The following is a 55746-nucleotide window of genomic DNA, read 5'->3' as shown; positions in this document are numbered from 1 at the left end:
CTGACCCATGCGCAGCTGGCGCATCTGGATTTGCCGTTGTGGGTGAATGAGGGCATTGCGGTCAACACGGAACAGCGATTGACCCGCCTCGGTGCAGACGCGTTCGACGTAAAGGCATTGGAGGAGAAGCACGCGGCGTTCTGGACTATCGAGAACATCCAACGGTTCTGGGACGGTAGGGCTTTCAAGCAGGACGGCGACGAAAGCGAGCTCGCCTACGATCTCGCCCGCCTGCTGATCAACGGCGCGTGTCAGGATTGGAGCGCCTTCAAACGATTTGCTTCCGCGGCGTCCGCCGATGATTCTGGTGCGCAGGCCGCCGCCCAGTTCCTGGACGTCGACCTTGGCGAAGCCGTTCGTCACTTCCTCGATGCACCCAGTGGCGACTGGGGACCGCGCCCGGATGTTTGGCCGGAAGCGGTTGTCGTGGAACCCGAATAGGATCGAAGTATGGGAACGCATGCAATTGGGCCCCTTTTCCGGGGGACCGAATAGGTGAGGCTCGATTGTGAGATGTTCGAGTCAGTACGGAGGATGGTGCTGTGAGTTATGGCTTGTTGTTCAAGCCGCGCAGTGGCCCGTTTGACCCCGTCGGGTTTGAAGAATACTTCCGTCGCCGTCCGCACTACAGATTGGAGGCGACTCAGGCCTGGTATGAGAACCAGGATACCGGCGTCTACTTCCATTTCGATCTGCAGCAAGCGGACGATGGGGATGAAGGGGAGCACTATCCAGTCGCTTTCAACATCAACTATTTCCGACCGAGACATTTCATCCGCGAGGCCGAGCCGGAAGTCCGGGCCTTCATTCAGCATTTCGACTTGCTAGTCGCTGATTTCCAGACCAACGGCATGGGGGAGGGAGAGTACGCTTCGGAAAAACTACTGGCCGGTTGGGATCATGGTAACGAGCTCGCTTTTTCTGTTGTTCTTGGTAAGGGCGAGGGCGAGCGGCCGAATGTCCTTCATCAACCGACCGAGGTGATTGAGCGGGTCTGGCGCTGGAATCTTGACCGCGAGCGCGTGCAGTCTACGCTGGACGAGGACAAGTTCGTGCCGTTGGTCATGTTCTTCAGGCTAGATGGCGAGCTGGTCACCGGCTGTGTCTGGCCGGACGGTATTCCGATGGTGCTGCCGCCGGTTGACGTCTTGTGCCTGGCGCGAAAGCAGTTGGCACCAAGGAGGTTGTTCCGAAAAGTCGAAGACATGGTTTTCGTGCGCTGGCAGGACGTATTGCCCGTTTTCCAGAAGTTCGGCAATTCCGGTGCGGACGGTGTTGTCACGCTCGACTACTTGACGGCGCCGCCGGAGGTCGCCAAGTTCTTCCGCTCGTTCCCAGCAAGAAGAGAGAACGTCTCACTGGTTTCTGCCGAGAACGTACTGAATACTGAGCTCTGCCAACCCTATTTGGACTGATCGCCGGCGACTAACGGGTCAGGGTCACTTTGCCGACAGCGCGCTGAGAACAATGAAAAGCCGAATCCTCTGGTGCCTGATGTTCGTGGTCTGTTTCGCGACGCTCGTGTTCATCACGCCGACGCGCGCCTTCGTATTCAGCAACTTGATCGCCCAGCTCCTGGTCTTTTTGCTGTCCGCTAACATGCCGGCGTGGCGCAATAACCGGCTGTCCTATGTGGACTTCGCCTGGCCGGCCGGTCTGACGGCGATCGGTCTGCAGACGCTCTGGTTCGCCGAGGCGCGCACCTTGCCCGTGCTGCTCGTGGCGGGCATCTATCTGCTGATCGGCCTGCGCATGGCGGTCTGGGCCGTACACATGTATCGCCCCGGCGTACTGACGCGCGACCTGCCGCGTTACGAATACCAGCGCCAGCGTTGGCAGCGTGCAGGATTCCGCAGCGAGCGCTTCTCGGTGCAGTACGAAATCTTCGTACAGGGCATGGCGAACATGTCCTTCCTGGCGTTGCCCGCCTATCTGATCGCCGCCGATGCCAGCGCGGCCTTGTCGCTCTGGCATCTGATCTGGCTGATCGTGTGGATCGCGGCCTATGCCTTCGAGAGCACGGCGGACTGGCAGAAGCGGCGCTTTGCGCGCACCGCCACCGACCGTAAGTCCGTCTGCGATGTCGGCCTGTGGCGCTACAGCCGCCACCCCAATTATTTCGGGCAATGGGTGCAGTGGATCGCGCTCGTGGCAATGGCCTTGCCTTCGCTCTGGGCCTTGCGCGAGGACGTGCACGTCCTCGCGCTGCTCGTGCTGGCCCTGTCCTTGGCCTGGGTGATCCGGTTGATGTACGGCACCCTCGTGTACTACACCGGCGCTGTGCCGGCCGAACACTACAGCCGCCTCAAGCGGCCGGCCTATGCCTCCTACCAGGCCACCGTGAACCGCTTCTTCCCGGGCCCGCGGCGCACGGTGCCAGCGGAGCCGAGGCCCGAGTAGTCTTTCGCTGTTCCACGGCGGCCAAGTCGAACACGAACAAGCTTTGCCTATCCGCTGGCTGTTGCGTGGCTGAGGCGACCGAGCTGATGCCAGGATCCGCGGGCGAGGCGCTTCGAGACAAGCTCGCGATATCGCAAAGGCGATGGTGGTGACTTTCTCTGGTGACGATGCGCATTGCAGAACCGACAGGCGGCAGCAATATTGTCCGGACTGTCATCTCCGCCGTCCCGCCTCGCCAGTAGATGTTCGGCCGTACATTGCAGCTGTCGGGCCTGGCGGCTCGGGAGGCGATACAGCGTGGCGAAGATGGGCAGATCATCCAGCCACATCGGGCAGCCGCAGTAGTAACACTTCCCGGATTGACGAGCATAGGCAAGGCGCCGAGCCTTGGTCGTTCGGTTAGACATGATGGGATTGTTTTGGTTAGGGCCGAAAATCGTCCAAAACAGATCGATTCGGCATGCCCGGTGCATATCCGCTCACGGGCCGGCCAACTCCCAAACATGGAAGCTGTTACGCGTTTGATATCGCAAAACAGATCGGTTGTCCAGTGATCTGGACAATGTGAAAAAATTACGTTGCAGGGCCAGTGATGGGAATGCTGCTATGGCGGCAACTCAAACCAGCACTAGCCACGATGCAGCCCGAAAAAATTTCCTTTGCCTGGCTCGACAAACGCCTGCGCGCCATCCCGGATGGCCCTGCCGAATATCTCAATACACCATCCTGGGTAGTCGTCTGGAACGTAATCGGCCTTGCAGGAGTCGTCATCGGGCTGTCGCCTGTGTTGCTGCGGCAGTTCATGCCTGTCGGCCCGGGTGTGGTCTGGGTGGCGCTCACTGGGCTGATTCTGGAAGTAGTGGGGTTCTTTCCCTATTTCTTCTATTCAACGCTGGCCATCGTCCGCAGTTTCCTGCGTCGGAGAGCGGAGTTCGTCCAGCAGCTGGATCACGATATTGCTCAGCTTCGTGGTTTGTCCAGCGAGCTCGCTCAATACCCGACGGATACGCTCAATGAGCATCTGCGCTTTACCAGGAACGCACGCTCCCGTTTGGCGATGAAGTTCGCGTTCCTATTCGGTGGAATCGATCGCCTGGGGATATTGCCGGTAGCTATCGCCGTCGCCCTGCAGATCAAGTTGATAGAGGACATCTCTGCCGTTCCCGGTTGGCTGCTGTTCCTAGCAGCAGCGTTCGCCATCCTCTATTTCGTCGCGCTGTTCGTGTCGCACGATCAGATACGACTGCAGCTCTTTGAGATCGTCCTCGTGGCCGCGCTTGAAGATCAGCCGAAATCTTCTAGAAGCGTGTAGCTTCGTTCCGTTAAGCGTGTTAGCACTGCTGCCTTGGCATCAGTTGTATAGCCACGCTGTGCTTGTGCCGTGTGAACTATTTACGTTGCTCGCGTCGGATACGAGTGTTTGTATTGACTCAAGGCTGGAGCGGACTCGCAGCGCACGGTGGCCTGCAGCACAGGGGAATGAGTATGACAAGGCTCAAGCTTTGCAGCCTGGCGATGGCAATCGTCAGCATGGTCTCGATAACCAGTGCCTCTCAGGCCTATCAACTCTCGCCAAAGGGATCGGCGCGGGAGATTCGACTGGAGCGCTTGAATGTTTCCTATTTCGCGAATGGCCAGATACTGCTGTACAGATACAACATTGGACACTTTGTGGACCCGGTTCACGAGGAGATTACCTCCCGCATCTGGGGTTGCGAGACCGTGGACTGTGACAATCTCGATAGAAGTGATGCTCCTGCCGCAGTAGTGGCGGGAGTTCGGTGGAACGATGACCCAAGGTTCCCGCTCACGGCCGCGCAGGCCAAGGGGACCAAATGCAATATAGGCGAATCTATCCGCGTTGCGACTCAGCCCATATGTTGGGCGCAGCTTTTCAAGCGGGCAGAACACGGCGCCGCGGCCGGCAAGGCTTACGGTCCCGGGGATCCGCTGTTGTTTCGAACTCATTTCGGCGACTTGCAGTTTCTGCACGCGATGGCCGCGCACCCTGGAGAGTCCGCAAGCGAGACACAGCGGAAGATGATGGATTGGGCCCAGTTCTCCTGGCGGGTCTCTTCGGGCGAGTTCAATCTGGAAACGCCGCTGAGAGATATCCCGATACCGACCATCCATGAACGCTTCGGTATGACCGGTTGGCGCGTGCTTGACCTTCTCACCTTGGGCAACTCGGGAATCCGGCCGCATCTACGGGAAGTTTCGTTCGGTACACTGCTTCATATGCTGCAAGACAGCTACGCGGCCGGTCACGTGGAACGAGAGGAAAGCTCAGGCTTACGCACGTGTCGTTCCGGCGACTATCAAGCGACAGCGCCGGGAACTATTGTGGAGTTCCATGCTTACAACAGCCAGGACCACAAAGCCCATGCTCGCGCGGACTCGCGAGAAGCGCTCCTGAAGCAGATCGAGCAGGAGGGCGACTTGGTGGAGGTAGGGCGGACGCTGCGGAAGTATTACGACAGCCGCGCATCCTGGGAGGTAGTGGAACCGTATCTTCAGTGCGTTTTTGCCGTGCGGGATCCCTCTCGTCCGGCGAGCTCAGGGGATGCCTTCTCTCTAGCGGGGCCATAGCGTACGACGCCTCCGGGTCGTAGGTGACTAGGGAGAGAAGCGACGGGAGTCGCCGCTTCCACGAACCGCCCCTTTTTCCTGCAGCCTCTGGGGTGTAGGGTTCGCTCATGTTCATCGGCCGCATCAAGCCGGTTACGGAGTACGAGCAGGTCTGCGCCGATCTGCACCAGGCCTTCCTGCGCCGTGGCGCGCCCGAGGAAAGCGTGCGCCTGGTCGGACTGCTGTTCGCCCGTCAGGCTTCGCCGCTGGCGCAGAAGGAAATCATTCCGAACCTGGCGTATTTCAACGCGCGCTCCGGCGACAACGTGAACTTCTACTGCGGCGGCTATTGGGCCGGGGACTTGCCGCCCGACCCGCACACGGGTCGGGTCCAGGTCGGCAACGGATGGGTGTACTCGGACGAGCGCTTCGACGAGTTTCGTAAACAGGTAGAACAGCGTTCGGCCTGGCGCTACAGCGGCGGCGCCGACCTGATCCTGCTCAATGCGCGCTTTCAGCGACTGTCGCTCCTGCGGCAGATGATGAACTCGGGCGAGGCCACCGAAGTAGTGCTCGATTTCTCCTCGGCGATCGTTCTTCCGCTCGAGGCGTTGCGCCATCAGAACATCATTCCCGGCGTCGAACAGTTCTTCGAATCGATCTTCCGCTATGCCGAGGAACAGGACGGGTGCGACCCGACCTGGGGTTTCAGCCAGAAGGTGGCCGGTTCGCATGCCGGCTCATACCTGCTGGAGCTGATCCTGAGCCTGCTTCCAGCGCAGTTGGGCAAGTCGGCGAAGGAACTGGCGCATTTCGCCGTCCGGGACATTTCCGCCAGGCCGTAGAGCAGAGCCGGCCCGTCGGCATCGTGATCGAAGGAAAGTCAGCGCTTGGCGATGCAGGCCCGTCTGACCGGGCAACGCCATGCTTGACTGGCAGGCGCTCGAACAAGGTTAGACTGCACTCCCGTTCTTCGCCTGGATATCCCGTGTCCTGGAAGTTTCTTGCATCCTTCGCCCTGCTGTTCGGCCTCGTCTCGACTATCGCTGTTGCTGCCGAACATGTTCCTACGGCGCAGGAGTCGGCAGTCATCGACCGGCTTACCGGCGAATACTTCCGGGCGTTGGATGCCGGTGAATACGACAAGGCCTACGCGATGCAAACGCCGGAGTTGCAGGCGATGGCAGGCCTCTCGGAATGGTCGGCCTATATGCGCGATGAAGCGAAGACTTTGGGCCGGCCGCTGTCACGCAAGCAGGCCAAGCTCACCTGGTATCTCGACCCGCCGAACTCGCCGCGTCCGGGCTTGTATGTCGCCGTGGATTTCCAGAGTACATATGCCAATGCGCAGCAAGGCAGCGAGTATGTCATCTGGTTTCGTGGCCACGACGAATTCGACTTCCGTCTGATGCGCCATGAACAGAACTTCATGCACGATGCTGCAAAAGGAAAAGCCGCCGAGCCAGATCCCTTGCCGGAAAGCGATGCCAATGCGATCGGCTACGCCACGGTCGAGGAGGCGAGGAAGGCGCTCACGTCGCGCAAGGATGCCGAGGTCCGACCGATGCAGGAAGGCTGGCTGGTCGTGAACACCCCGGCCGACAACGCCATCTGGACCTTCACGCCGGCGGGCCATCCTGCTTATCCCGCCGTTGTGAAGCGTTTCTGGTTCGAAAAGAACGGAAGCATGATGATGGGCATGACGGCGTTGTGCCAGGCCGCGAAGGAACCTTGTGACGCGTTGATGCGCGATTTCCAGGAACTCAACCAAAAGATGGCGGAAGAGATCAAGAACAAGAAATAGCTTGGTCGGCCCGACGCATGGCTTGAACTTCTCCCGTATTCACCCATCTATAGCGAATCCGCCTAGGGATTCGCCCATGATCCGTCGCCTGCTGTTCCTGTTCTTTCTGCTGTTCGTCGCCGTGCCTGCCTGGGCCGCCGATGCGCCGCCCGCCAAACACACGCTCGACTCCGCCATCCTCGGCGAGCAGCGCACGGTCACGGTCCATCTGCCCCAGAGTTACGCCTGGGCTGAAGATCGTCGCTATCCGATCCTCTACATGCTCGATGGGCAGACGCATGCGGTGCACGGCATCGGCGCGATCGCCTTCCTCGCGTCGCAGGGGCAGATTCCCGAGATGATCGTGGTCGCGATCGATTCTAAGGTGCGCATCCGAGATTTCACCCAGACCGACTGGCCCGAGGCCTGGATCGGTGGCGGCGGCGCCGGCAAGTTCGCCAATTTCGTCGAGAAGGAATTGATTCCGCAGGTCGAGCGTGCGTATCGCGGCAATGGCTATCGCATCCTGTACGGGCATTCGGCCAGCGGGCAGTTCGCCCTGCACATGCTGGCCACACGGCCGACTCTTTTCAACGCGACGCTGGCGATGTCGCCGAGCCTGGACTGGGATCGTCAGCTGCCGATCCGCGAAATCGAAGCCGCCGTCGCCAAGCCGATGCCCGCCGCACGCTTCGTCTATTTCGCCTATAGCGACGACCGTGGTTCTGCATTAGCCGATGATGAGCGTCTCGTGCGTGCGTTGACGACACCCGGCAATCCGAACCTGCGCGCAGCCGTCAGCAGCTATCCGAACGAACGGCATTCGGCCCTGCCGCTGGTCGCGCAGGTCGAAGGCCTGCGCAAACTCTACGAGGGTTACGAATTGCCCGAATCGGCGCCGACAGACCTGGCCTCCGTGCAGGCGCATTACGATGCATTGGGCAAGCTACTCGGCACGCCGATCGCCATTCCGGAACCGGTGCTCAACGATCTCGGCTTCCGTGCCCTCGACAAGGACGTCGCGCAGGCGACGGCCCTGTTCGAACGCGCGACCAAAGAGAACCCGAACTCGCCCAATGCCTGGGACAGCCTGGCCGACGCACACGCGAAAGCCGAACGCTGGATGCAGGCGCTGGACGCCGAGCAACGCGCCTTGGATCTCGCGACGCGTTTCGCTATCGGCAATGCCGACTACTACCGGGGACAGATCGAGAAATACCGCGCCAAGCTCGCCAAGCCCTGAACGCGGGCGATCCGACGTCAACCCGCCTTGACGTGCCCGCAATACATGCGCACATCCATCTCGTGGTCGATGGAGTAGTGCGGGATGTAGCTGTCGCGCACTTCGTCCAGCGGCAGCAGCATGCGGCGGATATGGAAGGCGGTAGTTTCGAACACGAAAGGCTCGGCATTCCGTTCGAGCACGATCCAGGCGTGGAATTCCACGCGATTGCGCAATGGCACCGAACGGCGACCGGTGAACAAGCGCGCCGGAATGCCGAGGTCGCGCAGCTTGCGCCAGGCCCAGAGCGCGTGGTCTTCGCAATCGCCCTGGCGCAGTTGTTCGAAATGCTCGGGGTGTTGCCACAGGTCGGCCATGCCGAACAGGGCCTCATCGCGCTTGTACGTGCAGCGCAGCAGCCAGCGTTGGATATCTTCGAGGTTGGCGACGGCGACCGTGCTCTTGCCCTGCAGGTACCAGCTGAACTCGCGCTTCGATCCTTCGCCGAAATAATGGTGCGGCACCGGATGGCTGACGTAGGCCCAGGCATCGCGCGTGGCGCGCCAGCGCTTGGCCACGCGCCAGTACGCCGGCAGCATGCCGTGGCGGACTCCGCGTAGCAGATGGCGTATTCGGCGCATCGTTTTCATGGCGGGCATTGTAGCCAGGGCGGTATCGCGAAAAACCACGACGGCGTCGCTTTCGGGACATGAAGCCCGTCGCGCACATCTCTTTTTGGATGCGCGAAACGGCCAAAGGGTTACACCGGAATCGCCCTGCCTGAAGTAACACCCACCTCATGCACGCGACCCGTTTCCGCGACAGGCGAACGATGGGGCTTCGGAACGGGACGGCAGCGTCGCCGTCCGCCGAGTAGCCAGGAGCGATGCCATGAAATGCAAGTCTCTTGTTGCGCTGCTGTTGTTCGCCGGCTCGCTGCCGGCCTTCGCCGAAGACCAGACCCTCGCCACGATGCAGGTGCGCGCCCAGCCGGTGTTCTCGGTCAGCTACGCCTGCGCCGAACGCGCGCAGCCCAGCCGCGCCGATGTCGAGCGCCTGTTGCAGATCAACGACGGCACGCAGACGGCCGGTCTCAGCCACAAGCTGGCCGACGCCGTCGGCGATGCCTGCAAGGCGGGCGTGGCGGCCATTGAAGTGCGACGCGGCGCGCATGGCCGCTCGCTGAGTTGGGCGCCGGCGAGACAGGGTGCCAGCGTCGCGATCGCGCTGCGTTGACGCTTCGCCTGCGGATCGTGGCGCGCGACGTTCCGCCGCGCGCCACCGCGCACGCGCTGTCGGACTACGAGGCCTGGATGGCTTCCACCCAGACCCGCAGGCCGTTGAGCGCGGCATTGCCGGAGGGCGCGTCGAGCGCTTTCGGATCGCTCAGGTCATTATAGCTTTCGCCGCTGACGCTGCCGGCCCGCGCCAGGCGCACGCCTTCGCGTTGATGGCCGAAGCCGTGCGGCAGGCTGACGACGCCGGGCATCAGGTCCGGATCCACGCGCAACTCGGTCTGCACTTCGCCGGTGTCGGAACGCAGGCGCACGCGGGCGCCGTCCGCGAGTCCGCGCCGCGCGGCATCGTCCGGGTGCATCAGCAGTTGGTGCCGCGGCTTGCCTTTGACCAGGCGCGCGGCATTGTGCATCCAGGAATTGTTGCTGCGCACGTCACGACGCCCGATCAGCTGCAGCGACAGCGCGGCGCCTTGTGCCGGCGCAGCGGCGAGGCGCGCGAGTTCGTCCATCAGCAGCGGCGGTGCGCATTCGATCTTGCCGCTGGCGGTTTGCAGTCGTTGCAGCAGGGAGGGGCGCAGCGGGCCGAGGTCGAGGCCATGCGGCGCGTTCTCCAGCGTCTGGATGTCCAGTCCCGAACCGCCGCGCTTCAGGCCGGCGGCGATGAGTTCGCGTGGTGCGGGCAGATCCTGCCAGACCTTGCCGGCGGCCGCGGCATAAGCGGCGCCGAGGCCGTTGACGATTTCCCAGTCGCCGCGTTCGTCGTCGGCGCGCTGCTGCAGCGGTGCGCTGAGGCGGGCGACGCGGCGCACGGCGAAGTTGTTGAAGATCAGGTCGTAGTGGTGCTGCGTCAGCGGCGAGGCCGGCGGCAGGATCAGGTCGGCATGTCGCGTGCTCTCGTTGATGTAGATGTCGATGGCGACATAGAAATCGAGCGAGGCGAAGGCGCGCTCGAGCGTGCGTCCGTCCGGCGTCGACAATACCGGGTTGCCGGCGCAGGTGAGCAGGCCACGCACCTGGCCTTCGCCCGGGGTCAGGATTTCTTCGGCCAGCGCGGCCACCGGTAATTCGCCGGCGAACTCGGGCAGTCCGCGCACGCGGCTGCGCCAACGATCGCGCAAGCCGGGGCTGGTACCGGGGCCGGTCACGGGAATGACGGGTTCGTTTGGCAGCGCGCCGCCTTCGCGATCGAGGTTGCCGGTGGCGAGGTTGATCAGCTGCATCAGCCACTGGCAGAGCGAACCGAAGGCCTGCGTGCTCAGGCCCATGCGTCCGTACACGACCGCGCGCGGCGCCGCGGCGAATTCCACGGCGATGCGGCGCACGGTGTCGAGCGACAGCCCGGTGCGCGATTCGAAATCGCCCAGCGGCAGCGCGCAGATCGCGCGCATCGCGTCTTCGAAACCTTCGAGCTTGTCGGCGTAGGCGGCCGTCTTCTCCGCACCGATGGCGCGCAACGCCTGCAACAGCGCGACCAGGAACCAGGCATCGCTACCCGGACGGATGCAGTGGTGCTCGCTGGCGATGGCGGCGGTTTCGGTGCGGCGCGGATCGAGCACGACGAGCTTGCCGCGTGCGCACAAGGCTTTCAGGCGCTTGCCGATGCCCGGCGCCGTCATCAGGCTGCCGTTCGAGGCGATGGGGTTGGCGCCGAGCATCAGGAAATAGTCGGTGCGGTCCACGTCCGGGATCGGCACGAGGAACTGATGGCCGTACATCTGCGCGCAGACGAGCTGGTGCGGCCACTGGTCCACCGAGGACGCGCTGAAGGTATTCGCCGTGCGCAGGCTTTTCAGCAGCGCCGGCAGATAGGCGATGTGCCCGAAGTGGTGCACGTTCGGATTGCCCAGATAGGCCGCGACGGCACTGGCCCCGTGTTCGCGCTGGATCGTCGCGAGGCGTTCGCCGGCGAGGGCGAAGGCCTCGTCCCAGCCGATGGCCTGCCATTGCTCGCCGATGCGGCGCATGGGCTGGCGCAAGCGGTCGGGATCGGCTTCGAGATCGAGGATGGCATTGCCCTTCGGGCAGACGTGACCTTGGCTGAAGGGATCGGCCTCGTCGCCGCGGATCGCGACCAGGCGATCGCCGTCCTCGTACTGCAGTTCCAGGCCGCAGATGGCCTCGCACAGCGGACAGGCACGGAAGCGGGCAGTGCGGTTCATGCCGTCGATCCCTCGGGAAACACGGCCAGTGTAGGACAGAACTTCTATCGCCTGCGGAGGCCCCGTGGCGGGGCCTCCGTGGCGTGGCGCGCCGGCGATTACGCGGCGCGTTTCACCGCCGCCGGGAAATCGAGATCGGTGCGGGCGAGGTGGTTGGTGTAGTTGGTGAACACGTTGAGCATCACGCTCACCAGCACCTCGAGGATGTCGCCGTCATCGAAGCCCGCGGTCTTGAAAGCGTCGAGTTCAGCGGTCGGCACGTGGCCGCGATCGCGCACGATGGCCGAGGCCAGGCGCAGCAGGGCGGCATCGCGCGGCTGTTCAGCCTGCGCCTCGCGCGCCAGTTCGATCTGCGCCGGCGTCAGGCCTGCGCCCTTGCCGATGACCGAATGCGCGGCGACGCAATAGCCGCAATCGTTCGCTTCGCCTACGGCGAGTGCGATCTGTTCGCGCTGCCGGGCATTGAGTCGGCCGCTCGCGGTGAGGCCCGACAACTGCATGTAGGCGTTCAGCGCGACGGGCGAATGGGCGAAGGTGCGGAACATGTTCGGCAACACGCCGAGCTTGGCCTGGACAGCGTCGAGCGTGGCGCCGGTGGCGGCATCGACTTGCTGGCGGGTGAGGGGCTGGATGTAGGCCATGAGGGGTCTCCTGAGGGATGTGCGGATTGCACGGAAGCCACTCTAGGCTTGGCGAATGGACTAAAGGTGATATAAAGTCCGTAATAGTTAACCTATAGTCCAGTCATGGATCGCCTCAACGCCCTGCTGCACCGCTTCTCGGTCTCGGCCCGGATGTTCCATTCCGGCGCGCTCTGCGGCGTCACGCCCATCCCGACGCCGCCCGGCCTGGGGCAGCTGCACCTGCTCAAGCGAGGGCCGCTACGCGTCGAACACGGTCGCGACGGCACGACCTACGACGAGCCCACCTTGCTGTTCTATCCGCGCCCGCTCGCGCATCGTTTCGTCTCCGACGTCGAACGCGGTGCCGACATGGTTTGCGCGCTGGTCGAATTCAACGGCGGTGCGGTGAACCCGCTGGTTCAGGCCTTGCCGGAGTTCGTCGCGATGCCGCTGGCCGAACTCGACGAGGCGGCGATGGTGCTCGACCTGTTGTTCCGCGAAGCCTTCGGCGCGCAATGCGGGCGGCAGTCGGTGATCGACCGCCTGTTCGAAGTGGTGCTGATCCATGTGCTGCGCCGCCTGATGCAAGCCGGTGCGATGCACGACGGCCTGCTGGCCGGCATGGCGCATCCGCAGTTGCACAAGGCGTTGGTGGCGATGCACGAGGATCCGTCGCGCGCCTGGTCGTTGCCGGAACTCGCGGCGATCGCCGGCATGTCGCGCAGCAGTTTCGCCGCCGCGTTCAAGCAGGTGGTCGGCGAAACGCCTGGAGATTATCTCGCCGCGTTCCGCCTCTGCCTCGCCCAGGGCATGCTGCGCCGCGGCCTGGCGCTGAAGCACATCGCGATGGATGTGGGCTACGGCAGCACGGCGGCGCTGTCGCGCGCGTTCAAGGCCGGCTGCGGCGTGTCGCCGCGCGACTGGCGCAATGGCGAGGCGCAGGCGCGCGGCTGATCAGGGTGGTGGCGCGAGTACGGGACGGGAGGGCGGGGTACAATTCGCGCATCCGAAGAAGGGGCTTCGCGATTTCCACTTTCACGCACGCGCCGGAGACGTCCGGCTCCACGTTCGATCGGCCGCCGTTCGCGGCCATCGATCCCAAAGCCTTCGCTGCCGATGTCGAAGCCTTGCATGCCGAACTGAAAGCCGATCTCGGTCCGGCCGACTACGCGCACCTGCTGAAGATGATCTGGTGGTCGCGCCTTTGCACGCTGCTGGGCTATTCGGTCGCCTGGGTCCTGCCGAACCCGATATCGGCCCTGCTGATCGGCATCGGCAACATGGGCCGCTGGGCGACGGTGACGCATCCGATCATGCATCGCGGTTACGACCAGGTGCCGGGCGTGCCGGCGCGGCATACCAGCAAGCGTTACGCGAGGGGCTGGCGGCGTTACCTGGACTGGCTGGACTGGTTGCATCCCGATGCCTGGGCGCACGAACACAACCAGCTGCATCACTACCACACTGGGCAGCAGGAAGACCCCGATCTGGTCGAGCGCAATTCCTGGTTCATCCGTCACCGCGCGATGCCGCGTGTTTGCAAATGGCTGGTCGGCGGATTGCTGATGACGACGTGGAAGTTCAGCTACTACGCACCGAACACCTTCTTCGCGCTGAAACAGCAGCGCAGGATCCGCGCGCAGTCGCGCGAAGAGGCGAAGAACAATCCGCTGCCGACGATGGGCGAGGTGAAACGTTGGATCATTCCCGGCGAGCGCCTGTGGTTTCCTGTCAACGCCTGGGCGGTGGAATACTGGGCGCGCTGCGTGTTGCCTTACGGGCTGGTGCGTTTCGGCCTGATCCCCGCGCTGTTCCTGCCGCTGGGCACGAACGCCTGGCTGGCGGTACTGATCAATTCGCTGCTGGCCGAGGTCGTCGCCAACGTGATCACCTTCGTGACGATTGCGCCGAACCACACCGGCGACGATCTCTATCGTTTCGACAATCGCTGCAAGAGCCGCGCCGAGTTCTACCTGCAGCAATGCGCGGGCTCGGTGAACTACCCCGGCGGCAGCGACCTGCAGGATTTCCTGCAGGGTTATCTGAACTACCAGATCGAACACCATGTCTGGCCCGACCTGCCCTTGCTGAAGTACCGCCAGGCCGCGCCGCGGCTGAAAGCGATCTGCCGCAAGCACGGCGTTCCCTACATCGAAGAAAACGTGTTCAAGCGCTTCGGCAAGACCTGGTCGATCATGATGGGCGACAGCGACATGCTCCGTCCCGGGGCACCGCTGCCGACGGCCGGTTGATTGCGCGTCAGGCGGTCGCCATTCCCTTCTGCTTCGCCGCGATCTGGAACAGGCCCGCGGACAGCAGCCAGGGCAAGGCGAACAGGCCGATGAGTACGGCGGTGTAGAGTTTGTCGAGGCCGGCGATGGCGACGAAGATCGCGATGGCGACCTGTGCGATGGCGGCCGTCGCCATGACGATGGCCATGCCGCGGGCGGCGAAACGCACGCCGAATGCGCCGAACAGGGCGATGCCGATCACGCCGAGGAAAACCAGGTTCATCGGATTGCCTTCGCCCTGGATCATGCCGACAGCGAGATTCACCCAGACGGTCAGGAAGGCGGTGCCGACCGCGACGATGACGCCGGCGCGATAGGGCAGGTTGCTCGACATCCGCGAACCGATTTCGACCGCGGCGCAGGCGATCAGCAGCATCGCACCCATGACGGCGAAATCGCCGCCGCTCCAGTTGACGCCGGAGTCCGGGAAGAAACGCATCGCCAGTGCCGGCAGCGAGAGTAGGGCTGCGGCGCCGCCCCACATCAGGATCCGCCAGTACCCGTAGAGCTTGCTGCTGTTGTCCATGATCGCCGCCTTGCCGGAATCCGAGGTGTGGGCAGTGTCCGTGCACAGCATGATCCCGGGATGGGCTGTTTGTGAAGCGAGGGTGAAGCGCGCCCCGGTCTGGAGCGGGCTTGGCCGAAAAGATCAATAATAGGTCCGATCGGACATGTGTGGCTCGGGCAGGATGGCGGCTATGCGAAACACCCGGAAAATCGTTTTCGTGCTTTTCGACGGCGCCGACCTGCTCGACGTGACCGGGCCGGCGGCGGTCTTCGATGCCGCTCGCGATCGCGATGCGCGGGCCGACTACCGCATGAGCCTGTGCGCGAAGCGCAAAGGCCCGGTGCGCAGCAGCAGCGGCATCGCCCTGCATGCCGACAGCGATTTCGCCCGTGCGCCTTCGGCCATCCATACCCTGGTCGTGCCTGGTGGCCTGGGCCTGGACGAGGCGATGGCCGATGCCGCGCTGCTGGCGACGATCCGTCGCCTGGCCGCGCGCGCCGAACGCGTGGTGTCGATCTGCACGGGCGCCTTCCTGTTGGCGGCCGCCGGCTTGCTGGACGGTCGCCGTGCGACGACGCATTGGCGCTACGCGAACGAGCTGGCGCGCAAGTTCCCCGCACTGCAGGTGGAACCGGATGCGATTCATCTGCGCGATGGCGACATCTGGACCTCGGCCGGCGTGACCGCCGGCATGGATCTGGCGCTGGCCCTGGTCGAAGCCGACCACGGACAGGCCTTGGCGCTGGAAACCGCGCGCGCCCTCGTGCTCTATCTCAAGCGTCCGGGCGGGCAGAGCCAGTTCAGCGTGCCGTTGCAGGCGCAGTCGGCCGAACACGCGACGATCGAACGCGTGCGCCAGGCCGTGCTCGATCGTCCGGGCAAGGCCTGGACCGTGCAGATGCTGGCCGAACGCGCGGCGGTGTCGGAGCGGCATCTGCGCCGCCTGTTCCAGGACGAGCTCGGCATGAGTCCGCGCGAGTTCATCCACGGCACGGTGATGGAGCGCGCGCAGCGCCTGCTCAGCGATGGCGATGCGCAAGTGGCGGAGATCGCGCGACGTTGCGGCTACGGAAGTTCCGCGGCTTTCATCCGGCGCTTCCAGGCGACACTCGGTGTCAGCCCGACAGACTATCGCGCGCGCTTCCAGTCGCCGGCCGCTGGGCGGGAAGAACGTCGATGAAGGCGCGAGCGATCATCGCGCACTGCTGGACCGGCGCACCGGGAGACGGTTGGTATCCGTCGGCGGTGAGTGCGCTGGCCGAACACGGCATCGCCGCGCACGTGCCGGCCTTGCCCGATTCGCTGCATCCCGATCGGCAGGCATGGCAGGCCGCGCTGTCAGGGGCGATCGGTACACCGGAGGAATCGTTGCTGCTGATAGGTCACAGTCTGGGCGCGATCGCGCTGCTGCACTGGCTCACGCGCGCCGCCGCCGGATATCAGATCGATAGCCTGTTGTTGATCGCGCCGCCGCTGTCGCCCACCGGCGTCGCCGAGGTCGATCGTTTTCTCGATCCGCCGCCGGATCTGCGCGAAGCGCGACGTCGCGTGCGGCGCATCGATGCGATCCTAGGCGCGAACGATCCCTGGTTGCGTCCCGATCCGATGTCGCTATCGCGTCGGTTGCAGAGCGAACTCGGCGCGCAGGTTCGCGTGCTGCCCGACCGCGGCCATTTCGTGCCGGCCTCGGGCCAGACGCCCTTGCCAGAGCTCCACGAATGGACGCTCGCACGAACGCGCTTCCTGTCCGAAACCCTGTTGCAGGATTGACCATGGAAATCATCGAAGCCCGCGATTTCACCGCCGAACGTGCCTGGGGCAGCCGCGCCTTGATGGCGATGGGCGAGCACGCCGCTCGCCTGCATTGGACCGATCAGCCCTATCGCTGGCACCAGAACACGGGCGACGAGCTCTTCGTCGTGCTCGACGGAATCGTCGACATGCACTACGTCGATGACCGGGGCGAATGCCAGGTGGCGGCGCTGCAGCCGGGGCAGATGGCGCTGATGAAAGCCGGAGACCGGCATGTGGCGCATCCGCGTGGCGCGGCGCGCATCCTGGTGGTCGAGCGCTGCGACTCGGTTTGAATCGGATGCGTCGTCGCTAGGGCTTCGCGGCGGTGACGGGTTCTTCGATCAACCAATGCATCAGGTTCAGCACGAACTGGCCGTTGCGCTCCGCTTCGGGCGCGTTCATGCCCATCGGTTGTTTCTGCGGCCCCGCGAGCTGCGCGCTGAACATCGCCGCTTCGCCGAAGAACGCGGCGCGCCCCTGGCCGACCGGCATCACCGCGCCCTGCAGCCAGCCGCCGACGTCGAGATACGGGGTGTCGGCCTGGAAGGCCCAGGCGGTTTTCGGTTGCAGGGATACCGAGCCTTTCGGCATCACCATTAGCGCCTGCGCATTCGCCGGCGCGCGGAAGGCCTGGCCAGTGAAGCTGCGCAGGCTGGCGATGCTCTCGGCTTCGTTGCGTCCGCGCGTAATCGCATGATCGGCCAGGCCGCCGTCGCTGCGCCGGAAAATCGTCGGCCGCTCGATTACTTCGCGTTTGGCTTCGTCGGTGAAGCCTTCGAAGGCGAAGCCATCGGTGAACCGCACATCGAACGCCGCGGCGAGATTCGCCGCCGCGCCGGCCAGCGGCTGGTGATCGGCGATCAGCAGCAGCCGTCCACCGCCATCGACCCATTGTTTTACGGCCTCGACTTCAGAGGCAGTGAACGCGAAGGGCGTCGGCGAGGGATAACCGGCCCAGTCTTCGGTATTCGGCAAAGCGTTCGAGATCACCAATACCGTGCACGGCGACAACGTCTTCGCATCGAACGCGCCCCGGCTGGGCTGCACGACATAACCATCCCGTTGCAACAAGGCACCGAAGGCGAAGAATCGGCCGTCCAGCGTGTGGAAGTTGTGGTGCGCTTCGTCCAGGCAGACGACGGGGCCTTGTCCTTCGGTGAACGTCGGCGCACCGACCGCGGGACGGAAATCCTTGTCGGGCACCTGTTGCGCAGCGGCCGACGTGGCGAGAAAAAACAACGAAAGGGCGAAGAGCGGCTTCATGGCGTTTCCCCGTTGAGCGATGGCGCAGGGCTTCGCCCGATTGTTCGCTTGCGTTCTCGCCACCGCATGGCCCGAAAGTTGGGCCCGGGATAGACTGCCGCGAACCTGCCCGGAGCCTTCCATGCCGATTCGCATCGCCGTCCTGCCCGCCGTTCTCCTGCTTGCCGGCTGCGGCATCGCCGACAAGGCCACCTTGCAATGGCACGCCAGCACGTGCCTGGAAGGCGGCGTGGACCCGGAGGAGATCGCCGCCGCCTGCTCCTCGGTGATCCAGGGCGCGAAGGACGACAAGGAACTGTTGCGGAGCGCCTACCGCGAACGCGCCAAGGTCTCGTATGCATTGGGCCGCAAGGTACAGGCCCTGGCCGACCACTCGAAGATGATCGAGCTTGATCCAAATGATGCCGTGGCTTATCGCGATCGCGGCGCCCTTCGTGCCGAACTTGGCGACATATCGGCGGCCATCAAGGATCTGGAGGCATCGGCCCGGCTCGACCCGACCGATCCGGTGCCGTGGTTCAACATGGGTGTTGCCCGCTCGAAAGTCGACGATCGGGAAGGCGCGCTTGCTTTCAACGACAAGGCACTGAAGGTCCAGGCCGATTTCATGCCCGCCGTGGCCAATCGCTGCTGGCTGTTGGCCGTCTTGAATCGTGATCTTGATCAGGCCGGGAAGGCTTGCGAGTTGGCGCTGCAGCGCGATCCGCAGGACTCCAATACCTACAACACGCGCGGCTTCCTGCATTACCGCCTCGGCGAGTTCGAAGCCGCCATCGCCGATTACGACAAATCCATCGCCGGCGACCCCAAGGTCGGCTCCTCGTACTACATGCGCGGTATGGCCAAGCAGGCACTGGGCCGTCACGACGAAGCCAAGGCCGATATCGCCGAGGGAAAGAAGCGAGAGGCGAGTGTCGCCGAGCGCTATGCAAGCTTAGGCGTCGATGTGCCGCCCGTACCGTAGCCGAATACCAGCGCTTATCGCGCAGGGGTCGATTCCTTCGCGACAGCCTGCACCATCGCTTCGGAGTAAGGTTCGCCACTGGCTTCGCTGCGCGCCATCAGACCTTTCCATAGCGCGAAGATGTCGACGCCGAGTTTCTGGTAGCGCACGTAGCCGCAGGTGTAGTGCTCGCGCCAGGCCGTCGGCATCGCGGGGTCGGCGGCGCGTTTGGCTTCGGTGTCCTGACACTCCTTCTGCATGCCGGTGCTGTAGCGCGCCAGTTGCTCCGGCGTCCACAGGCCCGATTGCAGCAAGGCCTGCGACGACAGGGCTTCGGCGCCGCCTTCGTGCACCCAGGGCTGCGTATCGCCGATGCCGCCTCTCGCCACGAGGCCTTGCCAGACGTGCGAGAGTTCATGCGCGACCATCTGCTGCAGGCGTTCGCGCGCCAGCGGCGAATCATTCGTCAGTTGATTGCCTTCGAGCTTGTAGACGACCTGGCCGGGCAGGGCGCCGCCCTTGATGGAATAGCCGGGTTTGGCGAGGCCGGCGGCGCCGACGATCAGCGCCAGCGTACGCGGGGCCGGGCGACCGAGTTTCGCCTCGTACACGTTCGCGAGCTTCGCTGCGGTGTCGGCCATCGCCTCGCGCACCCAGGTCGGCGTCGCCGGATCGATGATGGCGCGGACACCGCCGATGGCAGAGATCTCTTGCGGGCCGACATAGGCATAGACGCCGATGTCACGATTCGCTTCTTCCGGCAGGAAGACCGTTTCGCCCGGCAGGCCCTTCAGTTCGATCTGCAGCAGCATGTTGCGCAGCACGCCGTTCTGGCGCACGCCGCCCATGAAGTGGCCGAGATAGATCGCCGTGCCGCCGTCGCTGTGTCGGTCCATCGGCACGTAGGAGTCGTGCGCCCAGGGTTCGTAGAGCTTCACGTTCACGCGCAAGGCATCGAAGGGCTTGCCGGTACTGCGAACGGATTCTTTCTTGTCCGCGTCGGTCGCGAGTTCGACGCCGGGTGTCGCCATCGCCCAGGCTTCGCCGCGGAAATTGACCACGGCCGGACCGAACTCGATCGCATCGACCCTCTCTTCCAGCCGATAGTCGGCGCGCCATGCGTCTTTCGAAACATGCGTCAGCGTCAAGCGACCTTTCACCGGTGGCGGCATGTCGGCGAATGCGAGGGAAGGAAGAAAGGCAAGAAGCAGCAGTAAGGCGCGCATGGGAAGAATGGGGGGTGAGGATGGAAGCGAGTCGGGATTATTTCAGTCGACAGGGAGTGAGACATGGCCCACAAGTTGGGCAGAACACCCGCCAATCCGGCAGGTTCGCGCAGTTATCGCATGCCGATGGCCGCGTATCGCGCTAGGCTGCGTTTAAGTCCGGCCTCGGGGATCATTCGCGTGAAGCGACAAATCGGCGTTGCATTCTTGTTGCTCGTGGCTTTTGCGACCCATGCCGACTCAGGTTTCGTGAAGGATGGTAGCTATTGGGCGGCAGCATTGAAGGACGAACGACTTCGCAACGAGGCTGTTTGCCGCCTGATCATGCGCGGCGAGTATGCCGATCTATCGCCGGTTCCGGCGTATCGCGAGAAGGTGCCCAACCTGGGATGCCGGATTCGCCGAGTGGTGGATGCGACAGCGCAGGCCAACGGTGCGTGGGTGGTTTTCCTCGAAAGCGAGTACTCCGACGACAAGCTCGCGGATGGTTCGAGGGGCGGTCATTTTCTGCTTTTCGATGCCTACGGGAGGATCGTGCCCGTTTTCGCGCGCAGCAATTCGCTCGAAGCGCCGGAAGGCATTCTGCGTTACGGCAGCGCCGGCAGCCAGGCGTTGGTGCAGATCATCGACGTCAGCAGTGGTCCCACCTCGAACGTTGATGTCGAAGTCTTGCACGTGATCCCTGCGACGATCGCGCAACGTCCTATTCTCAGTCTGATGCTGGCAACACCAGTGTCACAGGGTAAGGATGCGAAACCGGCGAGGTGGGCATGGCGAACTGTCGACAACGATCGCGACGGTCAAGCTGAGTTCGAACTAGGTCGAACCCAGGGCGATCGCTTCTCGGCGGTAGCGACCTACCGATACTCCACTGTAACGCAGCGATACGAAGGGCCGGAAGGAGCGTTGGCCGGCGACTTCCAGCGGCTCCCGGACGGTGCGATTGAGCATGATTTCAATCTCATACGCGCTTTCGGGAGTGCGCCTCGCGACTACGCGACGAAGCACAGGGCCCCATCGGGGAACCAGGCTGCGTCCGGGTCGATCTTGGAGCAAGACCCCGCCCGCAAGCAGTTCGGCGAACTGATGACACGTTTCAAGGCCGCCCGTGCGGCACGCGATCAGGGCGAAATGGAAGCGTCTCTCGACGCCACTATCAAGGCGTTTCCGGCGGGAGCGCGCTGGTGGTCTGAGTTGAAGGACGAGATGATGGATTTCGGCCTCCTGGAGCGGGGCCGATGCGATGCCGGTCTTCTTGCCGACAATGAACAGTTGAAGCGGGTCGCGCGTTTGCGAGAAACCATTCTGATATGCAAGGCGGCTAAGCTTCCGAGGGAATCGAATAAACAAATCGATGTGTTGATATCGGAGATATTCGACGGCCGAGCGAAGGACTATGGCCGCCAGGAACACGGGCTGTATGACAAGTTCGCACGACAGCCGGTGATCAACCGCCACGCGCTGGAGCTGATGGCGCAGAACCATCTGGGGGATACGCGTTTCGAACACGAGGGTGAAAGCGCATTGATCGAACAGATTCTGGCGGGTCGTGCCGACAATGTCCGTTTGCTGCTTGAGTCGGGTTATGACGCGGATGCAGGCGTTTCGCGGCAATGGCGCCGGAAGTATCCGCAGCCGGAGGGAGAAAAGATCTTCTATCCCTCGCCGATGCTGCCACTGCAGGCGGTCCGACAGTCGCTCGCCACGCGCGGGGAGCAGGCGATCGAAGTGGCGAAGGTGCTGCTGGCCGCCGGCGCCAACCCACATCGCCTCAAGTCCTATCCGCAATACGTGGCTTACCCACCTGCCGACCCTGTTCTGCAAGTGGAACTCGATCGCCTGCTTGCAGATGCGTCGAAGGCGCTGGATCCGGTTAGCACCGAGTTCCTCGGCTATCGGCTCGAATACGCACCCGAGCAAGAATCGCTGTACGCGCGATTCCTGGTAGGAAACGGGTCGGACAAACCACTATCCATTCCTGCCTGGAAGGATGGGGACGACTACCGAGTGGGAGGCTTGAATGCGGAGTCGCACCTCGAGTGGCGCATGCTCGGAGGTAGCGAATGGCAGAGCCCCTTGATGATCGAGCACGGTTGGTCGCCATCGACCAAGCTGATCATTCCTCCGGGCGAAAGCCACGAATTGCTATTCGAGATGAGCACTCACCATTTGTTGAATGTGCCGGAAGGAATGCGCTATCGCCTGTGGTTCAACACCTTTCCCGGGCAGCATCACTCCAACGCCTTTCAGTTGAACGACCCGCGTTACGAAGTCGAATCGGAACGCTTCGAGCGCAAGCGCGCCTGGGATATAGACCCGGAATGCGTGGCCTATGTCGAAGGCGAGGCCGACGACGGACATGATCGGCCTTTGCACCAGCATCAGGTCATAGACAAGTGCGAGCAGGGGAAGTGATGCGGGTCGGTCGTGGCCATCCAGCGACTGCCGTCGCTAGCGACTAAAACCAGGCTTCGTCCATCGCATAGGCGCTGTCTTCCGCCTCGCGCACGAGTTTCGCCGCCAGCTCGATCTGCGGCAGTTCGCTGGCGAAGAAGAAACGGCAGGCCTGCAGCTTGCCGCGATAGAAGTCGGTATCGACGGAATTGGCGCTCGGCAGTGCGCGCTGCGCGATGACGGCCGACTGCAGCCACATCCAGCCGATGCTGAGATGGCCGAGCAGGGTCATGTAGTGCTGCGCGTTGGCGAGCGCGAGTCGCACTTCGCCCGATAGCAGGCGCTTCGCGACGGCCTGCGTCGCTTCCTCGGCCAGCTTTACGCCAGCGAGCAACTGCAGGGCCAACGGCTGCAGTTCCGGAAGGGCCGACGCGTCCTGACAACCGGCGGCGATGCGCTGCAACAGCAGGCGCAGCGCGCCGCCGTTCTGCATCATCGCCTTGCGGCCGAGCAGGTCCAGGGCCTGGATGCCGTTCGTGCCTTCGTGGATCGGGTTGATGCGGTTGTCGCGATAGCACTGTTCGACCGGATATTCGCGCGTGTAGCCGTAGCCGCCGAGGATCTGGATCGCCAGGTCGTTCGCCTTCAGCGAATACTCCGAACCCCAGGCCTTGACGATGGGCGTCAGCACTTCGAGCAGCAGGGCGCTGTCGCGGCGTACCGCCGGGTCTTCGTCGTGGGCGAAGTCGACCAGTTGCGAGGCGTAGAAGCCCAGCGCCAGCGCGCCCTCGACCCAGCTCTTCTGCGACAGCAGCATGCGGCGCACATCGGCGTGTTCGATCAGTGCGATCGGCGCGGAAGACGGATCCTTCTGGTCGGCATGCCGGCCCTGGCGACGCTCGCGCGCGTATTGCAGCGAATGCAGGTAACCGACCTGACCCTGCAGGATGGCGCCCATGCCGACGCCGATGCGTTCCTCGTTCATCATGTGGAACATGTAGGCCAGGCCCTGGTTCGCTTCGCCGACCAGATAGCCATGGCAATCGCCGGCTTCGCCGAATTTCAGGAAGGTGTTGACGCTGCCGCGCTGTCCCATCTTGTGGTTCACGCCGGCGAGCTTGACGTCGTTGCGCGCCGCACGCGTGCCGTCGGCGTTGACCCGCCAGCGCGGCACGATGAACAGGCTGATGCCTTTCACGCCCGCCGGCGCGCCGGCGATGCGCGCCAGCACGAGGTGCACGATGTTGTCGCCGAGCTCGTGGTCGCCGGCCGAGATCCACATCTTCGCGCCGGTCAGGCGATAGCTGCCGTCCGCCTGCGGCGCGGCCTGCGTGGTGATGTCGGCCAGCGAAGACCCCGCCTGCGGCTCGGACAGGCACATCGTGCCGTAGTAGCGGCCTTCGTGGATCGGCTTCATGTAAAGCCGCTGCTGTTCCTCCGTGCCGTACACCGCGAGCAGGTTCGCGGCGGCGCGCGCCAGCGCGGGATAGGCGACGGTGCCGGGGTTCGCGGCCGAGAACATGCAATCGCAGGTGGAGGCGATGACGAAGGGCAGCTGCATGCCACCGTCGCTGGCATCGGCCAGCAATGCGGCGAAGCCGGCTTCGTTGAAGGCATCCATCGCTTCGGCGATCTCCGGGATCAGCTCGACCTTGCCGTCGACCATCTTCGGTTCGTTGAGGTCGCCCTTGCGGTTGTGCGGATAGAACTTGGCCACGGCGATCTGGTGCGCCAGCTCGATCGCGGCATCGAAAGTTTCGCGCCCGTGATCGGCGAAACGCGGGTAACGCGTCAGGCGATCCACGCCGAGCAGTTCGTACAGCATGAAATCGAGGTTGCGGCGATCGATCAGCGGGCTGGCGTTCAAGGCGGGGTCCTGGTCCGAGAAACGAAGGATTCGGCCAAGCATACCAATGCGTAGGGTCGAGACGCAGGCAACGGGTCCGCATGGCGACAGCCGTATGCCGCGCGACGCGTCGTTCTTGGCGCTATGCCATTGGTCATGCCCTGAAATTCGCGGGCGATAACCATTCGCAAGCATTCGCCGTGATTGCGCAAGGACCGTCCGGAAGTTGGCCGGCATGCGTGTCGCTTTCCGTACACCCGACTCGATCCCGCCGGCTGCGCCCGGGGAAGGGCGGTGGGTCGTACAACGGAGACACGCAGCATGATGTTGAGCGGAAGTTGCTTGTGCGGGGCCGTGCGCTACCGGATCGCCGGTCCGTTGAAGATGGCGGGGCACTGTCATTGTTCCATCTGTCGCAAGGCGCATGGCGCGGCCTTCGCGACCTGGACGATGGTGCGCACCGATCAGTTCCAATGGATCGCGGGCGAAGAATACCTGCGTGCCTATTCGTCTTCGCCGGATCGTCAGCGCCTGTTCTGCGGCGAGTGCGGCACGCCGATCGCGGCCACGCACAACGGCCATATCGGCGAGGTCGTGCTGGCTTCGCTGGACGATGAGCCCGGCGTGCGACCGCGCGAGCACATCTTCGTCGGATCGCGCGCCTGCTGGCACGAAATAACCGACGCCTTGCCGCAGTTCGTGCAGTGGCCGCCGGGGCTGGAGCCCGCGACCGCGTAAGCCAGACTGAGCGGCTGGCGAGGGACCGCTGTGCGAAACTGTGACGAAAGGCACTTCGCGGCCCGGTATTCGTGATCGAATATCGGAGATTCGCTGCGGAACCCGCACCCGATGGAACGAGCTCGATGAAACGTGCCCGCATCTCCTGGGATTTCTATCTCGCCCTGCTGGTCGTGGTGGTGTTGACCTTCCTCGCGCACGAGCTGGCGCATTGGCTGGCGGGCACCGCGCTCGGCTACGACATGGCGATGAGCTTGAACGGCGCATCGCCGCGCGGTGGATTCCTGTCGGAACGCGATGCCTTCCTCGTCTCCGGCGCCGGCCCCCTGGTCACGGTGATCCAGGGCCTGCTCGCCTTCTGGTGGACGCGACGCTCGAACCAGCCGACCGCTTACGCGTTGCTGTTCGTCGCCTGGTTCATGCGTTTCGCGGCGGCCTTCGTGAGCCTGATGCACCCCAACGACGAGGCGCGCATGAGCCTGGCCCTGGGTTGGAACATGTGGGTGCTGCCCGGCCTGGTGGTGACCTTCCTGTTCGTCCTGACCTGGGCCGCGAGCCTGCATCTGCGCATCGGGTGGAAGACCAATGTCGCCGCTTATCTGTTGTGCAGCGCTGCCTTCGCCGCGATCGTCTTCCTCGACGCGAAAGCCTGAACGCAGACAGTCGGGAAGGGCGTGTCGCCGGAAAGGCGCAGGTATGATCGCGGCGAATCCCTCTCGGCCCGACCGATGACGCATCGCTTCCGCTGGTTCCTCGTGCTGGCCGTCTGCGGCCTCGGCAGTCCGTTCGCAGAGGCGGCGGATCCGGCGGTCGCACGCGGGTTCGATGTGTTGCATTACGGCGTCCGGCTCGATCCGGATCTCGATGCGAAAACCTTGCGCGGTCGCGAAACCATCCGGCTGGCGCTGACGAGGGCGGGCCAGCGCGAGCTGGCGTTCGATGCCGGCGCTCTGGACATCGACTCCGTGCAGTACGAGGGACGGGAGCTGGCGTTCTCGAAAGAGGGCAAGCAACTGAAGCTCGCACTGCCGGAAGGATCGCCCGCCGGCAAGACGCTGGAGATTTCGCTGGCCTACCGCGGCGCGCCTACTTACGGCCTCGAATTCCATCCGGAAGAGAAGCAGATCTATACGATCTTCTCGACCAGCCAGTGGATGGTCGCGATCGACGCGCCGGACGAACGTGCGAGTTTCGCTCTTTCCGTCGCCCTGCCGGCTTCGTTCGACGCCATCGGGCATGGCAAGGCGAAGGTCGAACGCATCGATGCGAAACAGCGCCTGTTCCAGTGGCAGCAGAAGGTGCCGGTGCCGAGCTTCGTCTATGGTTTCGCGGCCGGCGAGTTCGCCGCGGCCGATACGCGTGCCCATGGTGTGGCATTGCGCATGCTTGCGCGCGACCCGCCGCCCGAATCACTGCGTCGCGTATTCGCCGATACCGGCGACATGCTGGCGTTCTTCGGCGAGCGCGCCGGTGTTCGTTACGAAGGGCGTTACGACCAGGCCCTGGTCGTGAAAACGGTTGGCCAGGAACTCGCCGGGTTCTCGCTGCTGTCGGAAGCCTACGGACAGGAAGTGCTGGAGGATGCGAAGAACGAAGGCCTCATCGCGCACGAAGCGGCGCACCAGTGGTGGGGCATCGGCACGACCTGCCGCGACTGGGGGCATTTCTGGCTCAATGAAGGATTCGCCACCTTCATGGCGGCAGCGTATCTCGAGCACCGTTTCGGCAAGGACGAATACCTGAAGTCGGTGGCGCGCTGGCGCGAGCGCACGGCGCGACTGGTGGCGGAAGGCAAGAACCACGCCCTGGTCTATCAACAATGGAAGCCCAGCGGCGACGATCGCGCCGTCGTTTACCAGCGCGGCGCCTACGTGCTGCATCTGCTTCGCGAACGCCTCGGCGAGGAGAAGTTCTGGAAAGGCATCCGCGACTATACGCGCGAACACCGCGGCCGCAGCGTGGAGACGGCCGATTTCCAGCGGGCGATGCAGCGATCCAGCGGCCAGGATCTGGACGGGTTTTTCCGCCAGCAGGTCTACGGCAGCGGCGGCCTGGACTGAAAATCCATGTCAGGCCTCGGGCGAATCCCGCTAGAATCCCGGCAACCGGCGTCGCCGGCCTGTCCGGAGGCGTCTTGATCTCGATACGGAACCTGTCCTTCGGCTACCGGAAGACGCAGCTCTACAAGGATTTCAGCCTCGAATTGTCCGAGCCGGGCGTATACGGACTATTCGGTCGCAACGGCAGCGGCAAATCCACCTTGCTGATGCTGTTGGCCGGCCTGTTGTTTCCCCGCGGCGGGAAGATCGCGCTGCAGGGGCATTCGCCGGCGCAGCGGCATCCGGATTTCCTCGCCAGCGTGTACATCGTTCCGGAGGAATTCCATCTGCCGGACCTGAAGCCGGCACGATTGGCGGAAACGCAGTCGGAGTTCTATCCGAACTTCTCGCGCGCGGCTTTCGACGAGTACCTGCGCATCTTCGAGGTGCCCGCCGAGCAGGGTTTCGGGGAAATGAGTCTCGGCCAGAAGAAGAAAGCGGCGATGGCATTCGCGCTGGCGACGTTCACGCCGGTGTTGTTGCTGGACGAACCGACCAACGGGCTCGACATCATCGGCCGCGACCAGTTCAAGGCCATCATGGCGCGCGAGGAACAGCGACGGCGAATCGTGCTGATCAGTACGCACCAGGCGCACGACCTCGAGCGCATCATGAGCCATATCCTGTTCATCGACGGCGCTTCCCTGGCCCTGTCGGCGCCGATGACGGAGCTGGCGCGCCATCTGCGCATGGGCGTGGCCCGCGACGTGCAGGAACTGGCGGCTGTCGAAGGCCTGATCCATTCCGAGGCGGTGGGCGAGCAGATCGCCTACGTCGCCGTGAATCGCAGTGGTCAGCCCGGCGCCGTGCATCTGGAGCTTCTGTACAGGGCGCTCAGTCTGGCCAAGAGCGACGTCATCGCCGCGCTGGACGCCCGCCGCCAGGAGGCAGCGCATGTTTGATCTGCGACGGTTCGCCCGACTGGCGAAGGCGCATTGGGCCGAGAACTGGAAATCCTATGCCTCGTTCTTCGGCGTGGCGATCGCGCTGCATTTCATCTTCGTCATGATCGCGCTCAGTGGAAAGCAGGGATTCACGACGTTCACGACCGCTGGCCAAGCCGCGACCTATTTCACCGGGCTATTCGTGCTGGGGCCGATTTTCGCGGCGCGCCAGTTCGGTGCCCTGGGCCGCCGCGACTCGGCCCTGCTCATGCTGATGCGGCCGGCCTCGACGTTCGAGAAGTGGCTGCTGTCGACGATGATCGTGATTGTCGGTTTTCCCCTGGTGAGCCTGCTGGCTTTCTATATCTGCGATATTCCCGCCTGGCTTATCGCCAAGTCGCAGGCGCAGGTCGCACTGGCGGAGCTGGGACCGAATGCCGCCAACCAGTCCTTGACCTTCGGGCTCAGGCCGGAAAACTACCTGCTGTTCGATCCGGTGACGACGTTCGATTCCTGGTGCGAATTCCTCACGGTCTGGCTGATGCTGCTCTTCCTGCAGGGCTTCGGCCTGTTCGGGTCGATCTACCTGCACCGGCTCCCGTTGCTGAAGACGTTCGTGGCGGGCTTCGTCCTGCTCCTGCTGCTGATCCTGGTCGGCACGGTGTTCGATAGCGAGCCGGACGCTTTCCTGGGTTATTGGGAATCGCGGCGTGCGTTGGGCGACTTGCCGAGCAGGCTCTATCCCATCCTGTGGTTCGTCCTGCCGGCCCTGCTCTGGTTCGGCGCCTACCGGGCGCTGAAAGAACGGGAGATCGCCTGATGAAACTCGCTCCCTGGCTGGCCGGCACCTCGCTGGCTCTGCTTCTCGCTACTGTCGCGACGGCAAAGTACGCCGACCCTGCCAGCAAGACCGTGGCGCTGGATGTGAAGGGCGTGCACATACTGGAGGTGCGCGGCGATGCCGATGTTTCCATCGAAATTTCGGCGCGCCGCGTGCCGTCGTACACCTATCGCGTCGCGGAAGGCAATGACGTATCGGTCGAACGCGTGGGCGAACGACTGATGATCCGCGCGAAGTCCGGTAGCTCGATGAACCTCGGAATCGCCATACCGCCGACGATCGACACTTTCGTGGTTGAGGGCGCCGGTTTCGAGGCCGAGGCGCCGATCGAGCGCGCCATCATCGGGGCCAGCGGCTACGTGCATTGGTCCGGCGACGTCGACAAGCTGGTTTTCCACGATGGCGGCGTGCCCTGCGATTGCAAGACGAGGCCGCACGGGAATTTCACGGTCAGGAAGGGCAGGATAGGCGAACTGCAGGTCTTGTCCGGCGGCGCCGACGTCAACCTCCATCGCCCCAGCACCATCGGCAAAGCCGAGCTCAGGCTGGGCGACGGCGATCTGACAGTGAACAACGCGAGAAGGTTGGAGCACATCCATCTGATCGCCGATCCGGCCGGTCCCGATGATGAAGACGATGACGACGAACATTCCTGGCGCTAGGTGGAAGTAAACGCATGAACCCACAAGCCCCGATCGTTCCTTTCTGGCATCGCCTGCGCGAGATCTCGTTGTATCCCCTGCAGGGTGCGGCGCTGGTCACCCTGGTTTCGTTGACGATCGCGCGCCTCGTGCACTACGCGCCTTTCGGGTGGTTGTTGAACCTGTTGATCTGGTTCGCCTTCTACAAGTACGCGGTCACGGTATTGCGGCGCACCGCCGACGGGCGCATGAGCGCACCCGAAGTGAGCTGGGAAGGCGAAGACTCCGGCTGGTTACAGGTGATGCTGCAGTTCGTGTTCGTGGTGTTCGCCGCGATCGGGTTCCTGGCGTTCGGCGTAGCCGGAGGAACATTGGTCGCGATCGTGCTCAGCATCGCCCTGCCCGGCGCGACGATGTCGCTGGCGATGGACGAGGACTTCCTCAAGGCCATCAATCCGTTGACGTGGGTCGCCATCGCCACGCGCATCGGCTGGCCCTATCTCGCCGTCGCCGGCCTTTGCCTGGTGATCAGTTTCAGCGAAGCCAATGCCCAGGTCGTGGTCGAGAAGCTGCCGCCGGTGCTCAACGTGCTGGTGTTCTATTTCATCGCGCAGTACGCCGCCCTGGTGACCTTCCACCTGATGGGCTATCTGATCTACCAGTACCACGAGGAACTCGGCCACGAGATCGAAGCGCCCGCCGCGCGGCGCAGCCTGTCTTCCGATCCGGACCAGGCCTTGCTCGACCAGGCCGAGAGCCTCGTGCGCGAAGGCCAGACGCAGCAGGCGGAGGACCTGCTGGGTGCGCAGATCCGGCAGCGCGGCGGCACGCCGGCCGTGCACCTGCAGTACCGCAGGCTGCTCAAGTTGCGCGGCGATGCGGCGAAACTGAGCGCGCATGGGCGCGACTACATCGCCATCCTGCTGGCGCAACAGCAGGAAAAGATCGCGCTCGACATCGCTCGCGACAGCCTGGCCGGCGACCCCGGCTTCGTGCTCGCGCAGCCCGAGCAGGTGAACGTGCTGGCGCAGAAAGCCGTGCAACTCGGCCAGTCGCAACTGGCCTTGCAGCTGGTGGGCGGTTTCCATCGCCGCTATCCGCGTCACGCCGATGTCGCGCCGAATGCTTTGCTCGAAGCGCGCCTGCTCGCCGACAAGCTCGGCCGCGATCGGGACGCGCTGACGCTGCTGGCCGAAACGCGCGATGCGTTCATCGGTCATCCGCTGCGTTCCGAGATGGAGACGTACCGGAGTTTCCTCGAATCGCTGGCGGGCTCTTCGCGCGGCTAAGGGTGTGCGTGCCGACGCCTCAGCCGGCCTGGCGCAGGAATTCCGCCTTGCCGGTTTGTGCGCTGCCCGGAAAACGCAGGCTGAGGTTCTGCGCCGCGCGTTCTGCGCGAGCGCGATCCTTGCCCTGCAGGGCATCGCGCACCAACTGCAGCCAGGCATCGGCCAAGGCGGGCGACGCGCTGTCTTCATCGTGCAGCGTTTGCAGCAGGGACTCGGCATCGTCCAGCGCGCCGATGTCCAGCCAGCGCCTGGCGAGGTCCAGCAGTTCGCTTTCCGGTATCGGCAAACGCGATTCCAGGCCGAGCCAGTCGCCCAGCGTTTCGCGCATCTGTTGACGCTCGCTGGCGCCGCCATCGCGGTGCCGCAACACGCGCGCGGCCGCATCGGCCAGTTCCGGTCGTCCCGGCTGGTAGCGACAGCAGCGATACCAGGCGAGCAGGCGCGGCAGCGGCGGCGCCGCCCGTTTGATCAGCGGCCGCAACAGTTCCCGCGCCGGGCCGGTCTCGAGTTTGCCAAGATGCAACATCGCCCGGTGGAAATCGGCCTCGCCATCGTCGCGCACCGGTTCGTCCTGCAGGAACGCTTCGCGGCGCCAACCCAGCCGCACGGCGGCCAGCCCGAGCAATGCGCCGCTGACGATGCCGCCGGCATGCACATCGAAAGCCACGCGCGAGTCCTGGGTCAGCGTCAGGTTCAGCACCTCCCAGCCAAGCCATAGCGGCAGCAAGGCCAGCGCCGGCACGCGCACGTAGTCGAAGACGACGAAAAACCAGTAGAAAACTCGCACCTTACGCATGCCCCAGAGCACGCAGTACGCACCCATCAGGCCGGCGATCGCGCCGGAAGCGCCGAGACCGCCGCCGGTTTCGCCCCAACGCCAGGCTAGGCTGACGAGCTGGCCGCCAAGGCCGCCCAGCAGATACAGCAGCAAGAAGCGGCCGCCACCCAGCGCGCCTTCCACCAGCAGGCCGAGGAAGGCGAGAAAAACCATGTTGCCGAACAGATGGCCCGCATCGCCATGCAGGAACATCGCGGTGAACGCGCGCACCGGGCTCCATTCGGAGAAGAGCATCATGTGGCGCTCGGTGAACGTGGAGTTCCAGCGGCGGTCGAATTCCTCGCGCAGCGGCCGCCACACTGCGAACTCGCCTTGTTCCGGCGTGATGACCCGATCGGCGCGCAGTTCGGCGAGGAATTCCTGGTCGTTCTGGATCGCCGAAATCAGTTGGTGGATCGGTGGCATGGCGCCGGATTCTTCGTCGAGGTCCGGCAAGGCTTGGCCACGTTCGGCCAGCCAGCGTTCGTAGGCCGGCGCTTCGTAGCGCGCGATGCCGGCCTGCTCGTAGTACTGCGCCGCGCCTTCCAGCACGCGCGCATCGCGCGTCTGCCAGCCGAAATAGACCAGCACGTTGACCAGGATCAGCAGCGCGGTGATGAAGGGAAAGTTCGCCCGCGTCAGCGGGCGATGCAAGGGAACGATCAGCACGAGGGTTTCCGCGCGGGAACTGCGCGCCAGCATACTTCAAGCGCGCAGCGGCGCGGAGTCCGGGCGATGCCGCTTACTTCCCGCGCCGGAACCGGATCAGAGTCGCCCCAACAGCAGTAGCACGATCACGATCACCAGCACCGCGCCCAGGCCGCCGCTGGGCGCATAGCCCCAATTGCGGCTGTGCGGCCAGGCCGGAATGGAACCCAGCAACAGGATCACCAGGACGATCAGGAGAAGTAGCGAAAGCGACATGGCCGGCTCCTTGGCGTTGGGGGTCAGAGCATCTTTTGGCGCGACTGTTCCGCGCGCGAAGCGCCGATCGCCGTTTCGACATGCCTGATCTCTTCCGGTGGCGGCAGCACGGCGGGGAAACCGAGATAGTCGATCCACAGCTCTCGCGACCAGCCCTTCGTGTGATACAGGTGATGGTCTTCGTCCTGCTCGACCGATTCGTAGGCCGCCAGCAACACCTTCGCTTCCGGGCTGGCGCTTTGCCTGGCGATGTGCCCGATCAGTTCCCAGTTCGCATGGTCCTTCGTTTCGGCCAGGCAGACGCATTCGGTGGCGACGAGTTCGGCGGCAGGCGCGTCGCCGTTGGCGATCGCCATCTTCATCGCCTGTACCAGCGACGTACCGATGTTCTGCACCACCTGACGGCCCGGCGTCATGACGGTGCTGTCCAGGCCCAGCGTCTCCATCACGCGCTCGACGACCTGGACATGGCGCTTGGTCTGTTCGAGGTATTCCTGCCATTCCTTGCGCAGGTCGTCGTTGACGGCGCAGCGGATCGCCGTCTGGTAGATCAGCACGCCGCCGAGTTCGGTTTCCAATGCCTGGTACAGAAGCTCAGCGATCTGTTTCGAATTTGCATGCGACCTTGCCATGGTGGCTCCGTGGATGGTGTCGGGACGAGCCGCGACGTGCGGCAATCCTGCGCAGCACGAGGCGTGCCAGCGATCGAATGCCGGCGTGTCGCGCTGCCGGCGTCATCAGCATCGTGCGAATCGAACCGTTCGGTCGCTTCGGCCTGCAATGCGCATGCCGCAGGGTCCGGTCGGCCCCGGAGCGAAGCGAGCGATCTGCGGGGCGGGATTGAATCAGAACCAGCGGCGGCGGCGACCGAGCCAGGCCGAGCCGATGGTCAGCAGGGCCATGCACGACACCGCCGTCCAGAATCCGGTGCCGGCCGAACGGAAGAAGGGCGCATCGAAGTTCATGCCGAGTACGCCCGCCAATACCGCCAGCACGCCGATGACGACGGTCGCGAAGGTCAGCACCTGCATCTGCTGGTTCGTGCGCAGGGACATCCGGCTGCTGAACAGGCCGAAGCTCCCGGTGACCAGCTCGCGGGCGTTCTCGACGATGTCCATCGCGCGCTCGAAGCGTTCGTCCAGTGCGACGAAATGCCGGTTGGCGGCGCCGCTTTCCTGCGGCCGGAAGTCCGGCCGCGCCATTCCGCCGAAGACGACGCGGTGCGGCGCCAGCATGCGTCGCAAGCGCGAGGCGCCGGCGCGCAGTTCGCGCAGCTCGGCCATGCTGTCGCCGTCGCGATCGGCCAGGATCGCGTTTTCCAGTCGATCGACGGCCAGGTCGAAACGCGATGCGGCCTCGAAATACGTCGATAGCTGCCAGTCGAGCAGCGAAGCCATGAAGCTGGACGAGGTCAGGCGGCCGAGCGCGGTTTCGCCGGCCTCGCGCGTCGTGATGGCATCGATGAACGGGATGGCATTGCGATGCAGCGAGATGACCAGGTTCTCGCCGGCGAGGACCGTCAGCACGCTGCCCTGGAATCTGATGCCGTCGCCATCGTCGACCGCGACCGTCCGCGCCCAGAAGAAACCGCCGCAGTTGTGCAGCGAAGGCGAGGTCTCGCGCGAGCGCATCGCTGCGGACGCCGCCGCCGGGATGCCCAGTGCGACAGCGATGCGGTCCAGCAGCGCATCGTCGTCGCCTTGCAAGTCTATCCACAGCAGCCGGTGTTCCTCCAGGGCCAGAGTCGTGAGATCCGCCTCGTCCTGGACCACGCGATCCATGCCTTCCGAATCGAACAGCAGCATGCGCAGCCGCGCCTGCCGGGAACGGTCGCTCGCGTCTGACGGCAGCGGCGGGTCGGCGGGGCCGATCATGTCGTCGCCATCGCTGGCCGATGCGCGAGCAGAGCCGAAGCCCAGACGCGGCGCTTGCTCTCCAGCGGCACCGAGGCATAGGCGGGGCTGGTGGATGGCAGTCGCTGGAAGCTCGGTGGATCGTCGGTCGCTTCGAAGCCGATGCGCAGGCGGTAGACCTTCTCGGCGAAACTGCCGTTGAAATAGACGTGGCGAATACGCGGATGCGCGCGCAGCAGCCCCGGCAGGTCGTTGGTCTCGAGGCTGCCGACATCGATCGCACTGTCGAGGCTGCCGTCGCGCTGGCAACGCCCGACCACGTCCCAGACCGCGATGCGATGCAGTCGCAAGGCATCGACGAGATGCGGGTACGGCCCGTCCGCGGCGAAGCCGTATATCTTGCCGAGGATCGGCCAGAAACCGTTGCGGGGATGCGCGTAGTAGCGGCCCAGACGCAGGGATTCGTTGCCCGGCATGCTGCCGAGGATCAGGCACTCGCTGTCGTCGTCGACGATCGGTGCCAGCCCCTGCAGTTTCGCAGCCGGGCAGGGCGTCGCGGTGTCCGGGCTGTTCTCCGTCATAGGGGCATCATTGCTCAGTCGCGCGATCGTTCGGATGGGCATTCAACCAGGCCCAGACGTCCAGCATGATGATCTGCGCGCGAAACCAGTCAAGCTCGGAAGCGCATAGTTCCTTCCACAAGGCCTGGAGATCGTCGGCGTCCTCGGGCATCTCGTACGTTCCGAAGGTCATCAGCCCCAGCGCGTAGGCGGGGCAGGCGTCGTGCCAGTCCAGGCCCTTCAAATGGGAGAAATGATTGCGCGCGAAACGGTCGAACTCCGAGCTGACGTCGAGCATGTCTTCGTAGGGCAGGCAGTCCGCCACGGAATGCATGCGCACCAGCCGCGAAACCACTTGTTCATGCCTGACGCGATCGAAGCCGCGGTTCATCACCGGCGCCCCTTCTCCCATGCCGCCGGAGCCATGCAGCTCTTCCCCGACGCTTCCCAAGAACTTTGCGTTGTTGCGAAAAATGCCTGACACGATCGCTTATTCCATGCTTACGCCTGTTCGCCGCCTCCTGCCCGCGGATGACTCCTCCGCGCGCGAACATTGCCGGCCGGCAAGGCCGGTTGCCGATGCTTTCGCAAGAACCGTGCCGGCCGTAGCTTCAGTCCGATCGGCGACACGGGCGTGCGGGCTGCAGGAGGTGGCGCGATGCATCGTGCAGCCTGCGCGGCCATCGGCGTGCGCAGCGATGCACTATGGAGGCCTGTCCCGTCGGGTATCGGCCCGCAGCGGCGGATAAGATGGCGGAAGACGAAGCGCGGGCGGAGGCGGGGCATGTGGAAGCGAGCGGTCCATTACGGCGCATGGTTGGCCGGCGGTGCGATCGCGCTGCAATGGCTGGACTACCGCCGCCTGGCGCATGTCTATCCGGGCGAGATCTATGTCTTGCTGATCGCCGCCGGCTTCCTGGCCCTGGGGATCGTGCTGGGCGTGCGCATCTTCCGCCCGCCGCCGGCCGTGCCGTTCGACGGCAATCCGAAGGCGCGCGCGGCCCTGGGAATGAGCGAACGCGAACTGACCGTGTTGCAGGAAATGGCGGCCGGTTATTCGAACAAGGAAATCGCCCGGCGCTTGGACGTGTCGCCGAATACGGTGAAGACCCATGTCGCGCGCGTGTTCGAGAAGCTCGGCGAGAATCGCCGCACGGCCGCCGTGCGGCGAGCGCGGGAACTGGGGCTCGTGCCCTGAAGCGGAAAACCGGGGAAAGGCCGGTCCTCCCCGCGTCCGATGCGCCCGCGGGGCCTGTTGCGGGTAGCCGGGACTGGGCGCACCATCAACAAATGAACCGGTCCGATCATCGGCGGCACGCACGCGAAACCGTCGCCCTGGCGGCGGTGGTCTCGCCGAACGAGCGCGAATCGCTGGCAGCCGTGATGGATCTGTCCGAAGGCGGCGCGCGGCTGGAATGGGAGGTGCGCGACGACGTGACGGTCGGTTCGTCGCTGCGCCTGTGCTTCCTGCTCGATCGCGAACAGGCCATCGACGTAGACGCGCAGGTCGTGCGCCTCGACGAGGGTTATGCCGGCGTGCAGTTCCTGCCGGCGCAGCAGGATATCGTCCGGCAGCTTCTGGCCGAGATCCGTTCCGACGATTGAGCCCCGCGTCCCGCGCCGGTTCGGCGCCGCGTCGTCGATCGCCGCGTCCCCGATGGCATCCGATACCATCGGCCGATGGATACCGAACGCCTCCGACGCCTTTCCGGCCGGCTGCTGCGCCTGCTGGTCTGGTTCGCCATCCTGCTTGCGCTTCTGTTGCTGGCGCTCGCGTTCGAATCACGCAAGCAACCCGATCTGCGGCGGTGGCATCGCCTCCCCCTGCAGAACGAGGCGGTGGCGCGCGACATGCGCGAAGCTTACGACTGGTCGCAATACCTGCGCGCCGAAGAAACCGTGTTCCGCGAATTGTCGCAGGGCATGCATGGCGCCGATCTGCGAGGCGGCTATCGCTACGATCCCGCCCTGCGACTGGGCGCACAACCCGGGGGACGCGACTGGAATCGCTCGCAGCAGCACTTCCCGGCACAGGCGCGAGGCGCCGTGCTGTTGTTGCACGGACTGACCGATTCGCCCTACAGCCTGCGCCACATCGCGGCGCTGTACGAGCGGGCGGGTTACGCCGTGATCGTGCCGCGCCTGCCGGGCCATGGCACGGTGCCCGCCGGATTATTGGGCGTGCAATGGCAGGACTGGCGCGCGGTCGTACGGGTCGCGGCGCGCGAATTGCGGGCACGCGTCGGACCGGACCGGCCTTTCCATGTGGTCGGCTACTCCAATGGCGCGGCGCTCGCGCTGCAGTACGCGATGGATGCCGCCGAATCCGACGAGGCGTCCTTGCCGCGGCCCGATCGGCTCGTCCTGCTGTCGCCGATGATCGGCATCGGCCGTACTGCGGCGGTATCGCGCCTGCTGCCCTTGTACGGCAGCATTCCCTACTTCGAGAAGTCGCTCTGGCTGGAAGTGCAGCCGGAGTTCAATCCCTACAAGTACAACTCATTCCCGGTCAACGGCGTCGTGCAGTCGCACCTGCTGACTTCGCTGATCCAGGCGCAGCTGCTGCGCCTGCAGGGCAGCGGAGCCGCTGGAAAACTACCGCCTATCCTGGCTTTCCAGTCGGTGCTCGACAGTACGGTCAGCACGCGCGACGTCGTCGATCGACTGTTTGCGCACTGGCCCGCCAAAGGCAGCGAGCTCGTGCTGTTCGATATCAATCGCGCCAGCCTGCTGGCGCCGATGCTTTCGCATTCCGCATCCGGATTCGCCGCGTCGCTGCCGGGCGAGGGTCCGCACGCGTATCGCCTGACCTGGATCGTCAACCGGACCCCGGGCAGTCTCGACGTGGACGAGCGCAGCGTGGCGGCGGGCGAAAGCGCGGCCCGCGTGCGGCGACTCGGCTTGGCCTTTCCGGGCAGCGTGTATTCCTTGTCGCATGTGGCTCTGCCGTTCCCGATGCACGACAGCTTGTATGGACTGCAGCCGCACGCCGACGCCGATTCCGGCATCCACCTCGGCACGATCGCCCTGCATGGCGAGCGCGGCGCCCTCGTCGTCGGCGCGGATCAACTGATGCGATTGAACTACAATCCCTTCTATCCGTATCTGGAAGCGCGCATCGCCGAGTCGCTGCCCGGTGCCCAGGCATCCGATGTCGTATTTGCGGGCGAGGCATTCTCCCGCACGCCCTGAGTCGATGTGCTTCATGCGGCGCTCATGTTTGTCGACGCATTCCGCCGCTTCGTTCATGTTGCGCTTCCTATGATGACCTCGTCATCGGAGGACCATCATGGAAAACAGGACGTTGTTTCTTGGCCGGTCTTCGCGGTCGTTGCTGATCGGTCTGGCCTTGTTCGCCGCCATGCCATCGATCGCGGCATCGCTGGATTCGGTAATCGATGCCGCCGCCGTCAACGAAGTTTCGCCATCCGTGCCGCTGCAGGCAGGCGCGTCCGGCGCGGCGGTGCTGCGCGCGCAGATCCTGCTCGAGCGCGCGAGCTTTTCGCCGGGCGAGATCGACGGGCGTTACGGCAGCAACATGAAGCTCGCCGTCGCCGCCTTCCAGTCCGCGCGAGGCCTCGACGACAGCGGCGTGCTCGATGCCCCGACCTGGGAGGCGCTCAATACGCAGGCCGCTGCCGGAGCGCTGGTGCAGTACGAGATCAGCGCGGCGGACATCGCCGGCCCGTTCGCCAAGATCCCGGTCGACATGATGGAAAAATCGACGTTGCCCGCGCTGGGCTATGCCTCGCCGCTCGAGGCGCTGGGCGAGAAGTTCCACGCCAGCCCCGATCTGCTGCGCCGACTCAACCCCGGCGCGGATTTCGCCAAGGCCGGTGAACAAATCCTCGTGCCGAACGTGGTCGGCATCTCCCTGTCGGCGCCCGTCGCCAGGATCCTCATCGACAAATCCGATGCCGGCCTGCAACTGCTCGACGCCGAAGACAAGGTGCTGGCGCGCTACCCGGCGTCCACCGGCAGCGAACACGATCCCTTGCCGATCGGCGAGTGGAAAGTGACGGGCGTCGCGACCGATCCGGTCTTTCATTACAACCCCGCGCTGTTCTGGGACGCCGATCCGAAGAACGAGAAAGCCAAGATCGCCCCGGGTCCTAACAATCCGGTCGGCAGCGTCTGGATCGATCTGTCGAAGGAGCATTACGGCGTGCATGGCACGCCGGAGCCGTCGAAGATCGGCAAGACCGAATCGCACGGTTGCATCCGCCTGACCAACTGGAGCGCGCGCAGCGTGGCCGAAGTGGTGCGCGCCGGCACGCCGGTCACGATGCGGGAATGAGGCAGGAGGGCATGCGATGAGAACCTGGGCCGCCTTCCTTCTCGGTGTCGTGACCGGCGCATTGGCGCTGGTGCTGCTGTTCGAGTATTTCGCCGATGACCCGCCGCCGGCGCCACAGGTGGTGCCGGTGCAGCCGACCGAAGCGGCCGTTCAAGAGCCGGTGCCGGAGGTTTTCGCGCCGCCGGCTTTGTCGCCGGATCTGTTCGGCGTCGCCGACGCCGACGCCGGCGCACCGGCGGCCGAAACCGATAGCGAAGCGTCTGCGTTGCCCGCGACCGATCCGGCGTTGGCGAACCTGCTGATTCCGGTGCAAGGAACCAGTGCTGCGGTGCTGATCGACACCTTCAGCGATGCGCGCGCGCAAGGCAGGCCGCACGACGCCATCGACCTGATGGCGCCGAGCGGCACGCCGGTGGTCGCGACGAACGACGGCGAAGTCGTCAAGCTCTTCAGCAGCGAACGCGGCGGATTGACGATCTATCAGTTCGATCCTTCGCGGCGCGTGGCTTACTACTACGCGCATCTCGATCGTTACGCCGAGGGTTTGCGCGAGGGCACACGGTTGCGCCGCGGCGACGTGATCGCTTACGTCGGCAGCAGCGGCAACGCCGACCCGTCGGCACCGCATCTGCATTTCGCCATCTTCGAACTTGGCCCGGACAAACTCTGGTGGCAGGGCCGGGCGATCAATCCCTATCCATTGCTGCGTCGCTGAGGCTTGACGCTGCTCGGCGGTCGCCGTCACGATGGCCGGGAATCCGTGGAGGCCTCCGATGCGTTTGCCCGTCGTTCTCTTCCTTGCCGTATCGATTGTCTCGGCAGGCTGTGCCCAGCCGAGCTTCGAGGAGAAGCTGGCCACGTCGAAGGCGAACATCGAAAGCGGGGAGGGCAAGGTCTACGACGACGCCCTAACCCAGGCGCTGAGCGGCGCCAGCCAGGACATCATCGCCTGCTACCAGTCGAACCCCGGCAAGAAGGACGTGCATGGCTTCTTCGAATTCGGGGACAAGGGCTACACGGTCACCCTGCGCCCCCAGGACGCCTTCACCGACTGCCTGACGAAGGCGATGGAAGGCCGCGATCTGCCGCCACCGCCACGCAGACCCTACCTGAACTACGCCAGTTTCGTTTACGCCCCGAAGTCCTAGGCGGGAGAACGGTCGGGCTTCGTTTTTCGTTCACGCCGGATCGGATATCTTGCCGGACGGTGATTGCCGGGAGAGGGATAGCGCGATGACGATGACCATGGACGAAACTGTGCGTCAGCGCACGCTGGATTCCTATCGGCTGGTGGATAGCCTGCCGGAGGAGACTTACAACGATATCGTGCGGCTGGCGTCCCTGCTCTGCGATACGCCGATCGCGCTGGTGACCTTGCTCGACCGAGACCGCCAGTGGTTCAAGGCCAAGATCGGCCTGGACGACGACGGCACGCGCCGCGACGAGGCCTTCTGCAATCACGCGATCGCCGAACCCGACCAGCTGATGGAAGTGCCGGACGCGACGGCCGACCCGCGGTTCATGCAAAACCCGCTCGTCACCGGCGAGATGGGTATCCGTTTCTACGCCGGCGTGCCCCTGCTCGGCCAGGGCGGCGCGCCGTTCGGTACCGTCTGCGTGATCGATCGCAAGGAGCGTTCGCTCAGCGGCAAGCAGAAGACCGCGCTGGCGGCCCTGGCGCGCCTGACCATGTTCCTGTTCGAGACCGGGCAACGACAGCGCGAAGGCGAACGCGGCGAGGTGTTGGCGGCGGCCGAGGCGTCTGCCGCGACGGCGCCGGCACCGGCCGTACCGACCGGCTTCGCCGTCGTGTTGTTCGAACTCGTCGATTGGGCGGGCGCTACCAAGCGCATCGGCGAACGCGCGGTGGAACGTGCCTTGCAGCGCCTCGAGGACGAGTTGCAGGCGCGGTTGCGACCCGGCTCGGGCGACAGCGTCAATCGCGTGACGGGCAGTCCCGAGCTGATCGTCGTGTTGCACGGCGACGACGTCGGCGAGGCGCTGGCGCAGCTGCATGCCTGCATCCCTTCGTTCGAGCGCGAGACCGAGCTGCAGGTATTGACCGCGCATGCCGTCTCCGAATCGCCGGGCGAGAAGACCGAATTCGTCTACTTGCGCGCCGACGCCGCGCTGTCGGAAGAAAAGGACGTCTATCGCGCCGGACTGGCCGCCGCCGGCTGAACCGGCGACGGCCGCCCGCATGGGTTCAGGCCAGGGATTCCGCCGGTTCCTGCGCCGCGCTCGCACTCACCAGGCGTTCGCCGTAGTGCGTCGCGTCCGACACCTGGGCCACGCGTTCGAAGCGCATGAACCAGGTCGTCTTCCAGTTCTTTCCGTCGTCGAAGGAGATGGCCTGTTCCCAGGTCACCACATCCTTGGAGACGCGCTTCCAGACGCCGCGCGCAAGGATGGGCTTGCCGTCGAGGTTGTCCGGCGAAACGAAGGTACCGACCCCATCGACGAAGCGTCCGTGCTGCGCTTCCTGCAGCACGCCGAAACGCGCCGAGACCCAGCTGTCTGACCAGGTGCGTTTTTCGCGATCGAAGGTGCGCATCGCGCTGCCGAAGGGCTTGCCTTCGGCATCGCGCAGTTCCTCGACGCTGACCAGGCCGTCGAGCAGGGTGAAGAAGCGGGCCTGACCCTTGAACTCGATCCACTCCTCGCCTTTCGGGTCCTTCAGCATTCGGTGATCGATGCGCCAGCGACCTTCGAGGAAATAGAGGCCTTCGGCATCGGTGGGAAGGGCGCCGGGCTGGTCGGCGGGATGGGCGGGTGCGTTGCTGGACATGGCGATCAGGGCTCCAAGGGCGAACAGGGACAGGAAGAAAGGACGCAGCGACAGACGGGATAGCAGGGGCATGGCGCGGACTCCGGTGTGGGACGCCTGACCAGCTTAGGCAGGCAATCACGCCAACCTGTGTCATGTATTGCTGCTACTCTTCGCCGATGCGCGCCGGACGACTCCTATCGCTGCTGATGCTGCTGCAGGCCCGCGGCCGGATGAGTGCGCCGGCATTGGCGGCGGAACTGCAGGTTTCGGTACGCACCGTTCTGCGCGACATCGACCATCTCTCCATCGCCGGCGTGCCGGTCTGGGCCGAACGCGGACGCGATGGCGGCTTCCGCTTGCGCGAAGGCTGGAGCACTGAACTCACAGGATTGACCGAAAGCGAGGCGCAGGCGCTGTTGCTGGCCGGCCTGCCTTCGGCCGCCACCGAGCTGGGCCTGGGTTCGGCTTCGACCTCGGCGCGCCTGAAGCTGCTGGCCGCCGTGCCCGATGCCTTGCGCGAAGACGCCGAGCGCGTCGGTTCGCGGCTGCATATCGATCCGGTGGACTGGTATCGACGCGCGGCGCCACCCGCCTGCCTGCAGACGGTGGCGCATGCGGTCTGGCGCCAACGCGTGTTGTCCATGCGTTACGACAGCTGGACGGGCTTGCGCGACCGGACCGTCAAGCCGCTCGGTCTCGTGCTCAAGGCGGGCGTCTGGTACCTGGTCGCGCTGCCGCCGGACGGCAAGCAGGCGCGCACGTATCGCCTGTCCAACATCCGCGAACTGCAACTGGCGAAAGCCACCTTCGCCTATCCGCGGAAGTTCCGCCTGGTCGAATTCTGGCGCGATGCCACCAGTCGCTTCGAAAGCGAGATCTATCGCGATGCGGCATTGCTGCGCGCGAACGCGCGCGGGCTGAAGAAGCTCGGCGAGATGAGCGCGGCGGTGAACGAGGCGGCGTTGCGCACGGCGACGCCGGAGGCCGGTGGCGGCGAATGGCAACGCGTGCGCGTGCCGATCGAATCGATCGATCATGCCTGTGGACAATTCCTCGCCGCCGGCATCGACATCGAGGTATTGGAACCACGCGCCTTGCGCGACCGCATGCGCGAAGTCGCTTCGGCCCTGCACGGCGTCTACGCGGCGGCGAAGAGCTGAGGCGATCGCGCGCTTCTACACACGCCGATCACATGCATGAATGCCGGCCACGCGCCGATCGCGATTTCAGTTTGAATTAATGCCGCCGACGCCATCTTTGATTTGCGACGAGATCCTCGGCGCGAAGAAAAAGGAGATGTCCATGAGCATGAAGTTCAAGCGCGGTTCCGGCCGCAAGACACGCGCCCCCCTTCCTTCCAAGGCCAGCGACTACTTCCCGGCCGGATCGGGTTGGAACCGCTATCCCGAATCCGTTCCGCCCGTCACGCGCCAGGCGGTGACCAGGCCCTTGCCGGCGTATCCGCAGGCCAATGCCGTGCCGCCGCCGGCCGGCAGGTACTCGGGCGAAGCCTTGCGCCGTTGAGCCGAACCGCGCCGGGCGATGCCCGGCGCGCCTCCACCGTTGGAGAACAGACATGAAGACCACCCTGCATCACCACGCGATTCCGCTGGCCGTTGCGCTCGCGTTAGCGATCACGACGGCGCCGCCGAGCCTGGCCGGGCAACAGACGCCGCCGGCGACCACGCAAGCCGACAGCGGCATGACCGAAGCCGACGTGCGCGCCCTGTTGGCCAGTAACGGTTACACGGAGATCAACGACGTCGAATTCAAGGAAGGCACCTGGACCGCCGACGGCAAGAGCGCCGACGGCAACCACGTCGAACTGCGCATCGACGCGGCCACGCGGAAGATCTATCCGGACGATGCCGTCGCCAACGTCGGCAAGGAACGCGTCATCGCCAACGTGATGGCGGCCGGTTTCCGCAACGTCCACGACGTCGAGCTTGAGGACGGCGTCTGGAAGGCCGAGGCGAACGATGCCGACGGCAACGATGTCGAGGTGACGGTCGATCCGAAGGATGGCCACATCATCGGCTCGAAGAAGGACGTCGTGGGCGGGAACAAGTAATCCCGCCCGCCCGCGCGCCTGGCGGGAGCGTCCGGGAACGGGCGCTCCCGTTTCCGTTGCGCCTGGCCGCCCGCGCTGGTGCCTGGCGTTTGGAGTAAGGTAACCCTCGGGCAAGGGCGGAAAGGGGAAGGTCATGCGTATGCGTCGTCTGCTGCCGCTTGTGGCGGCGGTTTTCCTTATCGGCTGCGGTTCGGTCTCGGGGCTCAAGCGCGCGCCGGGCGAAGCGGCCCGCCTCGCCGACTACGGCCGCGTCGAGGTCATCGATTTCAGCGCCAGCGGCGGCAAGAAGTTCGACGACGCGAAGAAGCAGCAGGAATACGACGAGAGCCTGGCCGAGGCGCGCGTGCGTTTCGCCGACAAGATCGCCGAAGCCCTGACCAAGACCGGCGAGTTCGGCGAGGTGTCGCGCAAGGTTTCCGCCAGCGACGCGCTGCGCATCAGCGGCGACATCACCCGCTACGACGAAGGCAATATCGTCGCGCGTGGCTTGACCGGTTTCGCCGGCCAGACGCATTTCGAAGCCATGGTCGTCATCACCGACGCCCGCAGCGGCCGCGAGATCGCCCGCGTCAGCGTCGACCGCAACAGCTGGCCGCTGCCGGTGGGTGCGTCGGCTTCGACCCTTCAGACGACGAACTACTTCATGGAGAACGCCGCGAAGAAGGTCGCCGAAGAGTTGCTGGCGGCACGCAAGCGCGAAACTGGGCGCTGACCGCGCCAACCGCTCGCCCGATCAATCGGGCATGACCCTCGCGGTGCCCGACACGCGGATCGAACTTCCGCGTTCGTCGGGAATGCGCGCATGCAGGATCGAACGGCTGCCCATGTCTTCGCCCTGGATGATCTCGATCTCGCCGCCGTGCGGCCAGTCGATATCGCGCAGATAGCCGGCGAAAGCCGCAGTGGCGGCGCCGGTGGCCGGATCCTCGTAGACGCCACCGGAGGCGAAGGGATTGCGTGTATGGAAACGCGTGGGACTTTCCGCCCAGCCCAGCAGGATCGTGACCAGGCCCTCGCGATTCATCAATCGCCGGCCGGCATCCAGTTCGTAGCGCATCGCCGACAGCGACTCGCGCGAACGCAGGACCAGACCTAGATGATCGGCGCCGCCGTGGATGCGCGCGGGCGGGATGCGCGGGTCGAGATCGCCACGCTGGTAACCGAACAGCGCCAGCGTTTCCTCGAGCAAGGCATCGGATATCGCCGCGCTGCGCGTCGGCGGCGACTGCAGGGCGGCGGCGATGACGCCGGCATCGCGCCTTCCTTCGACGCTGATGACGGCCTGGTTGAGGGTCAGTTCGAATCGCCCGTCGCCGTCGCGCAGGGCCAGCGCCGCACCGAGCGCGATCGTGGCATGGCCGCAGAACGGCACTTCCGATTCGGGCGAGAAATAGCGCACGCGCCAACCGCCACCGGCTAGCGGCGCGGCAAAGGCGGTTTCGGAGAAGCCGACGTCGGCCGCGATGCGCTGCATCTCGGCTTCGGTCGGCAGGGCATCGGCGATCGCGACGCCAGCAGGATTGCCACCGCGTTCGCCATCGGAGAAAGCGGCGATCTTCAGGAGTTCCATGTCCGTATCCAGGGAGGGGTCCACCCATCTTGAGGGCGAGTCTTCCAGGACGAAAGGTGCGCTTGGCGGGACAGACTATCCCGGTCGCCGAAAAGAAAACGCCCGGGCCTTGCGACCCGGGCGTCCTGAGGTTGCGGTGTCGGTCCGCGTTTAGCGGATCAGCTGCAGGGCGAGCACCGAAAGCAGCACGTTCGACAGCAGCGAATCGGAGCCGTTGTAGCGGTAACCGTATTGGCGGCGACCGTAATAGGCATCCTCATAGCCGCGGCGGAAGCCTTCGCGGAAGTAGTAGTTGTATTCGGGCTGGTAGACGTAATAGCCGTAGTAACCGAAGTTCGCGTCCTGGTAGACCCAGGAACTACGGTAGTCGTAGCGCCAGCCGTCCATGCGATCGGCGTAGCCGGCACGGAAACCTTCCTGGTAACCGTAGTTCAAGGCCTGGCGCAGCATCTCGGCCTGGTAGTAGTTCACCGAATACCAGCGGCCGCCGCGGTAATAGCGGTACGAGGCCGGCGTGTAGTAGTACGGATCGTTCCAGTAGTCGTGGCGGCTGGAGTAGTAGCGGCGCTGCAGGTCGAGCAGACGGCGCCAGTAGTCCTGCTGGTAACGATACTGCGAGCCGCGGTTGTGACGGCGCAGGTCGTCCCAGACGCGGCGGGCGTCGCGTTCGCGATTGTTCTGTTCGCGACGGAAGCGATCGGCCTGCTGCTGGTGCTGGTTGATCACCACCTGCTGCTGCTGGCGCGACAGTCGCGGCTGGCGCTGGGCCTGGGCGCGCTCGGTCTGGCGCACGCGTTCGAGCTCGTTGCGCTCGCGCTGGATGCGCTGCTCGCTCAGGCGGCTCTCGGTCGCATCGCGGCGCTCCTCCTGACGCTCGCGATTCTCCTGGCGCTCCTCGCGCTGGCGATCGCTGCGCTCACGATTCTCCCCGCGGACTTCGGCCTGGCGTTCGCGCTGCTCGTCGAAGCGTTCGCGTTGTTCCTGCGCCTGCTCGCGCTGGCGGTCTGCGCGCTCGCGCGATTCCTCGCGGACCTGGGCCTGGCGTTCGCGCTCGTCGGCCACGCGCTCACGCTGCTGTTCGCTACGTTCGCGCTGTTCCTGGGCCTGGTCGCGTTGGCGCTGGGCATCCTCGCGCTGGCGGGCGGCCTGCTCGCGCTCGTCGCGCTGCTGGCTCATGTCGCGGCGCTGTTCTTCCTGGCGCTGGCGCTGATCGTTCTGTTGCTCGCGCTGTTGCGCGGCCTGTTCGCGCTGCGCACGGGCATCCTGCTCGCGTTCGGCGCGCTGCCTGCCGGCTTCCTCGCGCTCGTCCTCGCGTTCCTTGCGGGCCTTCTCGCGATCCTGCTGGCTTTCTTCCGAACGCTGCCGTTCCCGGCCCTGCTGCGCAAACGCCGGCGAACCGACGACGGACAGGGTCGCGGCGATCACCGCGCTCAGCATCAATCGATTCAAGATGGTCGCTCTCATGTCTCTCTCCGTGTATGCACCCGCAGCCGGCCCGCCACGCGGGCGCCGGGAGTGCAGGCCTAGACTGCCGTGGAGAAGATGAACCGCCGTTTACGGAAACCGGGCGCGCGCCGAGCCGGATGGCGGCGGTTCATCCAGCGACGCCGCCCACGATGCGGTTCAGCCTGGGTTGCGTGCGGCGACTACCACTGCGCCTGCGGATCGAAGCTCGACAGGCGCGGTTCGAAACTGGCTCGCCTTCGATCTGTTCGCCATCCGGAATTTACGCCAGACTCGCGGCAAGCCCGGGGCCTTGCCGGATCGACCACCGCCGCACGGACACATCGCTTGTTCCCGACCCCGCCCGCGTTGCGACGATCCCTGGCTGCGCTGGCGTCGGCGCTGCTGCTGTCGGCGGTCGCCGCGCAGGAACGCCCGGGCCTGATCTCCTTCCAGCGCCTGGCCATGCCCGACGATGTGCCGGCGCATCTGTGCGCGGCGATGACGCAGGACGAACAGGGTTTCCTGTGGATCGGTACGCAGGATGGCCTGGTGCGTTTCGATGGCTACGGTCATCGCGTCTGGCGCCCGGTATCGGGCGATGCGCATTCGTTGGGCGGCAGCTATGTGCGCAGCCTGTTCGCCGCGCGCGATGGGCGCGTCTGGGTTGGCACCTTCAGCGGCGGCGTCTCGGTGTTCGACCCGCGCAGCGAGCGCTTCACGCAATACCGGCACGACGATGCCGATGCGCACAGCCTCGCGCAGGATCGCGTCGAAGGCATCGCGGAAGACCGCGACGGCGCGTTGTGGTTCGCGACCAACGAAGGTCTCGATCGCCTGTCGTCCGCGACCGGTCGTTTCGAGCATTTCCGTCATTCCGACGCGGCCGGCAGCCTCGCCGCCGACCAGGTGCGCGCCTTGCTGGTGGATCGCGGCGGCACCTTGTGGGTGGGCAGCCGCGACGGTCTGCAGCGATGGGTCGCGAAGACGCGGCGTTTCGAGCGCGTGGCTTCGGATCCGTCCGACGCCGCTTCGCTGGCCGGCCAGCTGGTCGTGCGCCTGATGGAGGATCGCCAGGGTCGCTTGTGGGTCGCGACGGCGGAACACGGGGCCGCCTTGCTCGATCCCGCTCGCGGAACGCTCCGGCGTTTCAAGCACGACCCGGCGTCGCCGCAGGGCCTGAGTCATTACTGGGTGTACGGTTTCGCCGAAGTCGGCGATCGCGAACTTTGGGTGGCGACGTTCGGCGGCGGCATCGACGTGATCGATACCCAGACGCTGCAGGTGATCGACCGATTGCATCACGACGCCGCGCTGACGGGCAGCATCGGCAGCGATCGCATCGGTTGCCTGCGCAGCGATCGCTCCGGCCTGGTCTGGGTCGGTACCTGGGGCGCGGGACTGATGCGTCACGATCCGAGTACGCGCGCTTTCCAGCACTGGCGTTACAGCCCGGAACGCCGCGACGGACCGACGCATCCGTCGATCGTACGTTCGTTGAGCCTGGCGAACGGACAGCTATGGCTGGGCACGAATGGCAACGGCATCGACGTGATGGATCGCGACGGTCGCGTGATCGGCGGCTATCGCCCGGATCCGAAACGACCCGGCGCATTGTCCGATGGTTCGATCACCGCACTGGGGCAGGGCACGGACGGCGTGTTGTGGGCGGCCACGCTCAACGGAAACCTGCACCGCCTCGCGCCTGGTGCGAAGGACTTCCGTCGTTTCGATGCCGAAGACGGCCTGCCGCGCGGACCGATCCGCACGATGGCGTTCGCACCGGACGGTGCGTTGTGGGTCGGCTCGGCCGAGGGCATGGCGCGCATCGGCCCCGACCTCGGCGTGCGCGCCTACCGGCACGATGCGGCCGATGCGAACTCGCTGTCGGGCCGTTCGGTGGAATCACTGGCGTTCGCGCGCGACGGCACACTGTGGGTCGGCACCGAGAACGGATTGAACGCCTTCGACACGGCGAGCGGTCGCGCGACCCGCATCCAGCGCGATCCGCGGCGCAGCGACAGTTTGCCCGACAACTGGATCCCCGATCTGATGATCGCGCGCGACGGGCGTCTGTGGGTCGGTACGCAGATGGGCGCCGCCATCCTCACGCACTGGGATGGCAAGCAGGCGAAATTCGATGTGCTGGCCCCGCGCCTCGGGCTGCCGCCGCGGCCGGTGGAATCGATCATCGAGGACGACGATGGACAGGTCTGGTTCGGTGCGCGCCTGCGCATCGATCCGAAGACATGGAAGCTGCGGTCTTTCGGCCCTTCCGATGGCAATGACATACCCACGCTGTTCATCGCCAGTCGCGTGCGCACGCCGGAGGGTCGCCTGTTGTTCGGCAGCGCCGAGGGCCTGCTGATCGTCGATCCCGCGCGACTGCGGCGCTGGACGTTCGCGCCGCAGGTGGTGGCGACCGAGATCCGCGTCGAAGGCGCGATGCTGCCGGGCGCGACGCAACGTCCCTCCGTGCGGCTGGAACACGGTGAGCGCGATCTGCGCGTGGACTTCGCCGCGCTCGACTTCAGCGCGCCGCAGAAGCTGCGTTACCGCTATCGCCTCGATCCCTACGATGCGCGTTGGAACGAGGCCGGCTCCGACCAGCGCAGTGCCGCCTATCCGCGCCTGCCGCCGGGCCAGTACACGCTGCGTGTGCAGGGCAGCAACCGCGAGGGCGTCTGGAGCGGACGGGAACTGGTCCTGCCCGTGCGGGTGATGCCGGCCTGGTACCAGACGCTGGGATTCCGGTTGGCGATGTTGCTGGCGGCCGCTTTGCTGCTCTATCTGTTCTATCGACTTCGCGTGCGCCAGTTGCGCGCGCGCAGCGTCGAACTGGCCGGGCTCGTGCGCGCACGCACGGCGGAATTGGAGACGGCTTACCAGCGCATCGAACTGGCCAGCGTCACCGATCCGCTCACGGGTTTGGGCAATCGTCGGCGCTTCGAGCAATCGATCGGGGCCGACCTGAAGGAATCGCTGCGTCGCCACGCGGCGGCCGATCGCTCCGGCGAAGACGATCTGGTGTTCTTCCTGCTGGACCTCGACCACCTGAAAAAGGTCAACGACGGCTATGGCCATGCCGCCGGCGATGCCGTTCTGGCGCAGACCGCTACGGTCATCGAATCCTGCTTGCGCGCATCGGATCAGGCGATCCGCTGGGGCGGCGAGGAGTTCCTGCTGACCGCGCGCTTCGTCGATCGGGCGCGGGCGGCGGCGATGGCGGAGACACTGCGGGCCGCGATCGCCGCACACGAATTCCGCATTCCGGGCGGCAACGTCCTGCGTCGCACCTGCTCGATCGGTTTCGCCAGCTTCCCGCTGTTGCTGTCGGCACCGTCGGCGGTCGACGTCGAACCGGTGCTGCAGCTGGCGGACGCGGCCCTGCATCGCGCCAAGCGCGCCGGTCGCAACCGTTGGGTCGGCATCGCGGCGACCGAACGCGCCGATACCGGCGATGGCCGCGGCCTGAGCGTCGCGGTGCGTGCCTTCCTCGGCGACGCCGACGCGGCCGTCGCCGCCGGACTGTTCCGACTGATCCTTCCCGCAGGAGATTCCGCATGAGCGTCGATCCCGCCCGCCGCAGGCTATTGCTGACGGCGGCCTGCCTGCCGGCGATCGCCCTTGCCGGCACCAAGCCGGGCACTCCGCCTGAGGCTGATTTCGCGGGCGAACTGGGCCGGATGGAAAAGGAATACGGCATGCGCATCGGCGTCGCCGCCCTGGACCTGCGCGATGGCCGACGCCTCGGTCATCGCGAAGGCGAACGCTTTCCGATGTGCAGCACGTTCAAGTTGCTGCTGGCGGCGGCGGTGCTGGCGCGCAGCGTCGAAGACGCGCAGCTGATGCCGCGTCGCATCGCGATCGCGAAGCAGGACATCGTCACCTACTCGCCGGTCACGGAAGCGCGGCTGGCCGACGGCATGACGGTGGCGGAGCTGTGCCAGGCCACTTTGCAGCGCAGCGACAATGCCGCCGCCAACCTGCTGATGAAACAGATCGGCGGGCCGGAAGCGGTGACGGCCTATGCCCGCCTGCTTGGCGATGCCATGACGCGACTCGATCGCTGGGAAACCGAACTCAATTCGGCCATCCCCGGCGACGAGCGCGACACCACGACGCCGCAGGCGATGCTCGGGAACCTGCGCGCATTGTTTTTCGGCGGCGTGTTGCCGCAAGCGCAGCGCCAGCAGCTGGAGGAGTGGATTCGTGGCAACAAGACCGGCGACGAACGCATTCGCGCCGGTGTGCCGGCAACCTGGGCGGTCGGCGACAAGACCGGCTCTGGCGCCTACGGATCGGTCAACGATATCGGCGTGATCTGGCCGCCGACATCGGAACCGATCCTGCTCGTGATCTACACCACGCACGACCGCGCCGATGCGAAAGGACGCAACGAAGCCGTGGCGCGGGCGACGAGCCTGGTCGTCCGAGCCCTGCGCTGAAGGAACGTTCCGCTGCCGGAGAACGTAAGCAGCGCTGAGCGACGCCGCGGCGGATCGTCGCCTGCGCATTTTTTTCGCCCCGGCGAGCGACGCGGATCCGCTCGCATCCCTGGCCGGATCGCCAAGTCGCCCGCGTTGTCCTCGGAACGATGCACAAGACCGCTGCGGTCCGCGTCGAACGGGGGATGCACGCATGCCTAGCGATCGCGCCATCGCGCAATGCGAGCGCTTCGTTTTCCTCGACAACCTGCAGCCGGCCACCTGCGATTCGAGCTGGCCGCTGGGCCTGCAACGGGAAGGCTGGCTGTTGTCGGCGAACAATGCGACGCCGCAGATGCTGGCGTTGGCGGGCAGCGTACGCGATTGCGGCGCGATCCTGATGGCCGACAACGGCAACTGGTCCCTGGCCGGCGAAGCGGTCGCGCCGTTCGCGGCGGATGTCGATGCGTACGAAGCGGGCGACGAGGTCACGCCGGAACAGCGTGAAGCCCTCGCGTTGCGCATCGCCGACGAAGCCGATCGCATCCAGGATCGGCTTGGTGCGCAGGGCTTGCTGGCCGCGCAGATCCGCATCGGCGGCCGCTGGATGGTCGGCCCGGAAGACCTGGGCATGGTGGCGCTGCTGCGCGCGGGCGTGGCTTGCGATTTTCCCGATGAACATTCGCTGGTGCGAGAGCGCTGGCGCCGCACGCGCGATCGCTTCCGTGCGCTCGATCGCAGCGGCTTGGGCGACTGCATCCCGTACATGGTATTGCACGCCTGGGATTGGCCCAGCGCGAACGCCGTGTCCACGGCCGCGACGAGCGAGGGCCTGGGCGATGCCGTCGCGGTCAGTCTCGGCGTCGCGATGCGCAGTCTGCGCTGGATCGACAGTCTTCCCGGCCCTGGTGGCGTCACCACGCTGCCGCGGCGGTTGCCGGAAAAATACCTTCGCGCGGTGGCGCTGGTGCATGGCGCCATGGCGGGAATGCGCGATGCTCCGCGCCTGCACCTGCTGGGCGCTGCGGCGCCGATCCTGATTGCCGTGCTGGGCCTGTTCGCGCCCTTCGCGCGGGCGCTGAGCATCGATTCGGCTGCGCCCGTGCTCGATGCGCAGGACGGCTGGTTGTACGGCGAGCGGGACGCGTTGCTGAAGATGAAACGCGAAGTGCTGGCCGCGCGCCTGCTGATGCGTGGGGAAGACTATGCCAGCGACGACCCGTTCTTCCGCGAGTTCGATCGGACTCATCCGCAGGATTGGCCGGCGTTGCGTCGCGAACTGGGTTTGACCGGAAGCGAGACCGAGGCCGACGTGAAATCGCGCGTGCTGGCATCGCCATCGGCGATGCGCGAGTACGCGCCTTACCTGGCACCGGTGCTCTCGATCACCGATCCCTTCTGCTTCGACCTGATGCGCGCCCGCTGCGGCGCCAACGCCTGGCACCTGCAACGCATCTGCCAACGCGTACGCGAACGCATCGACGACCCCGTCGAGCTGCGGCGATGGGTCGAATCGGAGGTCGCGCGCTATTCGGCCGTCGCCGATCCCGTCTGGGCGGAAGCCACGCGCCAAGCCCTGTCCTATGCGCAGCAGACGCTGCCGCTGCGCCCCTTCCGTCCGCCCGAACCAAGGAGAACGATCATGCCCGCCGCCGTTCCGGAAGCCCTGAGTGCGCGCCTCGCACAACTGTCGAGCGCGAGTTATGCCCGGCAGGTGCCGGGGCCGTCGCCCGACGGATCCGTGCAGGCCTTGTCGAACTGGTGGCTGCATCGCGAACGCCTGGCTGGCGACGTGCTCGAGTACGGCACGCTCGCCGGTCGCGCGGGACCGGTCGTCGCGCTGGCGGAACTGCGCGGCACGCTGGCCGTCTACGCCGAACGCTTGCCGATCGACGTTCCGCTGACGTTGGCGGGCTCCGGCCTGGTCTCCCGCGTGCTGGCGCGCACCACGTATTACGAATTGGCCGACGCATGGAACGAAGGGCGCAGGCTGCGCGGTCGCATGCCCTGGCGAACGGGCACCGAGCGCGAGGTCGACGAACTGGAGGCATCCTTCACCGTCGTGCTCAAGAACAGTCGACGCATCGCACTCAGAGGGCAGGCGCGGGATGTGCATCGACTCGCGGCCGAGCTGTCGGCGTTCGCCGAGCGCCTGAAGGCGAGTGCGGCACCCATCGCGGCGGCGGAGGACAGCCTGCAATCGCCGGCACTGCCTGGCTTGCGCGTAAGCCGGCTGATTCGCCAGACCAGTCTGATGGCGGCCGCGCTGCCCTTGCTGCAGGCGCGGTTGGGCGACGCGATGCTGGCGAGAACCACGCGCGAATCCTTGCAGAGGCGCGAACGATTGCGGCGCCTGGATGGGCCGCCGTTGATCGGAGCCCTTCGCCTGCTGCGGCCGGCCGAGGGCACGCGCGTGCAGATACGCGGTCGGTTGGTCGAGGCCGGTTGGGTCGAGCTGCCGGAAAAGCCCTATGGCTGGGCGAAAACGGCTGAGGGCGTGACCCTGGTCTTGCCACGCAAGCGTTTCGAGAACCGCGGCGCTCTGCCTGGTGCGTGGATCTGGGCCGCCGGCACGGTGGAGAACGGATTCCACGATCGCGGCACGGTAGTGAAAGTCGAAGCGGAAGGTCCCAGCCAGCACGCCGGCGTGGTGTTCTTCGACTGGCTCGCCGACGAATTGCGTCCGCAGATCGATCTGTACCCCGGAAGCCTGCGCTTGTGGTGGGAGCTGCCGGATCCGCGCGATCCCCGTCATTTCCGCGACACGTTGGCGCATCTCGCGCCGCGCTGAGCGCCAACGTCAAGGAGAAACCGTCATGCCCGACTGCGGAATATTGCTGGAACAGCTCGATATCGCCACCGACGAGTACCTGACCGCTTATCAGGTCTACTGGGCCAAGCGCGCCGAACTACAGCAGAAATACAGCGACTTCTCGCAACAAGTCCAGGAGATCGACCAGCGCCTGGATGCGATGGAAGAAGACGAGCAGGACCTGCTGGAAGAGCGCGATGCCCTGGGCGAGTACGACCCGAACCAGACCGAGTGCAGCGGATACCAGGATGCCTGGAATCTCGCCGACCAGATGCTCGGCGCGGCCAATGCGGCCTGGAATCAGGCGTACGCCCGCTACCAGCTGGCGACCGAAGAATACGAGCGCCTGAGCGAAGAATGGGCGGAGATCTACGCTCACTTGAGCGGCGCACGCGATCGACTGGACGAGGTGCAGGCACAGATAGCCGAGCTCGAACCTCACGAAGCCGACGACACCAGCGTGCCGGGCTTGGACGAGTTGCGCGAAGAACGGTCTTCGCTCGAGGAGGAGATCGCCCTGCTCGAACCGATGGAAGCCGCGGCCTTCGCTGCCGCCGAAGCCGCCGACCGCGAATCGGCCGAACTGATGCAGCCGCTGGACGAGTTGGAGGACGCGGCGATCCGCGCCGAAGAAGTGGAGCGGACCGTCTGGGAAGATTGGCAGGCTTGCCTGGACAATTCCGCCAGGGCCATTGCCGGCGCCGAGATCGAGGCGGAGCTGCGCGCGATCGACAGCGAGCGCGGGCAGTTGCTCAACCAGCGCGAAACCGCCAGCACCGGCATGAAGGACTACGACATGATGGGCGGCAGCCTGTTCCAAGAGGAAATCGCCGAGCCGGAGGCGCGGTACAACAAGGCGATCGGCAAGATGTTCGATGCGTTCAACGCCGCCAAGGCGCATGGTTGCATCGAAGGCGAGGCCGGCCAGTACAAGGAGGAGTACGATGCCGTCGAGTGAAGGCGCGACGGCGAACGGCCGTGGGATCGTCGCTGCCGCACTTGGTCGCGAGGCCGTCCGCCGGCGCTAGTTGATCTGCAAGCGCAATACGTCCTGCAGTTGCCGGCGTAGTTGTTCCATTTCCGGCAGGTAGCCTCCGGCCAGTTCGCGGACGCGATCGGAGGCCGCCAACGTCGCTTCGCGGAAGGCTTCGACGATGCGGTCTTCTTGTTCTGCCAGCGCGCCCAGATAGCTCGCTTCGGGGTCGTCCACCAGCATCGCCTTCAGTTCGACGTAGTTGTGCCTGAAGCTGCCGAGCCAGCTGCCTTCGCTGATGGGTTCGCCGCCGTTGAGCGACACTTCGGCCTTCAGATCCGAAATGATCGACACGTTGCTGCGCCGGATCCGGTCCAGCACTTCCAGTCCGTCCGGACTGGTGCTGCGGTCGCTGGCGAGTTCGAGGAAACCGATCGAATCTTCCAGGACTTCGATCAGGTCGTTGAGCGTGGCGGTAT

At 65.2% G+C, this 55746-nt stretch carries 56 protein-coding genes (2 of these 56 only partly in view); 38 read left to right on the top strand and 18 right to left on the bottom strand.

Annotation, left to right across the window (positions count from 1 at the left end; genetic code table 11):
* The 3 genes from QM707_RS10330 to QM707_RS10320 all read left to right on the top strand — a co-directional run.
* Positions 1–441 carry the final stretch of a hypothetical protein gene (locus QM707_RS10330; RefSeq protein ID WP_415001765.1) on the top strand. 582 nt of this gene lie to the left of the window's left edge, so only the last 441 of its 1023 coding nucleotides appear in the window; the start codon falls outside the window, past its left edge; it ends in the stop codon at positions 439–441.
* Positions 442–542: 101 nt separating this feature from the next.
* A complete protein-coding gene (locus QM707_RS10325; RefSeq protein ID WP_415001764.1) occupies positions 543–1415 on the top strand; it encodes a hypothetical protein in 873 nt (290 codons plus the stop codon).
* 52 nt (positions 1416–1467) lie between these two features.
* Positions 1468–2400 carry a DUF1295 domain-containing protein gene (locus QM707_RS10320; RefSeq protein ID WP_415001763.1) on the top strand — a complete coding sequence of 311 codons (933 nt, stop codon included), beginning with the start codon at positions 1468–1470 and terminating at the stop codon, positions 2398–2400.
* 47 nt (positions 2401–2447) lie between these two features.
* On the opposite strand, the gene QM707_RS10315 is transcribed toward QM707_RS10320, so the two are convergent.
* Positions 2448–2729: an HNH endonuclease gene (locus QM707_RS10315; RefSeq protein WP_415001762.1), complete on the bottom strand. Its 282-nt coding sequence runs from the start codon at positions 2727–2729 to the stop codon at positions 2448–2450.
* A 308-nt stretch (positions 2730–3037) separates the two neighbouring features.
* Between QM707_RS10315 and QM707_RS10310 the strand changes: the two genes are divergently transcribed.
* The 5 genes from QM707_RS10310 (at position 3038) to QM707_RS10290 (ending at position 7994) form a co-directional block, all read left to right on the top strand.
* Entirely contained in the window at positions 3038–3712 is a 675-nt protein-coding gene (locus QM707_RS10310) for a hypothetical protein (RefSeq protein WP_415001761.1), read from the top strand.
* A 167-nt stretch (positions 3713–3879) separates the two neighbouring features.
* Positions 3880–4989: a hypothetical protein gene (locus tag QM707_RS10305; protein WP_415001760.1), complete on the top strand. Its 1110-nt coding sequence runs from the start codon at positions 3880–3882 to the stop codon at positions 4987–4989.
* 107 nt (positions 4990–5096) lie between these two features.
* Positions 5097–5813 (top strand): hypothetical protein, encoded by a 717-nt coding sequence (locus tag QM707_RS10300; protein WP_415001759.1) that lies wholly within the window; start codon positions 5097–5099, stop codon positions 5811–5813.
* 143 nt (positions 5814–5956) lie between these two features.
* Entirely contained in the window at positions 5957–6772 is an 816-nt protein-coding gene (locus tag QM707_RS10295; RefSeq protein ID WP_415001758.1) for a DUF4019 domain-containing protein, read from the top strand.
* 76 nt (positions 6773–6848) lie between these two features.
* Positions 6849–7994, top strand: coding sequence for an alpha/beta hydrolase-fold protein (locus QM707_RS10290; RefSeq protein WP_415001757.1), 1146 nt, complete (start codon positions 6849–6851; stop codon positions 7992–7994).
* Positions 7995–8011: 17 nt separating this feature from the next.
* Here QM707_RS10290 and QM707_RS10285 read toward each other — a convergent pair whose 3' ends face one another.
* Complete coding sequence (locus tag QM707_RS10285) at positions 8012–8623, bottom strand: transglutaminase domain-containing protein (protein ID WP_415001756.1); 612 nt, start codon at positions 8621–8623, stop codon at positions 8012–8014.
* Positions 8624–8864: 241 nt separating this feature from the next.
* Here QM707_RS10285 and QM707_RS10280 point away from each other — a divergent pair, with 241 nt between their 5' ends.
* The gene (locus QM707_RS10280) at positions 8865–9209 is read left to right on the top strand and encodes a hypothetical protein (protein WP_415001755.1); all 345 of its coding nucleotides are present in this window, start codon (positions 8865–8867) and stop codon (positions 9207–9209) included.
* A 64-nt stretch (positions 9210–9273) separates the two neighbouring features.
* Here the strand turns inward: QM707_RS10280 and QM707_RS10275 are convergent, their stop codons facing one another.
* Together QM707_RS10275 and QM707_RS10270 are read right to left on the bottom strand one after the other, a co-directional pair.
* Complete coding sequence (locus QM707_RS10275; RefSeq protein ID WP_415001754.1) at positions 9274–11370, bottom strand: molybdopterin-dependent oxidoreductase; 2097 nt, start codon at positions 11368–11370, stop codon at positions 9274–9276.
* Between the two features lie 98 nt (positions 11371–11468).
* The gene (locus tag QM707_RS10270; protein ID WP_415001753.1) at positions 11469–12011 is read right to left on the bottom strand and encodes a carboxymuconolactone decarboxylase family protein; all 543 of its coding nucleotides are present in this window, start codon (positions 12009–12011) and stop codon (positions 11469–11471) included.
* 105 nt (positions 12012–12116) lie between these two features.
* Here QM707_RS10270 and QM707_RS10265 point away from each other — a divergent pair, with 105 nt between their 5' ends.
* Positions 12117–12947: a cupin domain-containing protein gene (locus QM707_RS10265; RefSeq protein ID WP_415001752.1), complete on the top strand. Its 831-nt coding sequence runs from the start codon at positions 12117–12119 to the stop codon at positions 12945–12947.
* Between the two features lie 173 nt (positions 12948–13120).
* The gene (locus tag QM707_RS10260; RefSeq protein WP_415001751.1) at positions 13121–14245 is read left to right on the top strand and encodes a fatty acid desaturase family protein; all 1125 of its coding nucleotides are present in this window, start codon (positions 13121–13123) and stop codon (positions 14243–14245) included.
* Positions 14246–14252: 7 nt separating this feature from the next.
* Here QM707_RS10260 and QM707_RS10255 read toward each other — a convergent pair whose 3' ends face one another.
* The gene (locus QM707_RS10255; RefSeq protein WP_415001750.1) at positions 14253–14810 is read right to left on the bottom strand and encodes a hypothetical protein; all 558 of its coding nucleotides are present in this window, start codon (positions 14808–14810) and stop codon (positions 14253–14255) included.
* 172 nt (positions 14811–14982) lie between these two features.
* Between QM707_RS10255 and QM707_RS10250 the strand changes: the two genes are divergently transcribed.
* Genes QM707_RS10250 through QM707_RS10240 form a run of 3 tightly spaced genes read left to right on the top strand, consistent with a single transcriptional unit; the run spans position 14983 to position 16879 of the window.
* Positions 14983–15972 (top strand): GlxA family transcriptional regulator, encoded by a 990-nt coding sequence (locus QM707_RS10250; RefSeq protein ID WP_415001749.1) that lies wholly within the window; start codon positions 14983–14985, stop codon positions 15970–15972.
* The gene (locus QM707_RS10245; protein ID WP_415001748.1) at positions 15969–16562 is read left to right on the top strand and encodes an RBBP9/YdeN family alpha/beta hydrolase; all 594 of its coding nucleotides are present in this window, start codon (positions 15969–15971) and stop codon (positions 16560–16562) included. Before QM707_RS10250 ends, QM707_RS10245 begins: the two co-directional genes overlap by 4 nt.
* A 2-nt stretch (positions 16563–16564) precedes the next feature.
* Positions 16565–16879, top strand: a complete 315-nt coding sequence (locus QM707_RS10240; protein WP_415001747.1) for a cupin — start codon at positions 16565–16567, stop codon at positions 16877–16879.
* A 16-nt stretch (positions 16880–16895) separates the two neighbouring features.
* Here QM707_RS10240 and QM707_RS10235 read toward each other — a convergent pair whose 3' ends face one another.
* A complete protein-coding gene (locus QM707_RS10235; RefSeq protein WP_415001746.1) occupies positions 16896–17849 on the bottom strand; it encodes a hypothetical protein in 954 nt (317 codons plus the stop codon).
* 121 nt (positions 17850–17970) lie between these two features.
* On the opposite strand from QM707_RS10235, the gene QM707_RS10230 reads away from it, so the two are divergent.
* On the top strand, positions 17971–18813 hold the full coding sequence (locus QM707_RS10230; RefSeq protein WP_415001745.1) for a tetratricopeptide repeat protein: 843 nt from the start codon (positions 17971–17973) through the stop codon (positions 18811–18813).
* A 14-nt stretch (positions 18814–18827) separates the two neighbouring features.
* On the opposite strand, the gene QM707_RS10225 is transcribed toward QM707_RS10230, so the two are convergent.
* On the bottom strand, positions 18828–20018 hold the full coding sequence (locus QM707_RS10225) for a hypothetical protein (protein WP_415001744.1): 1191 nt from the start codon (positions 20016–20018) through the stop codon (positions 18828–18830).
* Between the two features lie 63 nt (positions 20019–20081).
* On the opposite strand from QM707_RS10225, the gene QM707_RS10220 reads away from it, so the two are divergent.
* Positions 20082–22433: a hypothetical protein gene (locus QM707_RS10220; protein ID WP_415001743.1), complete on the top strand. Its 2352-nt coding sequence runs from the start codon at positions 20082–20084 to the stop codon at positions 22431–22433.
* A 43-nt stretch (positions 22434–22476) separates the two neighbouring features.
* On the opposite strand, the gene QM707_RS10215 is transcribed toward QM707_RS10220, so the two are convergent.
* Positions 22477–24279, bottom strand: coding sequence for an acyl-CoA dehydrogenase (locus tag QM707_RS10215; protein WP_415001742.1), 1803 nt, complete (start codon positions 24277–24279; stop codon positions 22477–22479).
* A 300-nt stretch (positions 24280–24579) separates the two neighbouring features.
* Here QM707_RS10215 and QM707_RS10210 point away from each other — a divergent pair, with 300 nt between their 5' ends.
* From QM707_RS10210 to QM707_RS10180, 7 genes are all read left to right on the top strand, one after another.
* Positions 24580–24996, top strand: a complete 417-nt coding sequence (locus tag QM707_RS10210) for a GFA family protein (RefSeq protein ID WP_415001741.1) — start codon at positions 24580–24582, stop codon at positions 24994–24996.
* Positions 24997–25121: 125 nt separating this feature from the next.
* Positions 25122–25649, top strand: a complete 528-nt coding sequence (locus QM707_RS10205) for a hypothetical protein (RefSeq protein ID WP_415001740.1) — start codon at positions 25122–25124, stop codon at positions 25647–25649.
* Positions 25650–25724: 75 nt separating this feature from the next.
* Positions 25725–27056 (top strand): M1 family aminopeptidase, encoded by a 1332-nt coding sequence (locus tag QM707_RS10200; RefSeq protein ID WP_415001739.1) that lies wholly within the window; start codon positions 25725–25727, stop codon positions 27054–27056.
* A 74-nt stretch (positions 27057–27130) separates the two neighbouring features.
* Positions 27131–27997, top strand: a complete 867-nt coding sequence (locus QM707_RS10195; protein WP_415001738.1) for an ATP-binding cassette domain-containing protein — start codon at positions 27131–27133, stop codon at positions 27995–27997.
* Positions 27990–28799: a hypothetical protein gene (locus tag QM707_RS10190; protein ID WP_415001737.1), complete on the top strand. Its 810-nt coding sequence runs from the start codon at positions 27990–27992 to the stop codon at positions 28797–28799. Before QM707_RS10195 ends, QM707_RS10190 begins: the two co-directional genes overlap by 8 nt.
* Complete coding sequence (locus QM707_RS10185) at positions 28799–29482, top strand: hypothetical protein (protein WP_415001736.1); 684 nt, start codon at positions 28799–28801, stop codon at positions 29480–29482. Before QM707_RS10190 ends, QM707_RS10185 begins: the two co-directional genes overlap by 1 nt.
* A 14-nt stretch (positions 29483–29496) precedes the next feature.
* On the top strand, positions 29497–30750 hold the full coding sequence (locus tag QM707_RS10180; RefSeq protein WP_415001735.1) for a hypothetical protein: 1254 nt from the start codon (positions 29497–29499) through the stop codon (positions 30748–30750).
* Between the two features lie 19 nt (positions 30751–30769).
* Here the strand turns inward: QM707_RS10180 and QM707_RS10175 are convergent, their stop codons facing one another.
* The 6 genes from QM707_RS10175 to QM707_RS10150 form a co-directional block, all read right to left on the bottom strand.
* Positions 30770–32236, bottom strand: a complete 1467-nt coding sequence (locus QM707_RS10175) for a rhomboid family intramembrane serine protease (RefSeq protein WP_415001734.1) — start codon at positions 32234–32236, stop codon at positions 30770–30772.
* A gap of 96 nt (positions 32237–32332) precedes the next feature.
* On the bottom strand, positions 32333–32491 hold the full coding sequence (locus tag QM707_RS10170; RefSeq protein WP_415001733.1) for a DUF3309 family protein: 159 nt from the start codon (positions 32489–32491) through the stop codon (positions 32333–32335).
* A gap of 23 nt (positions 32492–32514) precedes the next feature.
* Complete coding sequence (locus tag QM707_RS10165; protein WP_415001732.1) at positions 32515–33123, bottom strand: hypothetical protein; 609 nt, start codon at positions 33121–33123, stop codon at positions 32515–32517.
* A 213-nt stretch (positions 33124–33336) separates the two neighbouring features.
* Positions 33337–34365, bottom strand: coding sequence for a magnesium transporter CorA family protein (locus tag QM707_RS10160; RefSeq protein ID WP_415001731.1), 1029 nt, complete (start codon positions 34363–34365; stop codon positions 33337–33339).
* The gene (locus QM707_RS10155) at positions 34362–34925 is read right to left on the bottom strand and encodes a DNA-deoxyinosine glycosylase (RefSeq protein WP_415001730.1); all 564 of its coding nucleotides are present in this window, start codon (positions 34923–34925) and stop codon (positions 34362–34364) included. Before QM707_RS10155 ends, QM707_RS10160 begins: the two co-directional genes overlap by 4 nt.
* 7 nt (positions 34926–34932) lie before the next feature.
* Entirely contained in the window at positions 34933–35295 is a 363-nt protein-coding gene (locus tag QM707_RS10150) for a hypothetical protein (protein ID WP_415001729.1), read from the bottom strand.
* A gap of 393 nt (positions 35296–35688) precedes the next feature.
* On the opposite strand from QM707_RS10150, the gene QM707_RS10145 reads away from it, so the two are divergent.
* From QM707_RS10145 to QM707_RS10115, 7 genes are all read left to right on the top strand, one after another.
* Complete coding sequence (locus tag QM707_RS10145) at positions 35689–36102, top strand: helix-turn-helix transcriptional regulator (RefSeq protein WP_415001728.1); 414 nt, start codon at positions 35689–35691, stop codon at positions 36100–36102.
* A 92-nt stretch (positions 36103–36194) separates the two neighbouring features.
* The gene (locus QM707_RS10140; RefSeq protein ID WP_415001727.1) at positions 36195–36509 is read left to right on the top strand and encodes a PilZ domain-containing protein; all 315 of its coding nucleotides are present in this window, start codon (positions 36195–36197) and stop codon (positions 36507–36509) included.
* A gap of 75 nt (positions 36510–36584) precedes the next feature.
* The gene (locus QM707_RS10135; RefSeq protein ID WP_415001726.1) at positions 36585–38096 is read left to right on the top strand and encodes an alpha/beta hydrolase; all 1512 of its coding nucleotides are present in this window, start codon (positions 36585–36587) and stop codon (positions 38094–38096) included.
* 97 nt (positions 38097–38193) lie between these two features.
* Positions 38194–39201: a L,D-transpeptidase family protein gene (locus tag QM707_RS10130; protein ID WP_415001725.1), complete on the top strand. Its 1008-nt coding sequence runs from the start codon at positions 38194–38196 to the stop codon at positions 39199–39201.
* 16 nt (positions 39202–39217) lie between these two features.
* Complete coding sequence (locus QM707_RS10125; protein ID WP_415001724.1) at positions 39218–39916, top strand: M23 family metallopeptidase; 699 nt, start codon at positions 39218–39220, stop codon at positions 39914–39916.
* Positions 39917–39974: 58 nt separating this feature from the next.
* Positions 39975–40349, top strand: a complete 375-nt coding sequence (locus tag QM707_RS10120; RefSeq protein WP_415001723.1) for a hypothetical protein — start codon at positions 39975–39977, stop codon at positions 40347–40349.
* 85 nt (positions 40350–40434) lie between these two features.
* Positions 40435–41382: a GAF domain-containing protein gene (locus tag QM707_RS10115; protein WP_415001722.1), complete on the top strand. Its 948-nt coding sequence runs from the start codon at positions 40435–40437 to the stop codon at positions 41380–41382.
* A 25-nt stretch (positions 41383–41407) separates the two neighbouring features.
* On the opposite strand, the gene QM707_RS10110 is transcribed toward QM707_RS10115, so the two are convergent.
* A complete protein-coding gene (locus QM707_RS10110) occupies positions 41408–42061 on the bottom strand; it encodes a hypothetical protein (protein WP_415001721.1) in 654 nt (217 codons plus the stop codon).
* A gap of 62 nt (positions 42062–42123) precedes the next feature.
* On the opposite strand from QM707_RS10110, the gene QM707_RS10105 reads away from it, so the two are divergent.
* The 4 genes from QM707_RS10105 (at position 42124) to QM707_RS10090 (ending at position 44754) form a co-directional block, all read left to right on the top strand.
* Positions 42124–43131 (top strand): helix-turn-helix transcriptional regulator, encoded by a 1008-nt coding sequence (locus QM707_RS10105; RefSeq protein WP_415001720.1) that lies wholly within the window; start codon positions 42124–42126, stop codon positions 43129–43131.
* 142 nt (positions 43132–43273) lie between these two features.
* Positions 43274–43495 carry a hypothetical protein gene (locus tag QM707_RS10100; RefSeq protein ID WP_415001719.1) on the top strand — a complete coding sequence of 74 codons (222 nt, stop codon included), beginning with the start codon at positions 43274–43276 and terminating at the stop codon, positions 43493–43495.
* Positions 43496–43547: 52 nt separating this feature from the next.
* A complete protein-coding gene (locus QM707_RS10095; RefSeq protein ID WP_415001718.1) occupies positions 43548–44042 on the top strand; it encodes a PepSY domain-containing protein in 495 nt (164 codons plus the stop codon).
* A gap of 133 nt (positions 44043–44175) precedes the next feature.
* Positions 44176–44754 carry a DUF4410 domain-containing protein gene (locus QM707_RS10090; RefSeq protein ID WP_415001717.1) on the top strand — a complete coding sequence of 193 codons (579 nt, stop codon included), beginning with the start codon at positions 44176–44178 and terminating at the stop codon, positions 44752–44754.
* Between the two features lie 21 nt (positions 44755–44775).
* Here the strand turns inward: QM707_RS10090 and QM707_RS10085 are convergent, their stop codons facing one another.
* Positions 44776–45612, bottom strand: coding sequence for a PhzF family phenazine biosynthesis protein (locus tag QM707_RS10085; protein ID WP_415001716.1), 837 nt, complete (start codon positions 45610–45612; stop codon positions 44776–44778).
* Positions 45613–45762: 150 nt separating this feature from the next.
* Positions 45763–47076, bottom strand: coding sequence for a hypothetical protein (locus QM707_RS10080; RefSeq protein ID WP_415001715.1), 1314 nt, complete (start codon positions 47074–47076; stop codon positions 45763–45765).
* A 327-nt stretch (positions 47077–47403) separates the two neighbouring features.
* Between QM707_RS10080 and QM707_RS10075 the strand changes: the two genes are divergently transcribed.
* From QM707_RS10075 to QM707_RS10060, 4 genes are all read left to right on the top strand, one after another.
* Positions 47404–50622, top strand: coding sequence for a two-component regulator propeller domain-containing protein (locus QM707_RS10075; protein ID WP_415001714.1), 3219 nt, complete (start codon positions 47404–47406; stop codon positions 50620–50622).
* Positions 50619–51503, top strand: coding sequence for a class A beta-lactamase (bla, locus tag QM707_RS10070; protein ID WP_415001713.1), 885 nt, complete (start codon positions 50619–50621; stop codon positions 51501–51503). The genes QM707_RS10075 and bla overlap by 4 nt, the downstream gene beginning before the upstream one ends.
* Before the next feature lie 193 nt (positions 51504–51696).
* Positions 51697–54273, top strand: coding sequence for a hypothetical protein (locus QM707_RS10065; protein WP_415001712.1), 2577 nt, complete (start codon positions 51697–51699; stop codon positions 54271–54273).
* Positions 54274–54298: 25 nt separating this feature from the next.
* Positions 54299–55252 (top strand): hypothetical protein, encoded by a 954-nt coding sequence (locus tag QM707_RS10060; RefSeq protein ID WP_415001711.1) that lies wholly within the window; start codon positions 54299–54301, stop codon positions 55250–55252.
* A gap of 66 nt (positions 55253–55318) precedes the next feature.
* On the opposite strand, the gene QM707_RS10055 is transcribed toward QM707_RS10060, so the two are convergent.
* Positions 55319–55746: the 3' portion of a PA2169 family four-helix-bundle protein gene (locus QM707_RS10055; RefSeq protein WP_415001710.1), read on the bottom strand. Its footprint extends 22 nt past the window's final position; only the last 428 of its 450 coding nucleotides appear in the window; its start codon lies beyond the right edge, outside the window — the gene reads right to left on this strand; the stop codon is at positions 55319–55321.

It is taken from the genome of Arenimonas sp., from assembly GCF_047602345.1.
In the GTDB taxonomy this organism is placed as follows: domain Bacteria; phylum Pseudomonadota; class Gammaproteobacteria; order Xanthomonadales; family Xanthomonadaceae; genus Arenimonas.
The sequence above is the reverse complement of the archived record's forward strand: the minus strand, read 5'-3'. Positions and strand labels throughout refer to the sequence as shown.

Bases quoted from the DNA above. Each gene is read 5' to 3' on its own strand.
- QM707_RS10310 (WP_415001761.1), top strand. From the start codon at position 3,038: ATGCAGCCCGAAAAAATTTCCTTTGCCTGGCTCGACAAACGCCTGCGC.
- QM707_RS10320 (WP_415001763.1), top strand. From the start codon at position 1,468: ATGAAAAGCCGAATCCTCTGGTGCCTGATGTTCGTGGTCTGTTTCGCG.
- QM707_RS10065 (WP_415001712.1), top strand. From the start codon at position 51,697: ATGCCTAGCGATCGCGCCATCGCGCAATGCGAGCGCTTCGTTTTCCTC.
- QM707_RS10285 (WP_415001756.1), bottom strand. From the start codon at position 8,623: ATGAAAACGATGCGCCGAATACGCCATCTGCTACGCGGAGTCCGCCAC.
- QM707_RS10205 (WP_415001740.1), top strand. From the start codon at position 25,122: ATGAAACGTGCCCGCATCTCCTGGGATTTCTATCTCGCCCTGCTGGTC.
- QM707_RS10135 (WP_415001726.1), top strand. From the start codon at position 36,585: ATGGATACCGAACGCCTCCGACGCCTTTCCGGCCGGCTGCTGCGCCTG.
- QM707_RS10255 (WP_415001750.1), bottom strand. From the start codon at position 14,810: ATGGACAACAGCAGCAAGCTCTACGGGTACTGGCGGATCCTGATGTGG.
- QM707_RS10145 (WP_415001728.1), top strand. From the start codon at position 35,689: ATGTGGAAGCGAGCGGTCCATTACGGCGCATGGTTGGCCGGCGGTGCG.
- QM707_RS10210 (WP_415001741.1), top strand. From the start codon at position 24,580: ATGATGTTGAGCGGAAGTTGCTTGTGCGGGGCCGTGCGCTACCGGATC.
- QM707_RS10220 (WP_415001743.1), top strand. From the start codon at position 20,082: ATGGCCCACAAGTTGGGCAGAACACCCGCCAATCCGGCAGGTTCGCGC.
- QM707_RS10245 (WP_415001748.1), top strand. From the start codon at position 15,969: ATGAAGGCGCGAGCGATCATCGCGCACTGCTGGACCGGCGCACCGGGA.
- QM707_RS10165 (WP_415001732.1), bottom strand. From the start codon at position 33,123: ATGGCAAGGTCGCATGCAAATTCGAAACAGATCGCTGAGCTTCTGTAC.
- QM707_RS10060 (WP_415001711.1), top strand. From the start codon at position 54,299: ATGCCCGACTGCGGAATATTGCTGGAACAGCTCGATATCGCCACCGAC.
- QM707_RS10275 (WP_415001754.1), bottom strand. From the start codon at position 11,370: ATGAACCGCACTGCCCGCTTCCGTGCCTGTCCGCTGTGCGAGGCCATC.
- QM707_RS10090 (WP_415001717.1), top strand. From the start codon at position 44,176: ATGCGTATGCGTCGTCTGCTGCCGCTTGTGGCGGCGGTTTTCCTTATC.
- QM707_RS10130 (WP_415001725.1), top strand. From the start codon at position 38,194: ATGGAAAACAGGACGTTGTTTCTTGGCCGGTCTTCGCGGTCGTTGCTG.
- QM707_RS10110 (WP_415001721.1), bottom strand. From the start codon at position 42,061: ATGCCCCTGCTATCCCGTCTGTCGCTGCGTCCTTTCTTCCTGTCCCTG.
- QM707_RS10280 (WP_415001755.1), top strand. From the start codon at position 8,865: ATGAAATGCAAGTCTCTTGTTGCGCTGCTGTTGTTCGCCGGCTCGCTG.
- QM707_RS10315 (WP_415001762.1), bottom strand. From the start codon at position 2,729: ATGTGGCTGGATGATCTGCCCATCTTCGCCACGCTGTATCGCCTCCCG.
- QM707_RS10190 (WP_415001737.1), top strand. From the start codon at position 27,990: ATGTTTGATCTGCGACGGTTCGCCCGACTGGCGAAGGCGCATTGGGCC.
- QM707_RS10120 (WP_415001723.1), top strand. From the start codon at position 39,975: ATGCGTTTGCCCGTCGTTCTCTTCCTTGCCGTATCGATTGTCTCGGCA.
- QM707_RS10080 (WP_415001715.1), bottom strand. From the start codon at position 47,076: ATGAGAGCGACCATCTTGAATCGATTGATGCTGAGCGCGGTGATCGCC.
- QM707_RS10305 (WP_415001760.1), top strand. From the start codon at position 3,880: ATGAGTATGACAAGGCTCAAGCTTTGCAGCCTGGCGATGGCAATCGTC.
- QM707_RS10230 (WP_415001745.1), top strand. From the start codon at position 17,971: ATGCCGATTCGCATCGCCGTCCTGCCCGCCGTTCTCCTGCTTGCCGGC.
- QM707_RS10100 (WP_415001719.1), top strand. From the start codon at position 43,274: ATGAGCATGAAGTTCAAGCGCGGTTCCGGCCGCAAGACACGCGCCCCC.
- QM707_RS10105 (WP_415001720.1), top strand. From the start codon at position 42,124: ATGTATTGCTGCTACTCTTCGCCGATGCGCGCCGGACGACTCCTATCG.
- QM707_RS10265 (WP_415001752.1), top strand. From the start codon at position 12,117: ATGGATCGCCTCAACGCCCTGCTGCACCGCTTCTCGGTCTCGGCCCGG.
- QM707_RS10160 (WP_415001731.1), bottom strand. From the start codon at position 34,365: ATGATCGGCCCCGCCGACCCGCCGCTGCCGTCAGACGCGAGCGACCGT.
- QM707_RS10115 (WP_415001722.1), top strand. From the start codon at position 40,435: ATGACGATGACCATGGACGAAACTGTGCGTCAGCGCACGCTGGATTCC.
- QM707_RS10235 (WP_415001746.1), bottom strand. From the start codon at position 17,849: ATGAAGCCGCTCTTCGCCCTTTCGTTGTTTTTTCTCGCCACGTCGGCC.
- QM707_RS10290 (WP_415001757.1), top strand. From the start codon at position 6,849: ATGATCCGTCGCCTGCTGTTCCTGTTCTTTCTGCTGTTCGTCGCCGTG.
- QM707_RS10180 (WP_415001735.1), top strand. From the start codon at position 29,497: ATGAACCCACAAGCCCCGATCGTTCCTTTCTGGCATCGCCTGCGCGAG.
- QM707_RS10225 (WP_415001744.1), bottom strand. From the start codon at position 20,018: ATGCGCGCCTTACTGCTGCTTCTTGCCTTTCTTCCTTCCCTCGCATTC.
- QM707_RS10300 (WP_415001759.1), top strand. From the start codon at position 5,097: ATGTTCATCGGCCGCATCAAGCCGGTTACGGAGTACGAGCAGGTCTGC.
- QM707_RS10250 (WP_415001749.1), top strand. From the start codon at position 14,983: ATGCGAAACACCCGGAAAATCGTTTTCGTGCTTTTCGACGGCGCCGAC.
- QM707_RS10170 (WP_415001733.1), bottom strand. From the start codon at position 32,491: ATGTCGCTTTCGCTACTTCTCCTGATCGTCCTGGTGATCCTGTTGCTG.
- QM707_RS10155 (WP_415001730.1), bottom strand. From the start codon at position 34,925: ATGACGGAGAACAGCCCGGACACCGCGACGCCCTGCCCGGCTGCGAAA.
- QM707_RS10270 (WP_415001753.1), bottom strand. From the start codon at position 12,011: ATGGCCTACATCCAGCCCCTCACCCGCCAGCAAGTCGATGCCGCCACC.
- QM707_RS10085 (WP_415001716.1), bottom strand. From the start codon at position 45,612: ATGGAACTCCTGAAGATCGCCGCTTTCTCCGATGGCGAACGCGGTGGC.
- QM707_RS10240 (WP_415001747.1), top strand. From the start codon at position 16,565: ATGGAAATCATCGAAGCCCGCGATTTCACCGCCGAACGTGCCTGGGGC.
- bla (WP_415001713.1), top strand. From the start codon at position 50,619: ATGAGCGTCGATCCCGCCCGCCGCAGGCTATTGCTGACGGCGGCCTGC.
- QM707_RS10150 (WP_415001729.1), bottom strand. From the start codon at position 35,295: ATGAACCGCGGCTTCGATCGCGTCAGGCATGAACAAGTGGTTTCGCGG.
- QM707_RS10140 (WP_415001727.1), top strand. From the start codon at position 36,195: ATGAACCGGTCCGATCATCGGCGGCACGCACGCGAAACCGTCGCCCTG.
- QM707_RS10125 (WP_415001724.1), top strand. From the start codon at position 39,218: ATGAGAACCTGGGCCGCCTTCCTTCTCGGTGTCGTGACCGGCGCATTG.
- QM707_RS10185 (WP_415001736.1), top strand. From the start codon at position 28,799: ATGAAACTCGCTCCCTGGCTGGCCGGCACCTCGCTGGCTCTGCTTCTC.
- QM707_RS10200 (WP_415001739.1), top strand. From the start codon at position 25,725: ATGACGCATCGCTTCCGCTGGTTCCTCGTGCTGGCCGTCTGCGGCCTC.
- QM707_RS10095 (WP_415001718.1), top strand. From the start codon at position 43,548: ATGAAGACCACCCTGCATCACCACGCGATTCCGCTGGCCGTTGCGCTC.